41 protein-coding genes, 2 tRNA genes and 2 pseudogenes are annotated in these 44,499 nt (G+C 42.0%); 17 read left to right on the top strand and 28 right to left on the bottom strand.

Annotation, left to right across the window (positions count from 1 at the left end):
• On the bottom strand, positions 1 to 851 hold an 851-nt coding region (locus tag B3J29_RS09570), incomplete at its 3' end, for a diaminobutyrate--2-oxoglutarate transaminase family protein (protein WP_286965148.1).
• Between the two features lie 475 nt (positions 852 to 1,326).
• Between B3J29_RS09570 and B3J29_RS09565 the strand changes: the two genes are divergently transcribed.
• Both B3J29_RS09565 and B3J29_RS09560 read left to right on the top strand, forming a co-directional pair.
• Positions 1,327 to 2,031: an SIMPL domain-containing protein gene (locus B3J29_RS09565; RefSeq protein ID WP_034170042.1), complete on the top strand. Its 705-nt coding sequence runs from the start codon at positions 1,327 to 1,329 to the stop codon at positions 2,029 to 2,031.
• A 166-nt stretch (positions 2,032 to 2,197) separates the two neighbouring features.
• Positions 2,198 to 2,794 (top strand): phosphatase PAP2 family protein, encoded by a 597-nt coding sequence (locus B3J29_RS09560; protein ID WP_175967271.1) that lies wholly within the window; start codon positions 2,198 to 2,200, stop codon positions 2,792 to 2,794.
• Positions 2,795 to 2,857: 63 nt separating this feature from the next.
• Here the strand turns inward: B3J29_RS09560 and proB are convergent, their stop codons facing one another.
• The 8 genes from proB to uvrB form a co-directional block, all read right to left on the bottom strand.
• The gene (gene proB / locus B3J29_RS09555) at positions 2,858 to 3,991 is read right to left on the bottom strand and encodes a glutamate 5-kinase (RefSeq protein WP_034170044.1); all 1,134 of its coding nucleotides are present in this window, start codon (positions 3,989 to 3,991) and stop codon (positions 2,858 to 2,860) included.
• A 27-nt stretch (positions 3,992 to 4,018) separates the two neighbouring features.
• Positions 4,019 to 5,224: an Obg family GTPase CgtA gene (cgtA, locus tag B3J29_RS09550; protein ID WP_004782712.1), complete on the bottom strand. Its 1,206-nt coding sequence runs from the start codon at positions 5,222 to 5,224 to the stop codon at positions 4,019 to 4,021.
• A gap of 607 nt (positions 5,225 to 5,831) precedes the next feature.
• Positions 5,832 to 6,242, bottom strand: coding sequence for a hypothetical protein (locus B3J29_RS09545; protein WP_286965140.1), 411 nt, complete (start codon positions 6,240 to 6,242; stop codon positions 5,832 to 5,834).
• A gap of 29 nt (positions 6,243 to 6,271) precedes the next feature.
• Positions 6,272 to 6,646 (bottom strand): winged helix-turn-helix transcriptional regulator, encoded by a 375-nt coding sequence (locus B3J29_RS09540; protein WP_286965137.1) that lies wholly within the window; start codon positions 6,644 to 6,646, stop codon positions 6,272 to 6,274.
• Positions 6,647 to 6,854: 208 nt separating this feature from the next.
• Positions 6,855 to 8,312 (bottom strand): glyceraldehyde-3-phosphate dehydrogenase, encoded by a 1,458-nt coding sequence (locus B3J29_RS09535; protein WP_004782721.1) that lies wholly within the window; start codon positions 8,310 to 8,312, stop codon positions 6,855 to 6,857.
• Positions 8,313 to 8,558: 246 nt separating this feature from the next.
• On the bottom strand, positions 8,559 to 9,491 hold the full coding sequence (rarD, locus tag B3J29_RS09530) for an EamA family transporter RarD (RefSeq protein ID WP_005234915.1): 933 nt from the start codon (positions 9,489 to 9,491) through the stop codon (positions 8,559 to 8,561).
• Between the two features lie 170 nt (positions 9,492 to 9,661).
• A complete protein-coding gene (locus tag B3J29_RS09525; RefSeq protein ID WP_034170046.1) occupies positions 9,662 to 10,261 on the bottom strand; it encodes a lipocalin family protein in 600 nt (199 codons plus the stop codon).
• 145 nt (positions 10,262 to 10,406) lie between these two features.
• Positions 10,407 to 12,428, bottom strand: coding sequence for an excinuclease ABC subunit UvrB (gene uvrB, locus B3J29_RS09520; protein ID WP_034170047.1), 2,022 nt, complete (start codon positions 12,426 to 12,428; stop codon positions 10,407 to 10,409).
• A 339-nt stretch (positions 12,429 to 12,767) separates the two neighbouring features.
• On the opposite strand from uvrB, the gene B3J29_RS09515 reads away from it, so the two are divergent.
• The gene (locus B3J29_RS09515; RefSeq protein WP_034170048.1) at positions 12,768 to 13,556 is read left to right on the top strand and encodes an A1S_2505 family phage non-structural protein; all 789 of its coding nucleotides are present in this window, start codon (positions 12,768 to 12,770) and stop codon (positions 13,554 to 13,556) included.
• Between the two features lie 56 nt (positions 13,557 to 13,612).
• Here B3J29_RS09515 and B3J29_RS09510 read toward each other — a convergent pair whose 3' ends face one another.
• Positions 13,613 to 13,792: a hypothetical protein gene (locus B3J29_RS09510; RefSeq protein WP_005234902.1), complete on the bottom strand. Its 180-nt coding sequence runs from the start codon at positions 13,790 to 13,792 to the stop codon at positions 13,613 to 13,615.
• A 445-nt stretch (positions 13,793 to 14,237) separates the two neighbouring features.
• On the opposite strand from B3J29_RS09510, the gene B3J29_RS09505 reads away from it, so the two are divergent.
• The 5 genes and pseudogenes from B3J29_RS09505 (at position 14,238) to B3J29_RS09485 (ending at position 18,493) form a co-directional block, all read left to right on the top strand.
• Positions 14,238 to 15,317: an OmpW/AlkL family protein gene (locus tag B3J29_RS09505; protein ID WP_005234901.1), complete on the top strand. Its 1,080-nt coding sequence runs from the start codon at positions 14,238 to 14,240 to the stop codon at positions 15,315 to 15,317.
• 179 nt (positions 15,318 to 15,496) lie between these two features.
• Positions 15,497 to 16,711, top strand: coding sequence for an MFS transporter (locus B3J29_RS09500; RefSeq protein WP_286965135.1), 1,215 nt, complete (start codon positions 15,497 to 15,499; stop codon positions 16,709 to 16,711).
• Positions 16,704 to 16,838 (top strand): hypothetical protein, encoded by a 135-nt coding sequence (locus B3J29_RS09495; protein ID WP_034170050.1) that lies wholly within the window; start codon positions 16,704 to 16,706, stop codon positions 16,836 to 16,838. The genes B3J29_RS09500 and B3J29_RS09495 overlap by 8 nt, the downstream gene beginning before the upstream one ends.
• 185 nt (positions 16,839 to 17,023) lie before the next feature.
• A pseudogene (locus B3J29_RS09490) lies at positions 17,024 to 17,863 on the top strand (TauD/TfdA dioxygenase family protein).
• 300 nt (positions 17,864 to 18,163) lie between these two features.
• The gene (locus B3J29_RS09485; RefSeq protein ID WP_286965133.1) at positions 18,164 to 18,493 is read left to right on the top strand and encodes a four-helix bundle copper-binding protein; all 330 of its coding nucleotides are present in this window, start codon (positions 18,164 to 18,166) and stop codon (positions 18,491 to 18,493) included.
• Positions 18,494 to 18,586: 93 nt separating this feature from the next.
• Here B3J29_RS09485 and B3J29_RS09480 read toward each other — a convergent pair whose 3' ends face one another.
• Positions 18,587 to 19,603 (bottom strand): 2-keto-3-deoxygluconate permease, encoded by a 1,017-nt coding sequence (locus B3J29_RS09480; RefSeq protein WP_034170051.1) that lies wholly within the window; start codon positions 19,601 to 19,603, stop codon positions 18,587 to 18,589.
• A gap of 152 nt (positions 19,604 to 19,755) precedes the next feature.
• Positions 19,756 to 21,273 (bottom strand): UxaA family hydrolase, encoded by a 1,518-nt coding sequence (locus tag B3J29_RS09475; protein WP_005234887.1) that lies wholly within the window; start codon positions 21,271 to 21,273, stop codon positions 19,756 to 19,758.
• 160 nt (positions 21,274 to 21,433) lie between these two features.
• Between B3J29_RS09475 and B3J29_RS09470 the strand changes: the two genes are divergently transcribed.
• Positions 21,434 to 22,312: a LysR substrate-binding domain-containing protein gene (locus tag B3J29_RS09470; protein WP_034170052.1), complete on the top strand. Its 879-nt coding sequence runs from the start codon at positions 21,434 to 21,436 to the stop codon at positions 22,310 to 22,312.
• 52 nt (positions 22,313 to 22,364) lie between these two features.
• Here B3J29_RS09470 and sthA read toward each other — a convergent pair whose 3' ends face one another.
• Complete coding sequence (gene sthA / locus B3J29_RS09465; RefSeq protein WP_005234884.1) at positions 22,365 to 23,780, bottom strand: Si-specific NAD(P)(+) transhydrogenase; 1,416 nt, start codon at positions 23,778 to 23,780, stop codon at positions 22,365 to 22,367.
• Between the two features lie 217 nt (positions 23,781 to 23,997).
• Between sthA and lipA the strand changes: the two genes are divergently transcribed.
• The 3 genes from lipA to B3J29_RS09450 all read left to right on the top strand — a co-directional run bounded on the left by lipA (position 23,998) and on the right by B3J29_RS09450 (position 28,425).
• The gene (gene lipA / locus B3J29_RS09460) at positions 23,998 to 25,011 is read left to right on the top strand and encodes a lipoyl synthase (RefSeq protein ID WP_005234883.1); all 1,014 of its coding nucleotides are present in this window, start codon (positions 23,998 to 24,000) and stop codon (positions 25,009 to 25,011) included.
• A 350-nt stretch (positions 25,012 to 25,361) separates the two neighbouring features.
• Positions 25,362 to 27,866, top strand: a complete 2,505-nt coding sequence (locus B3J29_RS09455; protein ID WP_286965128.1) for an acyl-CoA dehydrogenase — start codon at positions 25,362 to 25,364, stop codon at positions 27,864 to 27,866.
• A gap of 166 nt (positions 27,867 to 28,032) precedes the next feature.
• Positions 28,033 to 28,425, top strand: coding sequence for a carboxymuconolactone decarboxylase family protein (locus B3J29_RS09450; protein WP_005234879.1), 393 nt, complete (start codon positions 28,033 to 28,035; stop codon positions 28,423 to 28,425).
• 120 nt (positions 28,426 to 28,545) lie between these two features.
• Here the strand turns inward: B3J29_RS09450 and B3J29_RS09445 are convergent, their stop codons facing one another.
• The 9 genes and pseudogenes from B3J29_RS09445 to B3J29_RS09405 all read right to left on the bottom strand — a co-directional run bounded on the left by B3J29_RS09445 (position 28,546) and on the right by B3J29_RS09405 (position 36,565).
• The gene (locus B3J29_RS09445) at positions 28,546 to 29,385 is read right to left on the bottom strand and encodes an NAD(P)-dependent oxidoreductase (RefSeq protein ID WP_414632208.1); all 840 of its coding nucleotides are present in this window, start codon (positions 29,383 to 29,385) and stop codon (positions 28,546 to 28,548) included.
• 51 nt (positions 29,386 to 29,436) lie between these two features.
• On the bottom strand, positions 29,437 to 30,798 hold the full coding sequence (gene rutG / locus B3J29_RS09440; protein ID WP_286965123.1) for a pyrimidine utilization transport protein G: 1,362 nt from the start codon (positions 30,796 to 30,798) through the stop codon (positions 29,437 to 29,439).
• A 33-nt stretch (positions 30,799 to 30,831) separates the two neighbouring features.
• A pseudogene (gene rutF, locus B3J29_RS09435) lies at positions 30,832 to 31,314 on the bottom strand (NADH-dependent FMN reductase RutF); the annotation flags it as partial.
• 178 nt (positions 31,315 to 31,492) lie between these two features.
• A complete protein-coding gene (rutC, locus tag B3J29_RS09430) occupies positions 31,493 to 31,873 on the bottom strand; it encodes a pyrimidine utilization protein C (protein ID WP_004646493.1) in 381 nt (126 codons plus the stop codon).
• Positions 31,874 to 31,905: 32 nt separating this feature from the next.
• Positions 31,906 to 32,667: a pyrimidine utilization protein B gene (rutB, locus tag B3J29_RS09425; RefSeq protein ID WP_034170057.1), complete on the bottom strand. Its 762-nt coding sequence runs from the start codon at positions 32,665 to 32,667 to the stop codon at positions 31,906 to 31,908.
• Positions 32,664 to 33,770 (bottom strand): pyrimidine utilization protein A, encoded by a 1,107-nt coding sequence (gene rutA / locus B3J29_RS09420; protein WP_034170058.1) that lies wholly within the window; start codon positions 33,768 to 33,770, stop codon positions 32,664 to 32,666. The genes rutB and rutA overlap by 4 nt, the downstream gene beginning before the upstream one ends.
• 349 nt (positions 33,771 to 34,119) lie before the next feature.
• Positions 34,120 to 34,911: a pyrimidine utilization protein D gene (gene rutD / locus B3J29_RS09415; RefSeq protein ID WP_034170059.1), complete on the bottom strand. Its 792-nt coding sequence runs from the start codon at positions 34,909 to 34,911 to the stop codon at positions 34,120 to 34,122.
• An 80-nt stretch (positions 34,912 to 34,991) separates the two neighbouring features.
• A complete protein-coding gene (locus B3J29_RS09410) occupies positions 34,992 to 35,249 on the bottom strand; it encodes a hypothetical protein (protein WP_004810565.1) in 258 nt (85 codons plus the stop codon).
• A gap of 134 nt (positions 35,250 to 35,383) precedes the next feature.
• Positions 35,384 to 36,565 carry a S1C family serine protease gene (locus B3J29_RS09405; RefSeq protein WP_286965118.1) on the bottom strand — a complete coding sequence of 394 codons (1,182 nt, stop codon included), beginning with the start codon at positions 36,563 to 36,565 and terminating at the stop codon, positions 35,384 to 35,386.
• 170 nt (positions 36,566 to 36,735) lie between these two features.
• On the opposite strand from B3J29_RS09405, the gene B3J29_RS09400 reads away from it, so the two are divergent.
• From B3J29_RS09400 to B3J29_RS09380, 5 genes are all read left to right on the top strand, one after another.
• Positions 36,736 to 37,494, top strand: a complete 759-nt coding sequence (locus B3J29_RS09400; RefSeq protein ID WP_175967249.1) for a Nif3-like dinuclear metal center hexameric protein — start codon at positions 36,736 to 36,738, stop codon at positions 37,492 to 37,494.
• A gap of 153 nt (positions 37,495 to 37,647) precedes the next feature.
• Complete coding sequence (locus tag B3J29_RS09395) at positions 37,648 to 38,274, top strand: superoxide dismutase (protein WP_004782758.1); 627 nt, start codon at positions 37,648 to 37,650, stop codon at positions 38,272 to 38,274.
• 147 nt (positions 38,275 to 38,421) lie between these two features.
• A tRNA-Asn gene (locus B3J29_RS09390) sits at positions 38,422 to 38,497 on the top strand.
• A gap of 6 nt (positions 38,498 to 38,503) precedes the next feature.
• Positions 38,504 to 38,579: transfer RNA gene (locus tag B3J29_RS09385), tRNA-Asn, on the top strand.
• A gap of 62 nt (positions 38,580 to 38,641) precedes the next feature.
• A complete protein-coding gene (locus B3J29_RS09380; protein WP_286965117.1) occupies positions 38,642 to 39,085 on the top strand; it encodes a DUF2726 domain-containing protein in 444 nt (147 codons plus the stop codon).
• 5 nt (positions 39,086 to 39,090) lie between these two features.
• Here B3J29_RS09380 and B3J29_RS09375 read toward each other — a convergent pair whose 3' ends face one another.
• From B3J29_RS09375 to glnA, 6 genes are all read right to left on the bottom strand, one after another.
• Positions 39,091 to 39,351: a hypothetical protein gene (locus tag B3J29_RS09375; protein ID WP_175967245.1), complete on the bottom strand. Its 261-nt coding sequence runs from the start codon at positions 39,349 to 39,351 to the stop codon at positions 39,091 to 39,093.
• A gap of 111 nt (positions 39,352 to 39,462) precedes the next feature.
• Positions 39,463 to 40,713, bottom strand: a complete 1,251-nt coding sequence (locus B3J29_RS09370) for an alpha/beta hydrolase family protein (RefSeq protein WP_286965115.1) — start codon at positions 40,711 to 40,713, stop codon at positions 39,463 to 39,465.
• A 106-nt stretch (positions 40,714 to 40,819) separates the two neighbouring features.
• On the bottom strand, positions 40,820 to 41,698 hold the full coding sequence (gene ubiA / locus B3J29_RS09365) for a 4-hydroxybenzoate octaprenyltransferase (protein ID WP_175967241.1): 879 nt from the start codon (positions 41,696 to 41,698) through the stop codon (positions 40,820 to 40,822).
• A 6-nt stretch (positions 41,699 to 41,704) separates the two neighbouring features.
• Positions 41,705 to 42,163: a chorismate--pyruvate lyase family protein gene (locus B3J29_RS09360; protein ID WP_175968197.1), complete on the bottom strand. Its 459-nt coding sequence runs from the start codon at positions 42,161 to 42,163 to the stop codon at positions 41,705 to 41,707.
• A gap of 55 nt (positions 42,164 to 42,218) precedes the next feature.
• Complete coding sequence (locus B3J29_RS09355) at positions 42,219 to 42,494, bottom strand: hypothetical protein (RefSeq protein WP_286965113.1); 276 nt, start codon at positions 42,492 to 42,494, stop codon at positions 42,219 to 42,221.
• A gap of 86 nt (positions 42,495 to 42,580) precedes the next feature.
• Complete coding sequence (gene glnA / locus B3J29_RS09350; protein ID WP_171064793.1) at positions 42,581 to 43,996, bottom strand: type I glutamate--ammonia ligase; 1,416 nt, start codon at positions 43,994 to 43,996, stop codon at positions 42,581 to 42,583.
• Positions 43,997 to 44,499 lie beyond the last annotated feature (503 nt).

The raw sequence follows: 44,499 nt of genomic DNA, 5'->3' as shown, positions 1-44,499 counted from the left end.
ACATCAGGTTCAATCCCTGCGTGTTCGAATGCAAACATTTTGCCTGAACGCGCAAAACCAGCCTGAACTTCATCAAGAATCAACACGATGTTGTGTTTTTCAGTCACTTCGCGGATTTTTTGCAACCATTTTACTGGTGCAGTTACCACACCGCCTTCACCCTGAATCGCTTCAAGGATTACAGCTGCAGGTTTGGTCACACCGCTTTCGACATCTTCAATGAAATTTTCAAAGTAGTAAGTCAGGGCATCAACACCGGCTTCACCGCCAAGACCCAGTGGGCAACGGTATTCATGCGGATACGGCATGAACTGTACACCCGGCATCAAACCGTTCACTGCATTTTTCGCAGACAGGTTACCTGTCATTGCCAATGCACCGTGAGTCATACCATGATAACCGCCAGAGAAGCTGATCACTGAGCTACGACCAGTAAAGGTTTTCGCCAGTTTAATTGCGGCTTCAGTTGCATCTGCACCTGATGGACCACAGAACTGCAAGCAGTACTCTTCTTGGCCACCTGGAAGATAAGAAAGAAGTGCTTCGGTAAAAGCATCTTTTAAAGGAGTAGTAAGATCCAGGGTATGCAATGGTAAACCGCTTGCAATTGTATCCTGGATACTTTGAATGACTGCAGGATGATTATGGCCTAAAGCCAACGTCCCTGCCCCAGCTAAACAATCAAGGTACTCAGTACCTTCAACATCGGTAACCCAGCAACCTTGTGCTTTCGCTATCGCTAACGGTAATTTACGTGGATAACTACGCACATTCGATTCCATCTGACTTTGGCGAGTCAAGTAGTATTCGTTTGTGGAATTGGTGGCAGGGTTTACAGAAGTAACGCTCATATCGAATTACCATCTCTGATATGGGTGAAAGAAATAAGTCTGGTGACGTTTGGTCCTTTGACTCGGCGCTTTATAAGGGTTCTAGCTAGCAGTTTTGTATTCGAATAACTAGGAGGCGGATGATACCGAATTTTTCAGGAAAATAAATAACTTTCAGTCACATTTTGTCCTAATCTTTATCGAAAAAAAACATCATGCTAATCCATCCCCTAAATCATCATCTTACAGTGTGACAGCAGAAAGAAAAGCGTGTTCTTTTATGGTTTTTTGTAGCGCAGGCGGCATTCAGGTAATCAATCTCAAAATTATTCATTAAGTATTTAATTATTAATAATAAATATAAATTAAATAATGAGATAAAATTAAAGAAAATTTAACACTCTTACGACAAATATTTCGTAAAAAGATCACAATTGAGATTTAATATTTTAACAACGGCTTAGATGGCCAATTTTAAGAAAAACAGGACAATTTCATGCGTCTCTTAGCACTTACCAGTTTGATCCTTGCCAGCACCCTCTCCACAGGCACATTCGCAGCTCCTGCTGAATCTCTGAATTATAATGTTGTTAATCTTTCAGCAGAGGCCAGTCGTGAAATCTCAAATGATGAAATGCATGCTGTGCTTTATATTGAAAAATCCAACAAACAACCAGCTGAACTGGCCACTCAAATTAACCAGCTGATGAATCAGGCGATCGCCACAGCACGCAAATATCCAACTGTGAAAATCGAGACTGGGGCACAAAGTACTTACCCTATTTATGACAATGACAACCGTAAATTGAAAGAATGGCGTGGTCGTGCCCAAATTCGTCTGGAATCGAAAGATTTTAAAGCGACATCTCAACTGATTGCCGAATTACAACAGCACTTCCAGACCCAGTCGATTAACTTTAAAGTATCAGACGAAAAGCGTAAAAAAGTTGAAAGCGAACTGATAATTGAAGCCACCAAAAACTTCCAGCAACGCGCACAGGCACTCACCCAGACCTGGAACAAACCGAGTTATCAACTGGTGAACTTAAACCTGAATACTAACAATTATTCACCACAGCCAGTACCGCGTATGGCCATGATGAAATCTGCATCGGCTGATATGGCGGTTCCTGAGCAGGAATTTGCGGCGGGTGAATCGCAAATGACCGTCAGCGCGAATGGGGCGATTCAGTTTAAATAAGACTTCATTATATTCCTCAGACTTTTAAGAACCACTCTTTTGAGTGGTTTTTTTATCATGTGAATATTCTCTGAAAAATCAATGCTACAAATTCATACAAACTCAGATATGAATTGAGCTTTGATCGGTTTAGAGTAACGGACATTTGTGTCAACCCTCTCTCCTCATGTCACTCGATCAATTGAACCTGTATCTGTTTCATCTTCTCAATGTACCTGACCAAGCCTCGATCTGGATGATTAACTATGCCAGTCTGATAGCGCATGATCTGGTGTATGTATTCCTGCTGATTTTTGCTATTGCCTGGCTGCGTGGTAGTCATGAAGTAAAAACCGGGATTATTAAAGCTGCAATCTTCACAGCAATTACCTTGTCGATTAGCGAGGTATTATCTACCGTTCTAAACACACCTCGCCCTTTTGTCATGGAAGTTGGCCGAACTTTGATTGAACATGCGCCTACAGGTTCATTCCCAAGCAACCACATGAGTATTTTCAGCGGGATTGCCTTTGCCTATTATTTCTCAGCACAACGTGATTTGGGACGAATCCTGCTCTGGACTGCTTGGCTGGTAGCCTGGTCACGAGTTTATGTGGGTGTACATTTTCCGATTGATATGGTGGGAGCATTCCTGATTGCTTTAGCAGTCAATCTTGCCGGCTTACCGCTCTGGTGGAAATATGAGAATAAAATCATGCGCTTTATTTTCAGTATTCATCAATTCCTGTTTAAGCCTTTTATTCGAATGGGATGGATTAAATAAACTTAATCCAAATGTCATAAAAAAATCCCGCTCGAAAGCGGGATTTTTTTATAGACCGAAGATTTAGTAAATCGCCATATGATTGCGATGAATCATCTCTAAAGAACGTGCTTCACCCAAGACCTGATGCACTTTATCTGATGCCAGACCTTTGACAATTTCCGCTGAACGCGAACTGAAGTTGACACGTCCTACAGCAATACGGTGACCTTGTCGATCGACACATTCCACTACATCACCACGGTCAAAATGTCCTTCTACCGCTTTGACACCGACAGGCAACAAGCTACGGTGATTTTCTTTGATGGCTTTAACCGCACCATCATCAATCACCAGACGACCTGCAGTTTGCAGATGCGCTGCTAACCATTGCTGATGTGCAGTCATACGATCATCATCAGTGATAAAAAGTGTACCCAACATTTCACCCGCCATCAGGCGCGATAAAACATTGTCACTATCACCACTGGCAATTAATGTCGGACAACCAGACTTGGCAGCCAGACGAGCAGCACGGACTTTGGTCAGCATACCGCCACGACCAAATTTTCCGCCGCCGCCTGCCATATCAAACAGGCTTTCATCCATGGCACGAACGGTATGGAACAGTTTGGCATTCGGATTAGAACGTGGATCCGAGTCGAACATGCCTTCCTGATCGGTCAGGATAATCAGCAGATCTGCATGAACTTGACCTGCGACCATCGCTGCGAGTGTATCGTTATCACCAAAGCGGATTTCATCAGTAGAAACCGTGTCATTTTCATTAATGACTGGAATCACATGCCAGTCAATCAAGTGTTGCAAAGCATCACAAGAGTTGAGATAGCGACGACGGTCTGCCAGATCATCATGAGTCAATAATACCTGAGCGGTTTGAATGCTGTGTTTTTCCAGTACACTTGACCAGGTCTGGATTAAACCCATTTGACCAATGGCAGCACAAGCCTGAAGACTGGGTAGATCGGTGGGTCGATTCTCAAGTTTCATTCGAACCATACCTTCAGCCACAGCTCCGGAAGAAACGAGAATAATCTCGTGTCCGGCATTGTGTAGATCCGCGATTTGTCCCGCCCAATGCGAGATCGCATCTAAATCTAAACCTTGCCCGTTTGCTGTGAGTAAAGATGATCCGATTTTAACAACGATTCGTTTACAACCCTTGAGCTGACGTTGCCCATCTACCACTTCTATCATCTTGTCCTCAGACTTATCTTTAAAAGATTAACGTACGTAATATACTTCTACGTCGCTGTCGTCATCATCTTCATCATCAAAGTCATCGCCACCCAGACGTTGAGCGCGACGCATTTCACGATAAGCTTCTTTCGCAGCAATCGTTTGTTCACGTGTTTCAGCTTCAAGCTGATCACGGAATTCTTTCATCTCTGCTGCGTATTCAGGATCTTCAACTTCGCGTTCGCGTTGCTGCTCGATTTGATCCATCAGGTAATACACCACATCCTTAGTGCCTTCAGCCGTTAAGCCTGAAGTTTTAAAGACAGGACCTTCCCACTGCAATTCTTCAAGAATGTGATTACACCATTCGTCACGAGTATCTACAGCAAGCTGATCGACCTTGTTTAGAACCAATACCACTGGTAATTTTGAAAGTGTTGGGGAGAATTTTTGCAACTCATTCAAAATCGCTTTGGCATTGTAAGCTGGATCTGAACCGTCAATCGGTTGAACATCTACAATGTGAAGCAGAATACGGGTACGTGCCAAATGTTTCAGGAAGCGAATCCCGAGACCTGCACCTTCTGCCGCACCTTCGATCAGACCTGGAATATCCGCCATCACGAATGAACGGTGACGATCCGCATCCACTACACCCAGGTTAGGCACCATGGTTGTGAATGGATAATCCGCCACTTTTGGTTTTGCAGCAGAAACTGCACGGATAAAGGTTGATTTACCTGCGTTTGGCATGCCGAGCAAGCCAACATCAGCCAGCACTTTCAGCTCAAGACGGATTTCACGGAATTCGCCTTTGGTACCATGCGTACATTTACGCGGAGAACGGTTGGTTGATGATTTGAAGTGGGTATTACCCAAACCACCTTGGCCGCCATGTGCCACTAATACTTTCTGGCCGTCTTCAACCAGATCTCCAATAATATCGCCAGATTCAGAATCGACGATAGTTGTTCCCACAGGAACTTTTAAAATAACTGATTCGCCACCACGACCAGCACAGTTTGCGCCAGCACCGTTTTTACCACGTTCAGCGCGAAATTTACGGGTATAACGATAATCTACAAGGGTACTCGTGTCGTCGTCAGCCTGAATATAAATGCTGCCGCCACGACCACCATCACCACCATCTGGACCACCAAATGGTACGAACTTTTCACGGCGAAAACTGGCTACGCCATTGCCACCGTCGCCAGCCTCTACGGTAATGACTGCTTCATCAACAAAGCGCATAATGCCAATCCTCTAAAAACTTTAAAAACCGCCTATTCTGCCATATTTTAAAGCATTTCTCGACTATATTTATTGGGCTTTCCATGAAGAAGACCCAATTTAAGATTATTTTATATTATTCAAGCAAAAAGCTGATACAGATTGACGATTTATCAAGAAATTATTGTGAGGAACTTATACAAAATAAAGATCAACAAAATATTTGTACTTAGCTTAGATTTGAGTTAGGTCTTTTCTTATAGTTGAAGTGATTTACTACTTTAAGCTTAATTTTCTTGATTGTGTTTTACTCTTTGATTGAGTTGATTTTGAAAAATAACTCATTTGTAATCCAAAAAAAAATTATCAACTGTCTTATTAAGTTTTATAAAAACAAGGTTGATGAGCTAATTTCTAAGCTCTTGGGTCGGTCTATTAGCTTCACCTACTGTCATATCAAGATCATTTTCATATTTTAAATAATTAGCTTTAAAGTAAGTATCATCGTTACCATATGTTCCAATATGATCACAGAGCCCTTTTATACCTTCATTCACCAACTCACATTCAGAATTAAAATTATTTACCAATGTCTTTAATTCTATATTTTCCTTTTGATACCGAACTATCATATCCAGATTTTTTTGAGTGAAGACGTTCGATCTTTTAATTTTTCAATTTCAAAAAGATACTGGTTATTAAAAAGTTTTTCTCTATTTTCACTTAATTGCCATGATTTAAATTGATATTTCACGCTATTTGCTACATCTATCAAATGACTCTCTAATGCAAGCAAAGATGCATAATTATCTTTAGACATACTAGATAGAATTTCACTCCCTTTCTGCTCTCTCCAGCTTGTATAAGTCATTAATACGGCTATTGGAGCAAAGATTGCAGCTGACCAAAGTAAAAGATTAGTCGCTAAAGTGAGATCAACTTCTAAAAGTTGAAAGATCGCATAAATAGCGATGCATAAAGTTAGGATAATTGCGTACACTGCCAATAATCGAGCAACTAAATTTTCTGATTTATCCATTTATTGCTTCCCCAAAAGCAATTTAATTTTTATTTAGCAACACGCTCTTTATTTTCCAAAATTTCTGGCAAACTCCGCTCTACCCAGCCAATCAAATAATTTATTTTTTCTGCCGCTTGCGAACCGGTAATGGTCAACTGATATTCCACTTTAGGGGGCACAACCGGATACACCGTTCTTAAAATAAAACCGTCCTGCTCCAGCATTTTTAAGGTTTGTGCAAGCATCTTTTCACTGATCCCTTCAATTCGCTGCTTCAGCTCACTAAAACGATGTACACCCTCACTTAAACAGCGCAATACCAGCACTGACCATTTATTGGTGAGATGTTCCAGTATTTCACGGGATGGACATTCATTAGATAGCACCTGTCCCAGTAATGGACTGATTGCATACTTGGTCATTGAAGAGTTCCTTTCTTGATCACAATTTTAGTTATTACTTACTATTTTTAATGTACTTACCATTTGTAAGTTAACAGATTCATATGGACGTATCAAGGTGAATTTTCCATCAATTAATGCAATGGTTTTATAAAGCTGATTTGCCACCTTTATCTTCCACAATAAAAAAGAGCCTCAAAAGAGGCTCTTTTTAGATGACTTCTACAAATTATGCATTTGTTTCAGCAGGAACTTTTGGATAGCTTACGCCGCCCATTTGTTCAGCAATGCGAAGTACCTGGCAGCTATAACCCACTTCGTTATCATACCAAACGTAGCAAGTTAAACGGTTGCCTGAAGTGATTGTCGCTTGAGCGTCGAATACACCTGCAGTACGCGAACCGATAAAGTCAGAAGATACAACTTCAGTAGAGTTTGTATAACCGATTTGACCTTGAAGGTTAGAATTGATTGAGATTTGGCGAATGTATTCATTCACTTCATCACGATCAACTTCTTTATCTAAAGTCAGGTTCAGGATCGCAAGAGATACGTTTGGTGTAGGAACACGTACAGAGTTACCAGTCAACTTGCCTTTCAGTGCAGGAAGTGCTTTCGCAACTGCTTTAGCAGCACCAGTTTCAGTGATGACCATGTTCAATGTTGCAGCACGGCCACGACGGTCAGCTTTGTGGTAGTTGTCGATCAGGTTCTGGTCGTTTGTGAACGAGTGAACTGTTTCAACGTGACCATTGATCACTGTGTATTTGTCGTTTAACACTTTCAATGTTGGAGTGATCGCATTGGTTGTACAGCTTGCAGCAGAGATGATTTGATCTTCATCAAGGATGTCAGCCTGGTTCACACCAAATACAACGTTCTTCATGTCACCTTTACCAGGTGCAGTCAGAATTACACGAGCAGCGCCTGGGCATTTAAGGTGTTGAGCAAGACCTTCAGCATCACGCCATTTACCAGTGTTATCGATCACTAATGCATTTTCGATACCGTATGCAGTGTAATCCACTTCAGATGGATTAGATGCATAGATCACTTTGATGAACTGACCGTTTGCAATAATTGCTTCGTTTTCTTCATCTACAGAAATCGTACCCGCGAATGGACCATGGATTGAGTCACGACGTAATAAAGACGCACGTTTTTCAAGGTCACCGTCAGATGATTTACGAACTACGATTGCTTTCAGGTTCAAGCCACGGCCTAGACCTGACTGGCTGATCATCAAACGGGCAAGGATACGACCGATACGACCGAAACCGTAAAGAACAACGTCTTTACCTTCAACAGAAGTTGCATTGCCTTCAAGTGATTTCACAGCATCAGCAACGAATGCGTTAACATCACCACCTTTCGCTTTGAATTCAACAGCAAGTTTGCCTAGATCAATTTCAGCAGTACCGATGTTTTCCACTTTTGCCAATGCTTCAAGGATTGGGAAAGTGTCTACAACAGAAAGCTCAACGTCTAATACGCGAGTACGACGATGCGCTTTAAGGATCTGAATTACAGAACGGTTAATTAAAGAGCGACCGTAAACTGTAGCTACGATATTTTTTTCACGATATAACTGACCTACTAGGGCAATCATACGTTCCGCAAGTTCTTCACGGTTTTTCCAACGACCTTGGTGCTCTGCATGGAGGGCAACGATAGTGTCTTTGCTCACAGATACGTCCTCTAATTAATTGTAAATCTAAGCATAAATTTCAAAACCCGATAATTGTAATGGAATTGGCCGCAAGTTTGAATCAAAAGCTGATTAACTCTGGCCGAAAATCCGATATATTCACTATAAATTTTGAAAATAATTGTAATTAGTCAGATGATTTTGCATTTAAAATTTGAAAAATCATCTACTAACTATAAAAACCAGATTTTTGTTAAATGTTGTTTATTCAGTCAAATTTATCATTCAAGAATCTAAACGTTTCTGATAACGCTCTAAATTTTGTGCTAGTGCTAAGCGTCTTTTTCGTTGTTCAATAATGTGTAGTATACCTTCAATCACCAACAATACGACGGCCAGCCAGATCGGAAGATAAGTCAGCCATTCGCCAGCTTCAACCCGCTCCCCTAATGCCATAGACGCAAAAGCCAAAAGTACTGGTTCTAAATAACTTAATAATCCGAAGATGACAAAAGGCAAATAGCGACTCGCCAGAATATAGCTTCCCAACCCCAGTGCGCTTAAAAAGCCTAGACCCAATACCGCAAAAATCAGATGCTGTGCATTAAGAATCAATTGCATGGAATCGCTATGAATAAAGCCCAGATAAATCGCGACAGGCAGAATGATGAAAAGGTCCCACCAGAAACCGCCCAAATGATCCGTCTGGAATTTACGGCGCATAAAGAAATACAGCGGATATGCCAGTGCTACATACACCGTTTCCCACGCGATCGAACCGATCCTCCAGATTTCATGTCCTACACCTAATATGGCCAGTGCGACTGCTGCCATTTGCCAGCGTGACAACTTCTCTTTATAGAGCACACATCCGACCAAGACCATGACTAAAGGCAACAGGAAATATCCCAGGGATACCTGTAAACCGCGGCCATTAATTGGTCCCCATAAAAAGAGCCACAACTGTGTCGTACATAACAGGGAACTGATGATCAACCAGATCAAAAAAGCAGGCTGTTTGAGAATGCGTTTAAAAATATGAGTGATATGACTCAAATCGCCTGACCACCACATGAACGCAGTCAAAAATGGAATGGTCGCCAGCATCCGCCAGGCAAAGGTCTGTTCACTGTCTAAAGGCTGCAACAATGGCGTGAATATATAAAGAACACCAAATACCACTGATGCCAATACCGATAATGCAATACCTTTATACATGCTTCAAACCCAAGATCATTCCAGCACATTATAACGATTAGTCTAAAATAAAGCTTGAAGATTCATCTGACCAAAGGTAATAGCAAGGCAAAATATATAATTTAAAAAAGAGATGGATTAAAAAAAACCATGCCGAAGCAGGGTTTTTTATACATAACCCGATTGGCCTTTTATTTTCTTGCCTGTTGGGTCTGTTTGGTATGTATCACATCACTCAAATCATAACCCACAGATTGCGCATATTGCAGGTATTCATTCACCACGTTCTGATCAAGTTGAGGATCACGTGACAATACCCACATATATTTACGTTTAGGCTCGCCTACCAGTACGGTTTGATAATTATCATCCAGTTTCAATACCCAATAATCGCCACGGCCCACTGGCAACCAGCGAATAAACTCTGGTAAGAAACTTACTTTGAGCTTGGTGTTATAAGGTGCATTCTGAATGTATGCCTCACCCACTGATTGGGTCACCTGACCATTTTTCTGGATACAGCGGTTATCTACATTAACGTTACCATTTTCATTTAATGTATACGTCGCCGTAACATCACGATCACACTTGTTCTGGAATGTAAGTGGTTTACGAGCCACTTCATACCAAATGCCCAAATAACGGTCCAGTTCAACTTTCTCTACAGTGGGTAAAGAATCGTTCTTGGCATAAGCCATGGTTGCAGCCCCGAGTCCAAGTAGAACTGCACCACCCACTGCAATTTTTGCAAGTTTCAATCCCGCATGAGGCAGATTATTTTTAGTTGTCATACGATACCTATTTGTTGATCAGGACAAAATTTTCAACATGAATATTTCGTACTTACAATAGCGGCATCCGTAGACATACTTTGTAGCATTATGTTAGGTTTGTGATTGATTTTACGTAATTTAAATCTGTAATTTACACACAGACCTAACTTAACATCTGCGCTTTTAAACGTAAAATTTCATCCCGTATACGTGCAGCCTGCTCAAATTGTAGCTCTTTTGAAGCCTTGAGCATTTCTTTTTCCAGTTTATTGATATGCTTCGCGAACATCTTTGGATCGGCCATGATATGGCGTTCATCTGCACTGATCGCACGGGCCTGATCCGAAGCTTTCAGCTCAATAGTTTCATCATCTAGCACTTCACCCGTATCAATTTCCTTAATCACCTGACGTACTGCACTACGTGGTGTAATACCATGCTCTTCATTGAACTGAATCTGTTTGGCACGACGGCGTTCAGTCTCATCAATGGCTTTTTGCATTGAATCAGTGATGCGATCTGCATATAAAATCGCTTTACCTTTCAAGTTACGCGCTGCACGACCAATGGTCTGGATCAATGAACGCTCTGAACGCAGAAAACCTTCTTTATCCGCATCCAGGATTGCAACCAGTGAAACTTCTGGCATATCCAGACCTTCACGCAGCAGGTTAATGCCGACCAGAACATCGTGCACACCGGTACGTAGCTCATGAATAATCTTCACACGCTCAACGGTATCAATATCGGAATGCAAATAGGCCACCTTGATTCCATATTCTTTTAAATAGGATGTCAGGTCTTCTGCCATGCGCTTGGTCAATGTCGTCACCAGCACACGTTCATTCATTTCCTTACGGATATTGATTTCAGACAGTACATCATCGACCTGAGTCAGGACTGGACGGATTTCAATTTCCGGATCAATCAGACCGGTTGGACGAACCACCTGCTCGACCACCTGTTCAGATTTTTCCAGTTCATATCTTGCAGGTGTGGCACTGACGTACACGGTCGTCGGTACAATACGTTCCCATTCCTCAAATTTCATCGGACGGTTATCCAGCGCACTTGGCAAGCGGAAACCATAATTCACCAGATTTTCTTTACGGGAACGGTCACCTTTGTACATGGCTCCAATTTGTGGAACAGTCACATGCGATTCATCAATAATCAGCAAGGCATCATCAGGTACATAATCAAAAAGTGTCGGCGGTGCTTCGCCTGCCGGACGACCCGATAAATGACGTGAATAGTTTTCGATACCGTTGGTATAACCGAGCTGCTGCATCATTTCCAGATCATAACGGGTACGCTGTTCGATCCGTTGGGCTTCCAGCAACTTGTCATTTTCACGGAAAAAGACCAGACGTTCTTTTAACTCATCTCGAATCGTTTCAATCGCGCGAGCCAGATTGTCTTTCGGTGTTACATAGTGACTTTTAGGATAGATCGTGACACGCGGCACTTTACGGATCATTTTCCCGGTTAAAGGATCAAACCAGCGAATGGAGTCGACTTCATCATCAAACAGTTCAATCCGGATGGCATCCTGATCCGATTCGGCTGGGAAAATATCAATGATCTCACCACGGATACGATAGGTACCACGCAGGAATTCCAGTTCATTACGTGAATACTGCATTTCGACCAGACGACGGATAATATCATCACGACCAATGCGATCCCCTTCCACCACATGCAGCAGCATGCTCATATAAGCATTCGGATCACCCAGACCATAAATTGCAGACACCGAAGCAACAATAATCGCGTCACGTCGTTCTAAAAGTGCACGGGTGGCCGAAAGACGCATCTGGTCAATGTGGTCATTAATCGCCGCATCTTTCTCGATAAAGGTATCTGAAGATGGCACATAGGCTTCTGGCTGATAGTAGTCATAATAACTGACGAAATATTCAACCGCATTATTCGGGAAAAATGCTTTAAATTCGCCATAAAGTTGTGCAGCCAGCGTTTTGTTATGGGCCATGACAATAGTCGGACGCTGGGTACGGGCGATGACATTGGCCATAGTATAGGTTTTACCTGAACCGGTAACCCCCAGCAAAAGCTGATCGTGATAGCCTTTTTCTATACCCTTGACCAGCTTTTCAATGGCCTGTGGCTGATCGCCAGCAGGTTGATAATTAGTCACCAGTTCAAAGGGTTGTTTATCACTCATAGCTTTAATAATTTCACTGCGGATATCGACTCAATTTATTATGGGGGTAAAATTGAATTACTCAATCCCTATCCAGGTTTCTGTTTAGTAAAATAAATCGAGTGAAATATTATGCTTTCGTAGCCTAAAACCATTTTAGTTCTAATCTTTTCTATCAAAATTGAATCAGTATAAGTTTTGATTCGGTTCCTTACCTTATTCTGGCTTATTCAATATTTAGCCAAAATTTCTGTATAAAGTTCTGCTTTATCTGATGATGTAATAAAAATTAATTTCACCTTGACCCTTATAGCGTTCAAAGGCAACATGAAGCTAATCAGGACATCGAATAAAAAAGCCATGACTTACCATTATCACGATGAAAGTATTGTTAAATCTCTGCCAGAAAATACGGTATTTGTTTTCGGAAGCAACTTGGCTGGACAACATGCCGGAGGTGCAGCTCTAACAGCTTATGAGCATTTTGGGGCGGTTATGGGGGTTGGTCGTGGCTGGGCAGGTCAAAGTTATGCCATTCCGACTATGAATGAGCATTTGCAACAGATGCCTCTCTCACAGATCCAGCACTATATTGATGACTTCAAGATTTACACCAAGAACCATCCTAAAATTAAATATTTTATTACTTCGGTTGGTTGTGGCATTGCAGGCTATAAAGTTGAAGAAATTGCTCCTATGTTCAAAGGCATTTCCCACAATGTCATTTTTCCACAATCTTTCCGGCCTTTTGTAGAAAAAGCGCTTCCAAAAATTACGTCGCAATTCCTGCATACCATCTTCCGGGATTCAGTGATTTTTACTCCGGCGACAGATGAGCTGATTGATGTTCTGGCACTGACCGATAATGAAAAGAGTCTGGCCAAGATTCTGCTCAATACTCAGATTTATCCGGTCGATAGCAATGGTCGTGATCGTGTATTCGAGATTGAAGATATTCTGCATAACCTGAATGGCAAGATTTTTGACTTTCAGAATAATTCTGAAGGTTCCATGCTGTTTGGTGCCGTAATTCTGGCGCTACTGGAACTTTATAATATCAATGAAAAAGACTTTATTGATGTCTGGAAAGGCGATCGTGAGATTGCCCCGCCAAAACCTGAAAATAAGGCGCGTAAAACAGTTCGCTAAGAAAATCTCAAATTTTACTCATAAAAAAGCCATGAACTTCATGGCTTTTTTATTTATTAACGTTTGCCCATTGAACGGCGTGTACCACGAGGTGGCATCCAGGTCCGATCAGCATAACGTTGCGGTTTAGGTCGCAGATGTTCCAGAACTTCATCTGAAGCAGATTGTTCTGCCTGTTTTAATGGAAACGGTAAATTAACCAGTGGTTTTTTCTTGGGAGAATTTTGGGAGCTCATGCGCAATACTCAATAATTTATGCGGCTATTGTACAAAAAAACTCTATCTGCAGTGTACCATCGGTTAGCTAAATTTATTAAAGCTTTTTCTAGTAAGTTTTAAGCGGAAAATTTGCTGATTTCTTGTATATATCACGTCCGGAACAGAAAGCTTAAATCATTATTTAAAACTTAGATTAATGATAAAAATGTTACCCACTTATTATTCTATTACTTCAATAAAATTGAAAATTTTATAAAAATTAACATCCTATTTATCTTCACTATTCATGATAATTTTTACATAAATATATATTTTATTAATACAATTTATACAAATTTTGGCATTTTTTACTTTCTGTTAACTTTTTACTACTCGTTCTGTAACTGTGTAAATTGGTGAGATTTAACTAAATTGTCCAATAGAAAAAAAAATAACTAGCACGGACAAGGAGTCCTCTGAACAATGAAGACAATCATGGTATGCATGGCAGGTCTAGCCACACTACCCCTGCTTGCACATGCAGAATCCCCATATTTCAGCCTACAGGATGGCGATGGCTTTAAGCGATTTTCCGTTTCAGTTGGTGCACTGCATGTCATGCCACAAGGAAAAGCTCAGCCTTTTCAAGTTAATACTGCTGTAAAAAATGGTGAAGTTGCCAGAAATGGTACTATTCAAGTCGATACTGTATTGAATAACTTGAATTCTAATGTTGACCAAGAGGGTCTTGCAGCAGCATTAGAATTTCTGGGTTTTTTTACCGGTGGTGAATTAGGTAGTGGACTCAGCGGTAGTTCACGAATTCAAGGGTTGGAGGAGTGGAATAATCCGGGCACCGGTCTGGAAGCAGATGATGTCACTACCCTTGGGATTTTAAGTAATTACTTTTTTACCGATCACGTATCACTTGAAATGAAAGCCGGCATTCCACCCAAAGTGGACTTACAAGGCAAAGGAAAAATTTATGCTCCTTTCGCTGCGATCGCTACACCTCAAATCGGTAGTTTGCCTTTAGAATTTCTAAATATCGATCTGCAAAATGATATTTTTATTACTGATTTAGAAGCTCATGGTCCTGCAGCGTCAGCACGTGCTTGGACGCCTGCCTTTGAATTACAATATCATTTTGGAAAAACCGGAGTTAATAAGTTTCGCCCTTATGTCGGCTTAGGGATAATGTACGCTTACTTTAATGAATTGGAGATTAACCCGCGTACTGAACAGGATTTGATTGCAGCCGGTCATATGATTGCCAATATCAAAGAAGGCAATGCCGGAGCTTCACTGGAAGGTAAACCGAGCAATGCCAATCCTACAGTAGATCTTGAAGCAACCGATGCATTCGCTCCGATAGCCACCGTCGGTTTCACCTATGATTTTAATCATACTTGGTTCGCGGTAGGTTCTGTATCTTATGCTCATCTGAAAAATGAAACCACTATTACTGTTTCTGATGATAGTTTGGGTGAATTAATTACCTCCAAAGCCGATATTGAAGTCAATCCAATTCTGGCCTATGCAGGATTCGGGATGCGTTTCTAATCAATTACAATTTCTATTCAAACCTCAAAATTCCAGAACAACGGCTACGGCCGTTGTTTTATTTTCTGACGTTCTATACAGCTATAAAAAAAATTTATCGTTTGATTAATTTTTATTTTATCGCCTCTCTAGGTTGAATCGAATACTATACCTATCAACTTTATATGCATGAATGACTTATGGCTGACAGTCAATTTTCCAGAACCCTGATTTTTATGCTGATTGGCGCTGCCATTATTCTGGCCTTATCTTTGGGGATTCGTCATGCATTTGGCCTGTATCTGGTGCCAATGAGTGAAGAATTTGGCTGGGGTCATAATGTCTTTAGTTTAGCCATTGCCATGCAGAACCTGATCTGGGGTGCTGTTCAGCCCATTACTGGTGCCTTCGCTGACAAATATGGCAGCAAGATTGTCGTTGCCGTTGGCGGTACCTTATATGCGCTTGGTCTGTTATTGATGGCTGTCAGTTCAACCGGATTACTATTGAATCTCAGCGTCGGACTGATTTTAGGTCTGGCTTTGTCTGCGACTTCTTTCCCGGTTTTATTGTCTGCGGTTGGACGAGCTGCACCACCTGAAAAACGCAGTCTGGCAATGGGGATTGCCAGTGCAGCAGGCTCCTTCGGCCAGTTTATTATGCTGCCTTCAACGCTGTTACTTTTACAGAATGTCGGCTGGTCAGCAGCACTTGTTGTCAGCGCAATTTTAATCGCTTTGATTGTACCTTTGGCCTGGATGCTAAAAGCCCCGATGTATGTCGATCCGAATGCGACTCCTACACCGAATAAAGTTTCACTAAGCTTTAAAGAGATTTTAGTGGTAGTCAAAAACCATAAGCCATTCTGGTTTCTGGCGATGGGCTTTTTTGTCTGTGGCTTTCAGGTGGTCTTTATCGGGATTCACCTGCCGGGTTATCTGATTGATCATGGGTTCAATGCTACAACTGGCACGATTTTCCTGGCGCTGGTGGGCCTGTTTAATGTTGTCGGTACCTATACGGCTGGCTGGCTCGGTGGAAAGTATTCCAAACCACGTCTGCTAATGGGCTTATACGGTCTGCGCGGGATTGCGATTATCGCCTTTCTGATGCTGCCTTTAAGCACCTGGACGGTCTATGCGTTTGGTGTCATCATGGGATTATTATGGCTTTCTACCGTACCGCTCACCAATGGTATTGTTGCCAATATGTTTGGCGTGAAATATCTGACCATGCTCAGCGGGATTGTATTCTTTACCCATCAGGTCGGTTCATTCTTTGGCGGCTGGCTCGGCGGTGTAAACCATGACATGAGTGGTAACTATAATGCAGTATGGATGCTGTCGATTGCCTTAAGTATTTTTGGCGTACTGGTGCACTTATGGGTAAATGAGGAGCAAATTGTACATGACTGATTCCACTTTTCTGCTCAAGCTTTCCATTGCGGTAGCGATGGTACTTCTCCTCGCTATTTCTCTATTGCTCTGGAGCCAGACTCCAGAACTGTTTGAGTACTTTAACCAGGCTTTTTGCGCACACTGATTGTCAAATATTTGACATTTTTCAGCAGCTTTAGGACTTTGTTTTGCCATATTAATTAAAAGATTTCAATTCAATCATTTAGATATTTTTATCCGAATTTTCATAAGTTTAGCAATTCTTGTGATTTTATTTTTGCTCTGGATTTTTTTAGATTTTCTACAACAAGAAAATTCAGAGACTTTCCAATGACAAGCTTGACCCAACTTTCACAAGCCATTCACGATGCACCACGCTGGCATCAGCAAGATCAGTTCCAGAATACTGATGAAATTAAAATTGTTCCGCAGGCAGATCAAGCGCTAGGCGCAGTGGTTTATGGCCTCGATGCCCGCAAAGCCCAATCTGGTGAAATCATCCTGCGTCTGAAGCAAGCTCTGGCCGAACACTTGATCCTGATCTTTAGAAACCAAAGTCTGGATGATCTACAGTATCTTGCCTTTGCCACCTATTTCGGTTCAATCTTCCGTCCAGATGCTGACACGCCAGTGCTAGCTTCTAAAACCGATACGGGCCCCCCACCTGATGTCGTACCAGTTTCCAATGCAGTCGGTCAAGGGGATTACACCGGCCATGGTGAACTTGCACCGCATGCCGATCACCAGTGGACACCCCTACCAGTTACAGCTCATTACCTATAATCCATTTGTGCGCTTCCAAAGCAATAAAGGTGGTAATGCTTATGCGGGTAATATGCCAAGGTATCGCTTTAAAGATGAGTCAATTTTAGGTCACGCCTACCCGCACCCACTGGTACGTACCCATCCTGAATCTGGCGTAGAGCGCTTTGGTTAAATACCCATACCGAAGTTGAGCTGGTGAATTATGACGATCAGGCAGGCAGTGAACTGATTGCAAAATTACGTGAACATGTCTTAAAACCTGAATTCGCTTATGAGCACAATTGGGAAGCAGGCGATATCGTGTTCTGGGATAATCAGGTTACTCTACATTCACGCCGTCCTTTCCCCGCTGATCAACGCCGTTTATTAAAACGGATCAGCTTGGCAGGTAGTCGTCCATTTTAATCTCCATAAAAATATAATAAAGAGAAAGGTTATTTAAGCCTTCGACAATAACGACTCATCATGTAGATTTTCCGCCATTGAGGAATGACCACCTCAATGGTTTTATTTTTAAATCTTCAATCATCCTATTTTGGCAATATCAGGAGAGATGCTTTGAATTAAATTTTTTAGAAATACAGCTTTTAACAAAATCGGTAATTAGATTACTTTTTCTCACTCAAACTGCCTAGTGTATTTTTCCTTTTCTGCTTAGCGTATTAAAAAACAAGCGATTGCTATAGCTGCAAAAAGGAGAAGAAAATGAACGAGATTCAATTTTCAGATTGTGTCCGCGCATGTATGACTTGCTCGCTGGCCTGTACCAACTGTGCCAGTGCCTGCCTGAAAGAAGAAGATTTAGAAATGATGCGGGAATGTATTCAGCGCTGTCTGGACTGTGCTGATCTGTGTCAGCTCTGCGCCCGCATGCAACAAAAGCAATCTCTATTTATGAAAGAGATTTGCGAGCTATGTGCTAAAGCTTGCGATTATTGTGTAGAAGAATGTGGCCATCATGAGGATGATCATTGCCAGCAATGTGCAGAAGCTTGCCGTCGCTGTGCTGAAGAATGCCGCAAAATGGCAGCTTAATTTCCAGCATTACTGGCTAGATTGAACTTTTTCAATTTAGAAAATAAAAAACCCGCAAATCGAACTTGCGGGTTTTTCTTATTATTTAAGATTTTAGGTATCTGTAATTTTGGAAAATTCTGCTTTAAACTCAGTTTTTTTAGCTCTTATATCATCAATTTTATAAGCAAACTTTTTAACCCATAAAGATGTAAGTAAAGGCACGATAATTGCTGAAATAACTACGCAGGCTGCAATTAAAGTAGTTGCTGCTGGTGCCACAACCTCAAATTGTGGGGCTACCTGAGCAATAAGCATTGGTGTAGCGGCTGCAGAACCTGCTGTACTAGATGCTGCTATTCCTGCTGTACCATTACCTTTGGCCAAAAATATATCTGCTGGTATTAAAAAGAGAGCCGAAATCAAGACAACAGTAACACCTAGAATAATTCCAGGTAATCCAGTTTCTAGAATTAGTCCAAAATTAATACTATTACCCAGAGCAAAACCAAAAAATGGAATCATTACTTTCGCTGCAGGAGCAAAAAAGTCTCTCATTTTTTCATCTAGATTGCCTAATAAGAAACCACACAAAAATGGTAGAACCACTCCTACTAGAGCGGCAGGATGAAAAGAAGCAACACCAGCTGAACCTAAAATAAGCATAGTAAATAAAGGGCCAGACTCAATTCCAATGAGTGCGCCTGCTGCTGCCTCTTCTTTAGTTCCATATTCTGACGTTAATGAAGAGTAAAGACCAGCATTGGTCATATCAAATGCAACCACTATAGCTAAAATAGAAAAACCCGCAAATAGCGGAGTATTCAACATTTCATCTGGCTGCATGAGAGAACCTAAAACTAGAGCTAACATCCAGGCAATAAATAATTTTGCACCGATAACGGCTCCTGCTTTTCTGACGACAGTGGCAGTAGCACGAACATTAATAGAAGCCCCTAAGCAGAAAGTCCAGACTCCTAAAATTGGTACAGCCCCTGTAATAATTCCCTTAGTAAATGAACCAAAATATTCAGCAGTATCTGGTGCAAATGTATGAATTGTTGCACCAATTAAAAGTGGAATTAGCATCATTCCACCAGGTACTTTATCTATAAATTTTTTAATTTCCATTTTAAAAACTCCCTCGAATTCCATCCTGAAGAGTTATGGTTTTGATAAAGCAATACTGATCTTAATTATTTTGAAACTATTTTTTAAAATAGAAAGATATTTATTGCGGCTGTGGAGATCAAAACCATTACTCTTATTGAGCAATTTCCTTTTTACATTTGTGCACCGATCATCCAAGGTACAAATTCTTCTCCACCAATTCCTAACGCTTCACTTTTACTTTTCTCACCCGAGGCTACACGAATAAACATTTCAAAAATTTCTTGACCTTTTTCTGCCACATTTGATGTTCCGTCCATAATATTTCCACAATTAATATCCATATCATCTAGCATCCGATCATACATAGCAGTATTCGTTGCAATTTTGATTGAGGGTGAAGGTTTAGCACCAAAACAAGAACCACGTCCTGTCGTGAAGGCAACTAAATTTGCCCCACCGGCAATTTGGCCAGTAGCTCCCATAGGGTCATAACCTGGTGCATCCATGAATACCAAGCCTTGTGTGTCAATAGTTTCCGCATAACGATACACACCTTTTAATGGTGTTGAACCACTTTTTGCTACCGCACCCAGTGACTTCTCTAGAATAGTAGTAAGACCGCCCGCCTTATTTCCAGGAGTAGGATTATTATCAATACTACCTTTTTCACGATCAGCATAAGCTTCCCAAGAATGAATCAACTCTACTAATTTATGACCTACTTCATTATTCACCGCCCGACGTGTTAATAGATGTTCTGCACCGTAAATTTCTGGAGTTTCCGATAAGATTGCTGTACCGCCATGTGCAACCAAATGATCAACAGCTACACCTAGGGCAGGATTAGCAGTAATTCCAGAGTATCCATCGGAGCCACCGCACTGCAGAGCGACACATAAATGAGATAATGGTAGCGGCTCTCGGCTCACTTGATTTGCTTCAGGTAAAATTTCTTGCACTAACGCAATCGCCTTATCAATAGTTTTTTGTGTCCCCCCTTCTTCCTGCATAACCAGTGATTTTATTTTACTAGCATATGCTGGATTTTTTGATTGAAGAAGTGGTTTCAACTGATTGGCTTCACACCCTAATCCTATGATTACTACCGCTGCAAAGTTAGGATGCTCCATATAACCTGCAATAGTACGACGTAATTGCTTGAGCCCTTCACCATGATGATCAATACAACAACCAAAACTATGTGATAATGCTACTACGCCATCTACGTTAGGATAATTGTCTATGATTTCTGGGTGGTCAAAATACTGAGCAACTTTTTTTACCACTGTTGCTGAACAGTTGACTGTACTGATTACTCCCACATAATTCCGAGTAGCTACACGTCCATCTGCACGTTTAATTCCTAAAAAATTTCGAGGCTGCAGCGCAGTTGCTATTGGAATTACATTTTCTCCAAACGCGTAGTCACGATCAAAATCAGCTATGGCCAAATTTTGTATATGAACATGCTGACCCGCTAGAATATTCTGGGTAGCAAAACCAATAATCTGACCATAACGTAATACAGCTTCACCTTTGAAAATATCTTTTAGTGCGACTTTATGGGCAGCAGGGATATCTTCTAAAGTAGCAATCTCTTCTGTAATCGGTGTGCGTGATATCAAAGGGCTTTTGGCAATTGCAATATTATCATTCGGATGCAATTGAAGAATATAAGATGTGTTCACTGTTTGCTTCCTTTCTAGTAGCTGGCTGAGTCCATAATGTCTTTATATTTTGCTAGTGCTATCAGATATTAAAATGTCTGATTGAATTCATCATAGTCTTTTTATTTTTGACAATCTGTGATATTTAAAAGACACATTGTTGAATAGGATTGGACAATTTATGCCAGGAAGGATTCCTCCTCTTCATCTTATTTATGCTTTTGAAGCTGTAGTTAGGCATTCATCATTTTCCAAAGCAGCTGATGAACTTAATGTTACCCGTAGTACAATTTCACATCGGATTCAGACCTTAGAAAAATTACTTAATACTGTTTTATTTGAGCGAACTACACGCAAGTTAAATTTAAGTGCTACAGGTGCATCCTATTATCAGTCAGTAAAAAAAGCCCTACATTCACTAGATAGTCTTAATAAAATTAACTCGAATAACCCTCATCAAAAAACAGTTACGCTATCGTCTCCTCCTACTTTCGCAAATATTTATTTACTTCCTCGTTTAAAAGACTTTTTAGAACAGTATCCAGATATTGAGATTGCTATAGAAATTGCAAAATCACAGCTTGATTATGAAATTAGCAAAGTTGATTTTGATATTAGATATGGAACTGGAATCTACCCTGGTATGCAAAGTTATCAGATTAGCCGAGATACTATTTTCCCAGTTGCATCGCCTTATTATGTAAAAATAAAGAATATTCGTTCACCTAGGGATCTTAAAAACTGTGACCTTTTAAGGAGCTATTTAGAGCCTTGGTCACCTTGGTTTACGCAAGCACATTTAGAATGGAAAGAACCTATACAAGGACATCGCTTTGAAGATTTATCTTTACTTTATCATGCAGCACAAAATAACTGGGGTATAGCGTTAGCTAGAGAATCACTAGTAAATAAACTCATTAATCAAGGATCACTCGTACAACTATTTGATATTACAGCGCAGCCTCAATTTCAATATTATGCAATTGTAGACCCGAGGAAAAACATATCTGATGAAGCCCAACTGTTTATTCAGTGGTTATGCCAAAATTATGATAAATAAAAAACCCGCAAATTGAGCTTGCGGGTTTTTGATCTAACCTGAATAAATCAAATTAGAATAAACGGTTCATACCATTCAAGGTTGCCACACGATAGGCTTCCGCCATCGTTGGATAGTTGAATGTAGTTTCCACAAAATACTTGATCGTATTGTTCGGGCTGTTCATGACCGCTTGACCAATGTGGATAATCTCCGAAGCATTATTACCGAAACAATGCACACCTAGAACTTCCAGTGTATCGCGGTGGAACAGGATTTTTAATTCACCAACCGTATCACCGGTAATCTGCGCACGCGCCAGATGACGGAAAGAAGCCTGACCCACTTCATACGGGATTTTTTCTTCAGTCAGCTGCTGCTCAGTTTTACCGATCGAAGAAATTTCTGGAATGGTATAAATACCAGTCGGAATATCAGTTACGGGTGCAACGTCTTGCTCACCGCTCATGTTGGCACCTGCGCAACGACCTTGGTCATAGGCAGCAGAAGCCAATGATGGCCAGCCAATCACGTCACCTGCAGCATAGATATTTTCGACTTCAGTCTGATACTGTTCATTCACGGTTAATTGACCGCGGCTGTTTGGTTTCAGGCCAATATTTTCAAGGCCTAAACCGTCAGTATTCCCTGAACGGCCGTTACACCACAGAATAGCGTCTGCCTTAATTTTCTTGCCGCTTTGTGTATGCAGAACGACATAATCATCAGAAGTTTCAAGGAAGTCGATCTGTTCATTATGACGGATCAATACACCCTGTTCGCGTAAGTGATAAGACAGCGCATCGGAGATTTCATCATCCAGATAGCTCAGCAGTTTTGGTTGGGTGTTGATCAGGTCAACCTTATGTCCCAATCCAATAAAGATTGATGCATATTCACAGCCAATCACACCTGCACCATAAATAATGATTTTTTGGATCGAGAAATCCAGATCCAGAATTTTGTCTGAATCAAATACACGTGGATGATTGAAATCAAGAATCTCTGGACGGTATGGACGTGAACCCGTCGCAATCACCAGTTGCTGGAACATAATGGTTTCTTTTATGCCATCTGGTGTAAATACAAAGATCGTATTTTCGTCTTGAATGTAAGCACGACCATGATAGATATCAATCTTGTTACGGTCATAAAAACGTGAGTGAGTATCCACCTGCTGCTGAATCACTTTATGTGCATTGCGCAGTACCTGTTTCATAGTGAATTGTTTCCATTCACCTACTTTTTGAAACATTGGATCACGTTGATAACGGATGATGCTGGATACCGTTTGACGCAATGCCTTACTTGGAATCGTACCTACGTGTGTACAGTTACCACCCAGCTGTTCACGCATATCTACAATTGCAACACGCTTACCAGATTTGGCAAGTTTCATTGCCGCGCCTTCGCCCGCAGGGCCTGAACCTAGAACTACCGCATCGTACTTAACGAAAGTTCCACTAACGACCTCTTTTTTACGTGGCATTCAACGCTCCTTAAAATTAAAAAATTTTGCTTTAATCTACGCTATATTATGACGTAATTGCTACCAATTTGGTGTATTTAACTTACATATATTGTGTGATAAGAACATTTTTTAAATGAATAATCCTTTTCACCCTATTTCACCTGAGTTTCGTTATAATTAAAAAAGTGTTAACTTTGATTTATCTCCCTCCTTCAAAACAGTGGAAAAGTTATATATGTCTGAAAACCGTAAACCTGAACAGGGTATCAAACTTCGCGGCGCAGAAAAGGTCGCCCGTATTCCTGTAAAAGTTGTTCCTACGGTTGAAACGCCACGTAAGCCGGACTGGATCCGCGTGAAAATGGCCGCTCCCGAGGAAGTTCAGCGTATTAAAACTACACTTCGTCAGCAAAAACTGCATACCGTATGTGAAGAAGCTGCCTGTCCGAACCTGCCTGAATGTTTTGGTGGGGGTACAGCAACCTTTATGATTATGGGTGATATTTGCACGCGTCGCTGTCCGTTCTGTGATGTGGCACATGGTCGTCCAAATGCACTTGATCCAGACGAGCCGCGTCATATGGCAGAAACGATTGCCAACCTGGGTCTGAAATATGCAGTCATCACTTCAGTAGACCGTGATGACCTATTGGATGGCGGTGCACAGCATTTTGTAGACTGTATTAAAGAAGCTCGTGCTTTGAGTCCAAAGACTTTGCTAGAAATTCTGGTACCTGATTTCCGTGGTCGTATGGACATCGCTTTACGCATCATGACTGAATGTCCACCAGACGTGTTTAACCACAATATCGAAACTGTGCCACGTCTGTATAAAGCGATGCGTCCAGGTTCAGATTATCAGCACTCTTTAAACCTGTTAAAAATGTTTAAAGAATACTGTCCGGATATTCCAACCAAATGTGGTTTGATGGTCGGCATTGGTGAAACTGAAGAAGAAGTCATTGCTTTGCTGGATGACCTGAAAGCACATGACGTGGATTATGTAACGATTGGCCAGTATCTACAGCCATCTAAACAGCATGCGCCAATCGACCGTTTTGTAACGCCAGAAGAATTCGAACGTTATGCAGAACATGGCCGTAAGCTTGGCTTTAAGAATATCTGGTCAGCACCGATGGTACGTTCAAGTTACTTTGCGGATCGTCAATACTATGGTGAACCGGTTCCAGAAGTACGCCGTAAAGTTGATCCAGCAAAAAAAATCGCTGTACAGGCGATTGAAGCTTAAAATGACTTAGATCAAAGCCCTCTCAAGTAGAGGGCTTTTTTATGCCTAACTAAATTTATATTTGTTCACTTTTTAATAATTTTATCTACCCTCTCTTGGAGATTAAGTTATTACTTATCTTCACATTTCTTTGCGTGTTCTCACTTGAAGACTGCGCATTTTTCAAACAATCTCAAAAACAGATAAAACACTTCAATATATCGTTGAAATATTTAATAACGATTGTTCTCACAAGAACAATTGTGAATTTGCCAATTGCTAAGCGATGTAAAAAAATTGATCAAGTCTTATGAAGACACCTTAGGGAGATCGGCAGCATCACAATTGTATGACCCTGGAGAAATATAACAATGCTATTTATTTTCGCCGTACTTCTTCTCATTGCCAGTTTATGGGCGATTTTCTTTTTTCAACTTTCCCGTACCACTGGTACAATTACCCTGATTGTCATGTCAGTGGTTTGTGCCTTTATCAGTCCTTGGTCACTGATTCTGGGCATTCCTTTGATCCTGATCAGTCTGGTCGTCATGATCGAACCTTTGCGCATGTCTTTCATTTCCAGGCCAGCCTATAAAGCTTTAGCGGATGGCATGCCGAGCATTAGCCCGACAGAACGTGAGGCTCTTGATTCCGGCACCAGCTGGTGGGAAAAAGAACTCTTTATGGGTGCGCCGAACTGGGAAACCTTTAATAGCTATCCCTATCCAAAACTTTCCGTTGAGGAACAGGCATTCTTGGATAACGAAGTCGAAACGCTCTGTAGCATGCTGGATGAATGGGAAATTCATGAGAAGAAAATGCTGCCTGAACATATCTGGCAATATATTAAAGATAACGGTTTCTTGGGACTAATTATTCCCAAAGAATACGGCGGTCGTGCCTTTAGTTCCTTTGCTCAGAGCCGAGTGATGAGCAAAATTTCTTCACGCTCTCTCACTGCTGCTGTGAGCTGTATGGTGCCTAACTCTCTCGGGCCGGGTGAGTTGTTACTACATTATGGTACCGATGAGCAAAAAGATCGTTATTTACCCGGTCTGGCTAAAGGTGAAGAAATCCCATGTTTTGGTCTGACCAGTCCTGAGGCCGGTTCAGATGCCGGTGCAATTCCAGATACCGGTGTGGTCTGCTATGGACAGTTTGAAGGTCAGGAAGTCTTGGGACTGAGAATGAATTTCTCCAAACGCTGGATTACTCTAGCACCAATTGCCACTGTCGTCGGTCTGGCTTTTAAAATGTATGACCCTGATCATCTACTCGGTGATAAAACGGATTATGGGATTACTTGTGCCTTATTACCAGCCAATCATGAAGGGGTAAAAGTCGGTCCACGACATAATCCTAGCTCCCCTTTTATGAATGGTACTGTTGAAGGTAAGGATGTATTTATTCCTTTAGACTGGATCATTGGTGGAGTGAAAAATGCCGGTAAAGGCTGGCGTATGCTGATGGAATGTCTAGCGGTTGGTCGTGGTATTTCCCTACCGGCTTTATCTACCTCTAGTGCCGAAATGACTTATCTGAATGTCAGCGCGTTCTCGCGAATCCGTCAGCAATTCAAGATTTCGGTGGGTAAATTTGAAGGCGTACAGGAAGCCAATAGCGAAATTGCCAGTGATGCCTATATGCTGGAAGCATTCCGTTATTTAGTGACTTGTGGCTTGAATCAAGGTGGTAAGCCGGCAGTCATGACCGCGATTGCCAAATACTACGCCACTGAGACCATGCGTAAAATCGTCAATCATGGTATGGATGTCGTGGGTGGTCGCGCCATTCAGATGGGGCCTCGTAACTTTTTGGCCTTAAACTATCAAGCCATTCCAGTATCAATTACAGTTGAAGGCGCCAATATTCTGAGCCGTTCATTGATGATCTTTGGTCAAGGTTCGATGCGTTGCCATCCTTATCTGTATGAAGAATTACAGCTTCTGCAAGCTGAAGACCCGAAAGCCGCTCTGAATCCATTCGATACTATGTTGTTTAAGCATCTGGGTTATACCTTTAACCGGACTGCCCGCTCTTTTGCCTATGCTTTTAGCGGTGGTTCAAGTGCTGCGCCACAAAGTGCGGTTGATTTTACCCGTCCTTATTACAAGATTATCAACCGGCTCAGTGCCAACTTTGCCCTGACTGCAGATATGTGTTTAGGTTTATTAGCAGGTGATATTAAACGCAAGGAAATGCTTTCTGGCCGTCTGGCTGATATTCATGCCCATTTGTTTATTGCGACGGCAATTCTGAAATTTTTTGAACATAGTAAAAAAACTGAAGCTGAACGTCTGCATGCACAATTGGCAATTGAGAAATCTTTATATACCGCTCAGGAAGCGTTTTATGACCTGTTTGCGAACTTCCCGGTGGGTGTTGCTGCTGGCATGGTCAAACTCATCTGTTTCCCATTTGGCCGACCTGTCGCGAAACCATCTGACCGACTTAAACAGGAAGTCGCAAATGTCATGATGGAAGATAACACTTTCCGGCAGGTACTGAAAAAGCATGTTTTCTATAGCACGGCGGAAGATGATGTGAATGGTCGTATGGAATCAACCTTCACCATGTTATTGGAGATTGAGCAGCTTTGGGATCGCTTTAAGAAAGCCGAAAACAAAGGTCAATTTAAGGGACTCAGTTTTGCTGATCATGTGGCTGATGCGCATGGACAAGGCTTTATTAATGAAGAAGAAGCCAATAAGTTACTGCACTATAATGCGCGTCGCTATGACAGCATGTTGACTGATGTCTTCGATTTGCATTTACAGGAAGTATTGGAGCTGGAAAATCCTCATATTTCGAAAGCAGATGCAACAGGTACTGATACTTCAGTTCAAAGTGCACCTTCACATTCAACCAGTCCTTAGATAGAACTTTTATCTAAATCAGATCTTGATTACAAAGTGAAGTTATTTCTTGACTTCACTTTGGATATCTCAAGTGGCTATTCAGCCACTTTTTTACGACTATTGCACGATGGTATTTAAGAGATAAAACGTTAAGCTACACCCATAATAAAATTGAGGGTCAATGATGTCACAACAAGATTATGAAAATGGCTTGAAAGTCCGTACTGAAGTGATGGGTGCAAGTTTTGTAAAACGTGCCCAGGACAATACGGTTCCTTTTACTCAGCCTTTGCAGGACTGGATTAATGAACATGCCTGGGGTTCAACCTGGCAACGTGAAGGGGTTTTACCACGTAAATACCGTTCTTTAATTACCATTGCTTTTCTTACCGCGCAAAAAAGCCCGACTGAATTGAAAGGCCATGTTCGTGGCGCTTTGAATAATGGTGCAACAGTTGAAGAAATTCAAGAAGTGCTACTGCATAGCCTGCCTTACTGCGGTGCCCCTGCCACACAGGAAGCCTTCCGTGCAGCGCTTGAAGTAATTCAGGAATATCAGGCAAATCAGCAGAAGTAAGAATTGCTTAGGCTATTTAACTAGCTTATCAATAATAAAGCCGGGAATTAAAATTCCCGGATTTTTAAATTTTAAACTGATATATCTATAGCTATACTTCTTTAATATTGTTTGAAAAGATTATCCTCTTAATTCAATTTGAGTCCGCTGTTCCAGTCCTTGCACCGCAGCGGAGAAATCCAGCTGACTGGCCTGTGGTTTGGCAATCTGCTGAAACTCTTGCTGAACCAAAGACATTACTGATAAATCCAGTTGCTGTTGCTGTACCAACTCCAAGGCAATGCCAATATCTTTCTGTAATAGATCCAGTGCAAAGGTCTTATTAAATTCACGGCTTAGTACACGCTGTGCCATGATATTTTCCGACATGCTGCTTTTACCACTGGAATGATTAATACAGTTTAGTGCACTGCTTAAATCAACACCCTGCCCTTTCAGCACAGTCAGCCCTTCAGCCAATGCCCATAAGTGAGTCGCCATTAAGGTATTATTCACAGCTTTTACCGCAAAGCCAGAACCGCTTTCTCCCACATATTCAATCAGGCCAGCAAAGGCATCAATGATCGGTTTGGCTCGTTCAAAGGCTTGTTCATTGCCACCCACCATCACAGTTAAAGTGCCTTTTTCTGCGCCAACGGTTTGACCAGAAACCGGTGCATCCAGATAAAAACTGCCTTGTTGCTCCAAGAGCTTCGCCAGTTTCTGGGCAGATTCCGGTACACCGCTGGTACAGTCAATCCAGATTGCACCTTGTTTGGGTGGATGGGCTGCAATCAATGCTTCCACATCCTGACTGGTCGGCAAACAGGAAAAGATAAAATCTGCCTGAACCGCCTGCTTAATACTCACTGCTTGAGTTGCAAAAATTTCAGCATACGTTACAGCTTTCTGTTCGGTTCGATTCCAGACCCAAACCTGATGCCCGAGTTTTGGCAAATGGGAGGCCATATGCCAGCCCATTGCCCCGAGTCCTAAAAATGCAATTGAATGACTCAAAAAATGCTCCTCATATTAAGCGACTGGCTTAGCCTCAACCTCAGTTACGGTTTCAGCTGGTTCAGATGCTGGCAATTCTTTATCTTCACCACGGTTCAGGAACAGATTGAGTAAGATCGCAGCTAAAGTTGCAGTACCAATACCGCCCAGATCAAAACCACCAATCTGCAAGCTATAGTTCCCTGTGCCCATGATCAGACAGACTGCACCAATAATCAGCGTACTGTTCTTGGTAAAATCAACACGGTTATCCACCCAGATTTTCGCACCAGCCACAGTAATCAGACCAAATACGACAATCGATGCACCACCCAACAAGGCCACTGGAATGGTACTGATCACTGCACCGAATTTAGGTGAAAGCCCAAGTAAGATGGCGAAGATACCAGCAAAGACAAATACAGTGGTTGCATAAACTTTGGTGACTGCCATGACACCGATATTTTCGGCATAAGTGGTCATCCCCGTACCACCCACAGAAGCTGATAATGAAGTACACACCCCATCAGCCAAGAAACCACGACCCATATATGGAGACAGGTTTTTACCGGTCATCGCAGAGACTGCCTTAAAGTGCCCCAGATTTTCTGCAACCAAGATAATTGCTACTGGTGCAATCATCAGCATGGCATTCATTTCAAAGACCGGACTTTGGAAATTTGGCAAACCAAACCATGCTGCTTCACTGACCTTAGTAAAATCAATCGCAGGTCCGAAGCCCATCACATTGGTGAAAAGGAAATAAATCAGGTAGGAAGATAATAAGCCCAATAACAATAACAGACGGCGCACCATTCCTCGTGTAAATACAGCAATCACACTGATACAGATAATAGTGATTAATGCCATCCAGGAATCAAACTGGTTCGCTGAAACGCTTTTGATTGCCACTGGAGCTAGGTTCAAACCGATAATCATTACGATCACGCCTGTCACTACAGGTGGCATCAGTTTTTCAATCCAGTTGGTACCAGTTTTCATCACCAGCAGCCCAATCAAGGCATAAACAATACCGCAAGCAATCGTACCGCCAAGCGCCAGTCCGATATTAGGATTCGCTCCAACTCCGGAATACCCCGTCACTGCGACGACCGCACCAATAAAGGCAAAGCTAGATCCCAGATAACTAGGCAATCGACCGCCCGTGATCAGGAAAAATAAAATGGTACCAATCCCGGTAATAAAAATTGTGAGATTGGGATCAAACCCCATTAATAAGGGTGCCAGCACGGTTGCGCCAAACATGGCAAACACATGCTGTAACCCGAGAATAATACTTTTCCCAGCAGGCAGATATTCATCTGTTTGCACGGGTGTGGTATCGAGATTGCCTTGGTAAGGCTTAAATTTTGGAAACCACGTTTCTTTTTCTTGCATCGGCTTCCCCTCCTTGATTAGGATTGAATTGAATTAGCACATTTTGTGTGGCTCACAGTAAGAACGGTTGAAGTACATCAGCGCATTGCCTTGACTCTGACACATGGCTTTCACCTCACAGAACAGCACGTCATGACTGCCTACGGATAAACATTGGACCACCTCGCAGTCAAAACTGACTAAGGCATCCTCAAGTACAGGTGACTGGGTCACCAAGGTTTTCCAGTTCCCCTGGCTGAAACGCTCTGCTATTGGTGCCTTTCCACCAAACAGATTGGAGAGATGTTGTTGATGTGATGCCAAGGTATTCACACACAACACCTGATTCTTTTTAAAGGTTTCATAGACTGAAGCAGAACGGTTCAGGCACACCAGCAACGTTGGTGGTGTATCCGTCACGCTACATACGGCCGAAGCGGTAAATCCAGCCATTCCTGCATCGCCTTGCGTAGTAATCACATTCACCGCAGCACCCAGATTGGACATGCCCTGACGGAAAATCTGCTGATCGACTTGGGTAATGATGTCGCCAGATGCGTTAGTCGCCAAAACCTTATTTAATGCGTTATTTTCTGCAACTGTCTCTGTGATGATTTTAGATAATTTGGCATTCATGCTGTTCTCCCGACCCCAAGTCAATATTCAGTTTTAGACTTGGGGCATCTAGTAATGAGATTGAATCAGGTGGATCGGCTTATACATGGGCAATCGAAGCAATTTCGACTAGCGCATCAGGTTTGACCAAACCTGTCTGTACGCAATACCGTGCCGGCTTATCTCCCGGGAAATACTCTGCATACACTGCATTAATCGCAGCATAATCTGCCCAGTCTTTGACAAAGACATGGTTAAACGTTACGTCATCCATGCTGCCACCGGCTTCTTCAATCACACGCTTGATGGTTTCCAGAATATGACGGGTCTGTGCTGCGGCATCACCGACATGCACTACATTATTATTTTCATCAAAGGCCAATGTACCGGACACATACACAATATTATCTGCCTTAGTTGCCGGTACATACGGTGCGAGTGGTTTTGATGTTCCTGCGGGAATAATGATTTCTTTAGGCATACTTTTTTTCCTTAATCCTGATCTTTAATTCTTTATACGCTTACAGCTAATTTAGTTTCTTTTAGTGACTCACTTTCTTTTTGAAAGGTATCGACAAAATTTGCGGTATCGGATACCCAGCCAAAGAAGGTCTTGATGTTGTACAGACTGGCTTCATGGGCCTCGACTGGACCGGCTTGATGGCAGGCATCCGCCAGCACCACGCCGAAATATTCCAGAAAGAAACCATCACGCAGGGTCGATTCCACGCAGACATTGGTGGCAATTCCGACAAAAACCAGATTGCGAATGCCGCGGACACGCAACATGCTGTCTAGTGCGGTATTAAAGAAACCGCTATAACGTGGCTTTTCAATGACCAGGTCCTGTGGCAATGGCTTTAACTCATCAATCAGTTCAAAATCCCAACCGCCTTTTGCTAATAATTTCCCTTGTAATTCAGGACGTTTACGCATGGTCTTTAGGGCATTTGATTTATGGAAATTTGGAGAATCGGTTCCACCCGCTTCCTTATATTCTGTATCCCAGCCATTTTTGAAATAAATCACCTGAATACCGGCTGCATGCGCTGCATCAACTGCCTTTTTAATATTTTCAACCACTGGCTTGGTTTTCGAGACATCAAAGCCCGCCAGATCCAGATAGCCCCCCTGTGAGGTATAGGCATTCTGCATGTCGATCACAATCAGCGCAGTCTGTTCAGGTGCAAGACAAATTGCTTCAGGTTCAGCCTTTAGGGTTCTTCCGGTGCCGAGTTTTTCAGTAAACCCAGCGGTAACTACTGATTCACTCATGCGCTTTTCTCCAGAACCGGTGCTTCGCCCTCAATCACAATATGCTCACGACATTTCATCAATGGCTGGATTTTCTGACCAAAATCTTCGACACCCTGAACGAAATCATCAAAAGTCAGCAGCACACCTTCAGTGCCTTTGATTTCGCCAATTTCATCCAACATTCGTGCCACATTTTTATAAGAACCGACCAGAGTCCCCATATTGATATTTACAGGAGATACGCTAGACGCCATTTGACGGATATTGGTATCTGCACCAGAAGTCGTGTCTTTCCCACCCTGATTCATCAACCAGTTAATCGCTTCCATGTCGGCACCATCGTTATAGTGCTGCCATTTTGCTTGCGCTTCTTCATCGGTCTCAGCTGCAATCACCATAAACAGCACATAAGTCTGTACATCACGGCCAGTCACATCTGTTTTTTCTTTTAGACGGTCATTAATTTCTGCATAAGCTGTTGGAGTATTCAGGCCTTTACCAAATACGAAGTTGTAGTCGGCATATTGTGCAGAAAACTCTAAACCTGCATCAGACTGACCTGCACAGATGATTTTCATATCGGCTTGCGGGCGCGGGCTAACACGGCAGTCTTCCATCTGGAAATGTTCGCCTTTAAAGTCTGATTTTCCGGTTGTCCAAAGCTCACGCAGGATTTGTACGTATTCAGATAGGTATTCATAGCGCTTACCAAAATACTCATTGCCCGGCCACATACCCATCTGGGTATATTCCGGTGGCTGCCAGCCGGTTACCACATTCAGACCGAAACGGCCATTGGAAATAGAATCAATGGTAGATGCCATGCGCGCTACAATTGCAGGTGGCATGACTAGAGTTGCAGCTGTTGCATAAATTTGAATTTTGCTGGTAACAGCAGCAAGACCGGCCATCAGGGTGAAAGTTTCCAGGTTATGTTCCCAGAATTCGGTCTTGCCACCAAAGCCACGCAGCTTGATCATGGAAAGTGCGAAATCGAAACCATAGTGCTCAGCACGCTGTACGATTTGTTTGTTTAACTCAAAAGTCGGCATATATTGTGGTGCATTTTCAGAGAGTAACCAACCGTTGTTTCCAATTGGACAGAAGACACCTATTTTCATTTTCACACCTCATTATTTTTTAACACTTATTCAAAATCCTGGTTCCGCTACGGGAATCTTATTTACAAGATAAACATTGCAAACCGTGTGCCAAATATTTTTATTAATTATTTATCAAATACTTAATATTTTATTTTTTGAATTTTTAGTAAAATAACTGTTTTCAAACATGAGTCAATTTTGCTCACTATGTTTCATTCAAGTGCATTTATATAAATTCATGCGTGTGCAAGCCCTGTATAAATTCGCAGTAAAATTCCTGCTCATACCATAGAAATGATTCATTAGAAAAAATAAAAAGTCAGACCCAGGGTCTGACTTAAATAAACAGATTTATTGGCTGAAAATATCAGGCTGATTTTAAATAATGCAGTATGTTTTGGTTGATCAGGGCAGTTTCAGTCACCGTAGAAGCATGTGCTCCCGTTTCGAGCAGGTTAAACCGGCTATGTGGCAATAACTGCTGCAATTTTTGTGAACATTGATATGGCACCAGAAAGTCATCCCGATTGGCAATCAGATGTACAGGAACATTTTTGAGTGCCTGCCGATGCACTTCTTCTAGTTGAAAAGCTTGTACTGCCTGTATACGTGCCAAGACATTTTGAATCGGTGGAAAGTCAAGGAGCTGCTTATTTTCTGCATCAGTCAACTGTTCAATATGTGTAGAGATCCATTGCGGTGGATACAGAAATAAAGCCTGTGCCCGCACATAGGCCTCAGTCCCGCTATTCAGCAATAAAGAAGTCCTTGCCTGAAAACATTTTTGGGTATGTGAATCCAGTTCCCCCCAGGCATTCAACATGGTCAGGCTAAGTAACTTCACACCCTTTTCCGTCTGACAGGTCGCCAGTTGCATGCCAATATGTCCGCCTAGGGCATGTCCAATAAAATGAAACTCGCAAATATCCTCATTGATCAATAAATCCAGAATCTGCCGAGCCATATGATCTACGGAATAAGGCGTTGGCAAGAGTTCAGAATCCGCATGACAACCTTCCTGATCATAGGTCACCACATGAAAATCTTGCTGCAAAACCTCAATTTGTGGATTCCAGAAACTTGCATGTCCACCTAAACCAGAAGAAAGCACTATATAAGGCGCATCGGCCCGTGCTGCAGGATAAATAAATAAAGACATAAAATTCTCATAGTTTCGCTATGAGATGAGTGCAGCAAAATACATGCCTGAATAGGACTATTTTTGAACAATTGATAAAACTATAACCAATAGACATTAAAGCTATAATAAAATTCCTGCACCTCAAAGCGCACGTTATAGCCCAGTTCAGTCAATTCTGCCGAAAGACCACGGATCTCTTCTAAAGGCAAATGTTTTGGAAATACCGTTAATACAGCAGTATTGCCTTGTCGGGCATTGTCCTCAATTAATTGAGCCAAACGGGGCTTATACATTTCAATATTCAAGTTGGCTACATTCGATAAAACTTTGGCCTGATCAGCAGTCATAAAACTCATTGTTTTTACTCTTTTTTGATTTTATTCAATGAAATTAAATGATTTAAATCACATAAAATATTTTTGTTTTGTATCTAATTAAATAAATCGTGCATAAAAAAATCCCTCACATGGAGGGATTTTCTTAGAAAAAATTACTGATCTGGTAAAGGAATATATTGTGAAGAACTGCTTTGCGTTTTACGTTCACTAATCACCACATCCAGTGTCATGGTTTTTCCAGCGCGCTCTACTTCAATCTGAACGGTACTGTTTGGTGCCTGTAAAGCGACAAAATTAATCAGATGTGAGGCAGAAGTAATCACTTCATTATTTACTTTGATAATTTTATCACCACGCTGGATGCCAGCTTTTGCTGCTGGTCCATTTTCCAGCACTTCAGCGACCACTACACCTGATTCTTTAGGTTGCAGTACATCATTACGTTCTGTCGGCAACAGACTGATACCCAGCCAGCCACGAACGACACGGCCATCTTTCAGGATTGCATTCATCACCTGTTGACAGATTTTAGCGGGAATCGCAAAACCAATCCCCAGTGAGCCACCTGTTTGCGAGAAGATTGCTGTATTCACTCCGATCAGGTTACCGGCAACATCAATCAATGCACCACCCGAGTTGCCTGGGTTAATTGCAGCATCTGTCTGAATAAAGTCTTCATAAGTATTGATGCCCAGATCAGAACGGCCTGTCGCAGAAATAATCCCCTGAGTCACGGTTTGACCGACACCAAACGGGTTACCAATTGCCAGAACAACATCACCGACTTCATTGCCACTCAGCTTGAATGGCAAAACTGGTAATTGTTCAAGTTCGATCTTAATTACAGCCAAATCCGTATCCGGGTCTGTACCTACAACTTTAGCTTCAGCACGGCGTCCATCATGCAAGGCCACTACAATCTGGTCTGCTTGTGCAATCACGTGATTATTGGTCAGGATATAACCATCAGGACGAACTATCACGCCTGAACCTAAACTGTTTTCATTTGGACTTTGACCAAACTGGTCTGGTAACTGATCACCGAAAAATTCACGGAAGACTGGATCTGTCAGTAAAGGATGTGCCTGCTGTTTTACTTTTTGTGTGGTAAAGATATTTACCACCGCAGGTGCTGCGACTTTCACTGCGGCACTATAGGAGACAACGCCTCCAGAACGCGAAGTATCGATCAACGGTTCTACTTTTTCAGCAGGCATTTTTACGCCATCCGGCGCAATCGGTGATTTAGGTTTCTGCAGCTGCTGCCACCCCAAAAAACCGATAATGACTAAAATCAGTAACACCCAAGGTAACCATGTAAAGGTACGGCGCACTTTGCTATCCTCTAAAATATTTTAATTCGTTGATGACTAAGTAATTTGTATCCTATTGTAATGCCAAATACATAACTAAACACAAAAAAATCCACAGAGATTTGTGCTGCTTTAGTTACAATTGGACATATGAATAAGAATTGGCAAGTTCATAAACTGACAGGAATTTTATGGCGAATTTAAACGATATTATCCGCTGGTGCGATCAGACTTTAGCATCTTCCGAATTTAAGGACTATGCACCGAATGGCTTACAGATCCAAGGCCGCGCTGAAGTCAATAAAATTTTATGTGCCGTTACTGCCTCCCAAACTGCGATCGAAGCTGCGATTGAACAAGGTGCTGATTTACTATTGGTTCACCATGGTTATTTCTGGAAAGGTGAAGCCTACCCGATTACCGGGATGCGTGGTAAACGAATTAAAAGCCTGATCCAAAATGATATTTCGCTTGTTGGTTATCACCTGCCTTTAGATAGCCATCCAACTCTGGGAAATAATATTGCGATTGCAGACCTGCTGGAACTGGAAAACCTGGAACAGCTTGATCCGAGTGAGCGCCGTCCAATTGGGAATATTGGTTATTTAAAACAGGCCATGACGCCAGAAGGATTCAAGGCCTATGTATCAGAAAGACTGGGCTATGATGCGTTGCATTTACCTGCCGAAAAAAGCCTGATTCAAAAAGTCGGTTTCTGTACTGGTGGTGCACAGGATTATATTCATAAAGCAGCGGCACAAGACTGTGATGCTTATATTTCTGGCGAAGTCAGTGAGCGTACTTTTTATGATGCTCAGGAACTGGATGTGCATTATTATGCCTGCGGCCACCACGCCACTGAAAAATATGGTGTACAACGTCTGGCTAAAGCTATTTCAGAACAATTTAATATTGAGTATAGTTATTTCGAATTAAACAATCCGATTTAATTTCGATTGGCAAGTAGATGAGTGGCTTTATCTTTAAATTTTCAGGCTTTATTCTGTATTGTTATTTATACACAGTGCCCATTTTTGCCTAAGAATCTATTACAATAACGCCACTTATTGTCAAAACCCAGCAAAATGCAAGGAATTGAAAACATGACAACCATTACTTTACCACCATTACCATACGACTACGACGCTCTTGCTCCACACATCAGCAAAGAAACTTTAGAATACCACCATGACAAACACCACAATACTTATGTGGTTAACCTGAACAACCTGATCGCTGGTACTGAGCTTGAAGGCAAAACTCTAGAAGAAATCATCAAAGCAACTGCTGGTGATTCATCTAAAGCAGGTGTATTTAACAACGCTGCGCAAGTATGGAACCACACATTCTACTGGAACTGCTTGACTAAAAACGGTGGCGGTAAAGCAACTGGCGCTTTGGCTGCAAAAATTGACGAAGCTTTCGGTTCTTACGAAAAATTCGCTGAAGAGTTCGCAACTGCTGCTGCAACTCAGTTCGGTTCAGGTTGGGCTTGGTTAGTTGCTGATGAAGTAAACGGTAACCTGTCTATCCTTAAAACTTCAAATGCTGACACTCCAATGGCACACGGTAAAATTGCTGTGTTGACAATCGATGTTTGGGAACACGCTTATTACATCGACTACCGTAACGCTCGTCCTAAATACATCTCTACTTTCCTAGAAAGCCTGGTGAACTGGGATTACGCAAACGCGAAATATGCTGGTCAACCTGCTGGTGTTGAGAAATAATTTTTTATTTCCAGCTTAAAAAATCACCCTTCATGGGTGATTTTTTTATTTTTAGGTCTAAGATGCATATTAAAAAAGCAAATGATTCATTTCTTTACAGGAATTGATTGACGGTCTTTGTTTTCCTGCCTAAAATGCGCATCAGATTCTCCAATAGCTCAGTCGGTAGAGCGACGGACTGTTAATCCGCAGGTCCCTGGTTCGAGCCCAGGTTGGAGAGCCAATCTATTCTCCCATAGCTCAGTCGGTAGAGCGACGGACTGTTAATCCGCAGGTCCCTGGTTCGAGCCCAGGTGGGAGAGCCAAGATTCTGAAAAACCCACTCATTGCGAAGTGGGTTTTTTTATTCTTTTCTCTTTTATGATCCGTGTTTGATTTGAGTCAGTTTATATTCTTTGTGATTGGCTGTCTGGCAAGCTTTGCCTTAATTTGCCTGCTCTTCCCTCATCTGTTTACCCGCCAGAAGAAATTCTATCCCAAGCGTGTCATTACAGCTTTCGAAAGCAAGATGTTTACTCGCCTGAAAGATGCTTTTCCGCATCATCACATTCTGGCACAGGTCGCATTTAGTGCTTTGATTACGCATGACAATATGAAAATGCGCAGCAAGTTTAACCGCAAGGTGACCGATTTTGTGGTGATGGACCGGGAATATAGTGTGGTGGCGATTATAGAACTGGATGACCCCACCCATATTGGCAAGGAACAGGAAGATGCGGAACGCGATGCAATGCTGATTGCTGCCGGCTATACAGTCGTCCGCTACACTGAAATTCCAACAATCCGGCAACTTCAAAGGGATTTGAGATAAATAGTTTAATGAGAGGAATTTGTTTCAGCTTCTGAAGCAGCTTGAATTGCTTGAACCTCCTGCTCTGCCTTTGATTTTTCAGCCGCTTCGCGCGCTTCAATCCGGGCAATCATATCTGCCTGTTGCTGCTTATATTTTTCCTGATTTTTTGCATCGCTATTAACTGCCAGAAATGCCATCGTCACTAAAAAAATCGGCACACATAAAGCCAGGGTTCCAAAGATAAGCAGTTTTTTAATACTGCGGGGTTTTGTCTGTTCCGACATAACAAGCCTATACTGATAACCTATAATCCTGAGTCACTATAACAAACTTAAATGATTGCTCAAGGCCTAGCCTTACAAGGAATAGAAAAGGAGCCGAAGCTCCTTTTAGGATTAAGGACTGACAGAAATACCTGAAGGCATATAGGTATTGATGAAGGTCAGCAGCTGGGTTCTGCTTTGTACAATAGCCTCGGTATGTGATGCGTCTTGTACCGGTACAAAAGTCACTGTGGTTCCCATATCTTTCAAGCCTTGTTGTAAAGTATTTGTCACTGGATATGGAACAGCCATATCTGCAGTACCTTGAATGATCATCACAGGAACATTAATTTTTTCAGTTGCAGGCTGATTATTCTCAAGGAACTTTTCAACCGACGAATTATTCTGGAAGTTTTCTACTAATCCTGGATAGTCTACAACCGCTTTTTCCGGATTATTCACCAGATAATCATCAATATCTTGCACATATTCAGTAATCAATGGCCCTAAACAAAGTCCATTTTCTCCAGTCGTGCCTTCCGCCTTTTCAGCCACAATCCCTGCACGGCTTGAAAATATATTGCGATAGTTAAAGCCTGGTTCATAAGCTTTAATCCCGACAGCAACATAAGCCGCATAAGCCAGTAATTCTGCATAGACTGCTTTCGCAGCATTATCTTGCCCAGCCTCAACCAAGGCACTAAGCGCTTGCGGTGCTACTTCACTGATAATATAACCCAGACTTGAAGCCGGAGCTGCTGCAACTGCTGCCTTATAATTTGGATCTTCATCGGCAAACTGGGCTGTGGCAAGTGATGCGTGCCCTCCCTGGGATTGTCCCACTGAGACCCAGGCACCATTAAATCGATTTCCCTGTTGTTCCTTAAAGGCTTTTACTGCATAGATAGCCGATTGTGCCGCACTTTTTAAATTTAAATAAGGATGGATCCCCCGAGTACCTAATCCTTCATAATCGGGTGCAACAATCACATATCCCTTTGCAAGCAAGCTGCTGGCCAATCCTCTAAAATTATTATTCAGCTGGTTATTACTTGGTGCACAAGAATCACCGCTACCCACCGTGCCATGTTCCCAAACCACCACCCGCCATCCGTCTTGAGGTTGAGGTGTATTTGGATAAAACACCATAGCTGTCGCTTCAGCCCGCTCACCATTTACGTTTGGCATATTATAGCGTATGACTTGAATATCCGATGCTTCAGGCAAGGTATCCTCATCATAAGATTGTTGACTTAAAAATACCCTTTCCTGTGGTCGGAACGAATCATTATCATCGTCATTACACGCAGTCATGAACAATGACATGGAACATACCAGTGCTAGACAGGTTTTTTTGAAACCGTTTTTCACTACATTATTCATATTCTAATCCCTTATTGTTGTTTACGATTTTCATGAAGAATCTTGAATTAAGCATAAAAAAAAGCACCCTTATAGGATGCTTTTGTTATGAATCGACAAGGTGCAGTTACAGAAGCGCGGCAAAGATTCCAAGGAAAATCATCAGCCCCACCCAACGGTTATGACGGAAAGCCCAGAAACAGCGCTGTGGGTCCTTATCTCGAGTTTTGGACCATTGATAAATAAAATCAATTGCGACGGCTAGAAGCCCCATCAGGCCAAATGGAATCAGCAAATCCTCAATCCATAATGCTGCGCCAATCAAGACCAGACTTAAAGCCTGTAAGGTACTAATGATCTGAATATCATGCTGACCAAACAAAATGGCTGTGGATTTCACACCAATTTTCAAATCATATTCACGATCAGTAATCGCATATTGCGTGTCATAGGCCACGGTCCAAGCCAGATTGCCAAAATAGAGAAGCCAACAAGTTAAATCTGGCGTCTGCCCGACGGCAGTATAGGCCATTGGAATTGACCAGGAAAATGCAGCTCCCAAAAATACCTGCGGCAAATGGGTATAGCGTTTCATAAACGGATAAATGAACGCTAAAAACAAGGCTCCAAAGGACCAGTAAAAGGTTTCAATCGGCAGGAAAAATAACAGGCAGGCACTGGCTGCGACGAGCACCAGAAAGACCATCACTGCTTCTTTAGCACTAATAATACCAGTGGCTAAGGGACGGGTTTTGGTACGCTCGACATGCGCATCCACTTTACGGTCGGCAAAGTCATTAATGGCACAGCCCGCTGCGCGCATAAAAATTACACCTAGAATCATCAGCACCAAAATACTGAGATCAGGTATTCCCTTTGCTGCGACCCATAGCGCCCACATGGTCGGCCAGAAGACCAGCTCTGTGCCAATTGGCTTATCAAAACGACAAAGATAATAATAGGCGCTCAGACGTTCACGCCAAGTAATTGCTTGTGCAGTTGCCATATCAAGTTAAGCCTGTTGATTTTGTATAAAGTGTTCAAATACCGGTAAAAATGTTTCTTGTACGATAAATTTACAACCATGCCAAGTATAGCAGCTCTGGCGGGTCCAGCCCTCTTCCAGATAAATCACACGTCGCTCACACTGTGGATTGGTACGCTGGAATAATAGCCAGCCAATCGGCTTCGATCCAATATGCTGGAATATCCGCGCACGTTTTTGCAGGCTTAAAATTGGAAATATACTTTTGGCTTTGACCCAAGGCTGTTCTTCACAGCCATATAAATAGCTTTCCCGTACCCAGGACGTATGCTGATGTGGCATCTGCATCCACCGAGCATCCACAAATTCCAGACGCTGAAAATGTTCCTGCTGTGGTTCTACCCGGAACTGACCACCAGCCAGATCTGTTAACTGCTGCGTCAATGATCCTGAGGCATACAGCCACTCTCGAAGTGCTGTAGGCATCTGCTGTCTATTCGGATTTTTAAATTTTACACTCACAATGTTATCAACTTCACGATTAGGCATTATCTGTCTTGGCAATCACTTCATATTTTCCACTTGGCAGCTTTTTCAAAATCATGCCATCTGTGGTGAGATAAAAACTTTGTGGATAATCATAATCCAGAGCTAGCTCAGGATGACGTAATGCCACAAACTCAACCTGTTTATAACCTTCAGGTGTACTCGCAACATCTACATAGGTCACTTCAGAAAAATTCAGTTTAAAGCCTTTACTATGATCCTGAGGATCAATCCAAGGAAAAAAGCCGGTATGTCTTTTACGTTGTGCCATAACTTCATATCTTTGATCAATAACAGCATCATACAAAAAAACCCGCACAAAGGCGGGTCTTTTTTACAGTGAAATTCAGATCAGAATTACAGGCTGTAGTACATGTCGAATTCAACTGGGTGAGTAGTCGTATTCAGACGACGTACATCTTCAGTCTTAAGTTCGATATAGGCATCAAGCATTTCTTTAGTGAACACGCCACCTTTAAGCAGGTAGTCATGATCTTCTTTAAGAGATTCAAGTGCCATTTCAAGGCTGTGTGCCACTGTAGGGATTTTCGCTTCTTCTTCAGGAGGAAGATCGTACAGGTTCTTGTCAGCAGCTTCACCTGGGTGAATCTTGTTTTGGATACCGTCGATACCCGCCATCAACAATGCAGCGAAACCTAGGTACGGGTTCATCATTGGATCAGGAAAACGTGCTTCAATACGTTTGCCTTTAGGGCTAGAAACGTAAGGAATACGGATAGAAGCTGAACGGTTACGCGCTGAGTAAGCAAGCATAATCGGTGCTTCGAAGTGAGGTACCAAACGTTTGTATGAGTTTGTAGATGGGTTAGTGATCGCATTCAATGAACGAGCATGTTTGATCACACCACCGATGAAGTACAATGCCATTTCTGAAAGGCCTGCATATTCATCACCAGCAAACAGGTTCTTGCCATCTTTAGAAATCGACATGTGAACGTGCATACCAGAACCGTTATCGCCTACCATTGGTTTAGGCATAAAGGTTGCAGTTTTAGCGTATTGGTGCGCAACGTTCCAAACAGCATATTTGAACTGTTGTACTTCGTCAGCTTTACGAACCATTGTGTTGAAGCTCACACCAATTTCTAACTGGCAAGACGCAACTTCGTGGTGATGTACTTCTACACGACCTGGGCCCATGATTTCTTCAATTTTTGCACACATGTCTGCACGCATATCTTGATGAGAATCAACAGGAGGAACTGGGAAATAACCACCTTTAACACGTGGACGATGACCTGAGTTACCTGCTTCGTAATCTTTACCAGTAGACCAAGCAGCTTCTTCAGCGATCAATGTGTGGCGAGCGCCAGACATGTCGATGTCCCATTTCACTTCGTCAAACACGAAGAATTCTGGTTCTGGACCGAAGAATGCAGTATCACCGATACCTGTAGATTTCAGGTATTCTTCTGCACGGCGAGCAATCGAACGTGGGTCACGTTCATAACCTTGACCAGTTGATGGTTCGATAACGTCACAAGTCACAACAACAGTTGGCTCTGCAAAGAACGGATCGATGAAACCTGTTTCTGCATCTGGACGTAAGATCATGTCCGATGCTTCGATGCCTTTCCAACCTGCGATTGAAGAACCGTCAAACATTTTGCCGTCTTCAAACGTATCTTCATCAATACTGTCTGCTGGATAAGTAACGTGCTGTTCTTTACCCTTGGTATCAGTAAAGCGAAAATCGACCCATTTCGCGCCACTTTCTTGTATGAGTTGAAGGACCTTGTTCGCCATGCTCATTTTGCTCCGATGTTTTTTGTTGCACTCGCAAAGTGCGTGTTAGAAGTTGGTATCTATTAAGCAATTAGCGTACCAACTTTTAAAAGTATATCTAAAATCTTGAAATCTTTATAAGAAAACATAGGAAGATAAAAATACCTTGTCGCTATTATACTGTGACTTAAACTAAATGCACTATATTCAAGCATTCTTCCTGAGATTTGTTGCAGGTATTTTTTTAGCGCACCTAAATAGTGCGATGATTTCATATTAGGTAAGAATAGGAGCACTTTTCAGTGAGGAATTGCGTTTTTATGCTAATTTAGTTTAAAAAATATTCGATTTCGTTTAATTCTGGTTAAGTTTTATCAGTTACAAAGCGTGCTCTGTAGGTTTATGTACTTAAAAAGATCACTATTTTGAGTCACTTTTATTCAAATTGTCGATCTTATCGTTTGATTTATCCCATGCATTATTATTCAAATGATGTTTTTTTCAGCATCATTAGACCTCTTGCGAAAGTA

Source organism: Acinetobacter sp. UBA5984, assembly GCF_002429925.1.
Classification (GTDB): domain Bacteria; phylum Pseudomonadota; class Gammaproteobacteria; order Pseudomonadales; family Moraxellaceae; genus Acinetobacter; species Acinetobacter variabilis.
Note: the sequence above shows the minus strand (reverse complement) of the source record. Positions and strands in the feature narration are given on the sequence as shown.

Excerpts from the sequence above, each read along its gene's own strand:
- B3J29_RS09495 (WP_034170050.1), top strand. The coding sequence starts at position 16,704 with ATGACTGATTCCACTTTTCTGCTCAAGCTTTCCATTGCGGTAGCGATG.
- B3J29_RS09470 (WP_034170052.1), top strand. The coding sequence starts at position 21,434 with ATGCCAGGAAGGATTCCTCCTCTTCATCTTATTTATGCTTTTGAAGCT.
- B3J29_RS09505 (WP_005234901.1), top strand. The coding sequence starts at position 14,238 with ATGAAGACAATCATGGTATGCATGGCAGGTCTAGCCACACTACCCCTG.
- ubiA (WP_175967241.1), bottom strand. The coding sequence starts at position 41,698 with ATGGCAACTGCACAAGCAATTACTTGGCGTGAACGTCTGAGCGCCTAT.
- rutG (WP_286965123.1), bottom strand. The coding sequence starts at position 30,798 with ATGCAAGAAAAAGAAACGTGGTTTCCAAAATTTAAGCCTTACCAAGGC.
- B3J29_RS09485 (WP_286965133.1), top strand. The coding sequence starts at position 18,164 with ATGAACGAGATTCAATTTTCAGATTGTGTCCGCGCATGTATGACTTGC.
- rutA (WP_034170058.1), bottom strand. The coding sequence starts at position 33,770 with ATGAAAATAGGTGTCTTCTGTCCAATTGGAAACAACGGTTGGTTACTC.
- B3J29_RS09545 (WP_286965140.1), bottom strand. The coding sequence starts at position 6,242 with ATGGATAAATCAGAAAATTTAGTTGCTCGATTATTGGCAGTGTACGCA.
- cgtA (WP_004782712.1), bottom strand. The coding sequence starts at position 5,224 with ATGCGCTTTGTTGATGAAGCAGTCATTACCGTAGAGGCTGGCGACGGT.
- B3J29_RS09480 (WP_034170051.1), bottom strand. The coding sequence starts at position 19,603 with ATGGAAATTAAAAAATTTATAGATAAAGTACCTGGTGGAATGATGCTA.
- glnA (WP_171064793.1), bottom strand. The coding sequence starts at position 43,996 with ATGAGCATGGCGAACAAGGTCCTTCAACTCATACAAGAAAGTGGCGCG.
- lipA (WP_005234883.1), top strand. The coding sequence starts at position 23,998 with ATGTCTGAAAACCGTAAACCTGAACAGGGTATCAAACTTCGCGGCGCA.
- B3J29_RS09560 (WP_175967271.1), top strand. The coding sequence starts at position 2,198 with ATGTCACTCGATCAATTGAACCTGTATCTGTTTCATCTTCTCAATGTA.
- rarD (WP_005234915.1), bottom strand. The coding sequence starts at position 9,491 with ATGTATAAAGGTATTGCATTATCGGTATTGGCATCAGTGGTATTTGGT.
- rutD (WP_034170059.1), bottom strand. The coding sequence starts at position 34,911 with ATGTCTTTATTTATTTATCCTGCAGCACGGGCCGATGCGCCTTATATA.
- proB (WP_034170044.1), bottom strand. The coding sequence starts at position 3,991 with ATGATAGAAGTGGTAGATGGGCAACGTCAGCTCAAGGGTTGTAAACGA.
- B3J29_RS09445 (WP_414632208.1), bottom strand. The coding sequence starts at position 29,385 with ATGGGCTGGCATATGGCCTCCCATTTGCCAAAACTCGGGCATCAGGTT.
- B3J29_RS09565 (WP_034170042.1), top strand. The coding sequence starts at position 1,327 with ATGCGTCTCTTAGCACTTACCAGTTTGATCCTTGCCAGCACCCTCTCC.
- B3J29_RS09400 (WP_175967249.1), top strand. The coding sequence starts at position 36,736 with ATGGCGAATTTAAACGATATTATCCGCTGGTGCGATCAGACTTTAGCA.
- B3J29_RS09355 (WP_286965113.1), bottom strand. The coding sequence starts at position 42,494 with ATGGCACAACGTAAAAGACATACCGGCTTTTTTCCTTGGATTGATCCT.
- sthA (WP_005234884.1), bottom strand. The coding sequence starts at position 23,780 with ATGCCACGTAAAAAAGAGGTCGTTAGTGGAACTTTCGTTAAGTACGAT.
- rutC (WP_004646493.1), bottom strand. The coding sequence starts at position 31,873 with ATGCCTAAAGAAATCATTATTCCCGCAGGAACATCAAAACCACTCGCA.
- B3J29_RS09375 (WP_175967245.1), bottom strand. The coding sequence starts at position 39,351 with ATGTCGGAACAGACAAAACCCCGCAGTATTAAAAAACTGCTTATCTTT.
- B3J29_RS09370 (WP_286965115.1), bottom strand. The coding sequence starts at position 40,713 with ATGAATAATGTAGTGAAAAACGGTTTCAAAAAAACCTGTCTAGCACTG.
- B3J29_RS09455 (WP_286965128.1), top strand. The coding sequence starts at position 25,362 with ATGCTATTTATTTTCGCCGTACTTCTTCTCATTGCCAGTTTATGGGCG.
- B3J29_RS09500 (WP_286965135.1), top strand. The coding sequence starts at position 15,497 with ATGGCTGACAGTCAATTTTCCAGAACCCTGATTTTTATGCTGATTGGC.
- B3J29_RS09515 (WP_034170048.1), top strand. The coding sequence starts at position 12,768 with ATGACTTACCATTATCACGATGAAAGTATTGTTAAATCTCTGCCAGAA.
- B3J29_RS09360 (WP_175968197.1), bottom strand. The coding sequence starts at position 42,163 with ATGCCTACAGCACTTCGAGAGTGGCTGTATGCCTCAGGATCATTGACG.
- B3J29_RS09395 (WP_004782758.1), top strand. The coding sequence starts at position 37,648 with ATGACAACCATTACTTTACCACCATTACCATACGACTACGACGCTCTT.
- uvrB (WP_034170047.1), bottom strand. The coding sequence starts at position 12,428 with ATGAGTGATAAACAACCCTTTGAACTGGTGACTAATTATCAACCTGCT.
- B3J29_RS09410 (WP_004810565.1), bottom strand. The coding sequence starts at position 35,249 with ATGAGTTTTATGACTGCTGATCAGGCCAAAGTTTTATCGAATGTAGCC.
- B3J29_RS09525 (WP_034170046.1), bottom strand. The coding sequence starts at position 10,261 with ATGACAACTAAAAATAATCTGCCTCATGCGGGATTGAAACTTGCAAAA.
- B3J29_RS09510 (WP_005234902.1), bottom strand. The coding sequence starts at position 13,792 with ATGAGCTCCCAAAATTCTCCCAAGAAAAAACCACTGGTTAATTTACCG.
- B3J29_RS09540 (WP_286965137.1), bottom strand. The coding sequence starts at position 6,646 with ATGACCAAGTATGCAATCAGTCCATTACTGGGACAGGTGCTATCTAAT.
- B3J29_RS09450 (WP_005234879.1), top strand. The coding sequence starts at position 28,033 with ATGTCACAACAAGATTATGAAAATGGCTTGAAAGTCCGTACTGAAGTG.
- rutB (WP_034170057.1), bottom strand. The coding sequence starts at position 32,667 with ATGAGTGAATCAGTAGTTACCGCTGGGTTTACTGAAAAACTCGGCACC.